The organism is uncultured Paraglaciecola sp. (assembly GCF_913020055.1).
In the GTDB taxonomy this organism is placed as follows: Bacteria; Pseudomonadota; Gammaproteobacteria; order Enterobacterales; family Alteromonadaceae; genus Paraglaciecola.
Map to the genome: position 1 here is coordinate 1 of NZ_CAJWCF010000016.1, position 54,026 is coordinate 54,026.

The 54,026-nt window shown below is 39.9% G+C and carries 47 protein-coding genes and 1 pseudogene; 20 read left to right on the forward strand and 28 right to left on the reverse strand.

Translation table 11 applies throughout. The features are described 5' to 3' along the window. A pseudogene (locus tag QZ488_RS05185) lies at positions 1-96 on the forward strand (IS982 family transposase); the annotation flags it as partial. A 59-nt stretch (positions 97-155) separates the two neighbouring features. Here the strand turns inward: QZ488_RS05185 and QZ488_RS05190 are convergent. Continuing rightward, positions 156-356 carry a helix-turn-helix transcriptional regulator gene (locus QZ488_RS05190; protein ID WP_293746742.1) on the reverse strand — a complete coding sequence of 67 codons (201 nt, stop codon included), beginning with the start codon at positions 354-356 and terminating at the stop codon, positions 156-158. Further along, positions 353-775, reverse strand: a complete 423-nt coding sequence (locus QZ488_RS05195; protein ID WP_293746743.1) for a hypothetical protein — start codon at positions 773-775, stop codon at positions 353-355. Before QZ488_RS05195 ends, QZ488_RS05190 begins: the two co-directional genes overlap by 4 nt. Before the next feature lie 325 nt (positions 776-1,100). Between QZ488_RS05195 and QZ488_RS05200 the strand changes: the two genes are divergently transcribed. Both QZ488_RS05200 and QZ488_RS05205 read left to right on the forward strand, forming a co-directional pair. After that, entirely contained in the window at positions 1,101-2,240 is a 1,140-nt protein-coding gene (locus tag QZ488_RS05200) for a helix-turn-helix domain-containing protein (RefSeq protein WP_293746744.1), read from the forward strand. Between the two features lie 141 nt (positions 2,241-2,381). Next, entirely contained in the window at positions 2,382-3,407 is a 1,026-nt protein-coding gene (locus QZ488_RS05205; protein WP_293746745.1) for a DUF4405 domain-containing protein, read from the forward strand. Positions 3,408-3,462: 55 nt separating this feature from the next. Here the strand turns inward: QZ488_RS05205 and nspC are convergent, their stop codons facing one another. The 5 genes from nspC to QZ488_RS05230 all read right to left on the reverse strand — a co-directional run bounded on the left by nspC (position 3,463) and on the right by QZ488_RS05230 (position 8,305). After that, on the reverse strand, positions 3,463-4,602 hold the full coding sequence (nspC, locus tag QZ488_RS05210; RefSeq protein WP_293746746.1) for a carboxynorspermidine decarboxylase: 1,140 nt from the start codon (positions 4,600-4,602) through the stop codon (positions 3,463-3,465). Positions 4,603-4,765: 163 nt separating this feature from the next. Next, positions 4,766-5,968: a saccharopine dehydrogenase family protein gene (locus tag QZ488_RS05215; RefSeq protein WP_293746747.1), complete on the reverse strand. Its 1,203-nt coding sequence runs from the start codon at positions 5,966-5,968 to the stop codon at positions 4,766-4,768. Positions 5,969-6,070: 102 nt separating this feature from the next. Then, the gene (locus QZ488_RS05220; protein ID WP_293746748.1) at positions 6,071-6,613 is read right to left on the reverse strand and encodes an ATP-binding protein; all 543 of its coding nucleotides are present in this window, start codon (positions 6,611-6,613) and stop codon (positions 6,071-6,073) included. Continuing rightward, the gene (gene pnuC / locus QZ488_RS05225) at positions 6,610-7,230 is read right to left on the reverse strand and encodes a nicotinamide riboside transporter PnuC (RefSeq protein WP_293746749.1); all 621 of its coding nucleotides are present in this window, start codon (positions 7,228-7,230) and stop codon (positions 6,610-6,612) included. Before pnuC ends, QZ488_RS05220 begins: the two co-directional genes overlap by 4 nt. 175 nt (positions 7,231-7,405) lie before the next feature. Next, complete coding sequence (locus QZ488_RS05230) at positions 7,406-8,305, reverse strand: pyridoxal-phosphate dependent enzyme (protein ID WP_293746750.1); 900 nt, start codon at positions 8,303-8,305, stop codon at positions 7,406-7,408. A 76-nt stretch (positions 8,306-8,381) separates the two neighbouring features. Here QZ488_RS05230 and QZ488_RS05235 point away from each other — a divergent pair, with 76 nt between their 5' ends. The 7 genes from QZ488_RS05235 to QZ488_RS05265 all read left to right on the forward strand — a co-directional run bounded on the left by QZ488_RS05235 (position 8,382) and on the right by QZ488_RS05265 (position 17,193). Next, positions 8,382-8,768: an MAPEG family protein gene (locus QZ488_RS05235; RefSeq protein ID WP_293746751.1), complete on the forward strand. Its 387-nt coding sequence runs from the start codon at positions 8,382-8,384 to the stop codon at positions 8,766-8,768. A 247-nt stretch (positions 8,769-9,015) separates the two neighbouring features. Then, positions 9,016-9,456 (forward strand): redox-sensitive transcriptional activator SoxR, encoded by a 441-nt coding sequence (gene soxR / locus QZ488_RS05240; protein ID WP_293746752.1) that lies wholly within the window; start codon positions 9,016-9,018, stop codon positions 9,454-9,456. 335 nt (positions 9,457-9,791) lie between these two features. After that, the gene (gene thrA / locus QZ488_RS05245; RefSeq protein ID WP_293746753.1) at positions 9,792-12,386 is read left to right on the forward strand and encodes a bifunctional aspartate kinase/homoserine dehydrogenase I; all 2,595 of its coding nucleotides are present in this window, start codon (positions 9,792-9,794) and stop codon (positions 12,384-12,386) included. Then, positions 12,386-13,381: a homoserine kinase gene (gene thrB / locus QZ488_RS05250; protein WP_293746754.1), complete on the forward strand. Its 996-nt coding sequence runs from the start codon at positions 12,386-12,388 to the stop codon at positions 13,379-13,381. Before thrA ends, thrB begins: the two co-directional genes overlap by 1 nt. A 70-nt stretch (positions 13,382-13,451) precedes the next feature. Further along, positions 13,452-14,735, forward strand: a complete 1,284-nt coding sequence (gene thrC / locus QZ488_RS05255) for a threonine synthase (protein ID WP_293746755.1) — start codon at positions 13,452-13,454, stop codon at positions 14,733-14,735. Between the two features lie 9 nt (positions 14,736-14,744). Beyond that, complete coding sequence (gene ung, locus QZ488_RS05260; RefSeq protein ID WP_293746756.1) at positions 14,745-15,404, forward strand: uracil-DNA glycosylase; 660 nt, start codon at positions 14,745-14,747, stop codon at positions 15,402-15,404. Between the two features lie 151 nt (positions 15,405-15,555). After that, on the forward strand, positions 15,556-17,193 hold the full coding sequence (locus QZ488_RS05265) for an FMN-binding glutamate synthase family protein (RefSeq protein WP_293746757.1): 1,638 nt from the start codon (positions 15,556-15,558) through the stop codon (positions 17,191-17,193). A 73-nt stretch (positions 17,194-17,266) separates the two neighbouring features. Here QZ488_RS05265 and QZ488_RS05270 read toward each other — a convergent pair whose 3' ends face one another. The 4 genes from QZ488_RS05270 to QZ488_RS05285 form a co-directional block, all read right to left on the reverse strand. After that, entirely contained in the window at positions 17,267-17,437 is a 171-nt protein-coding gene (locus tag QZ488_RS05270; protein ID WP_293746758.1) for a DUF3545 family protein, read from the reverse strand. Between the two features lie 300 nt (positions 17,438-17,737). Next, the gene (pgi, locus tag QZ488_RS05275; RefSeq protein WP_293746759.1) at positions 17,738-19,381 is read right to left on the reverse strand and encodes a glucose-6-phosphate isomerase; all 1,644 of its coding nucleotides are present in this window, start codon (positions 19,379-19,381) and stop codon (positions 17,738-17,740) included. 97 nt (positions 19,382-19,478) lie between these two features. Further along, positions 19,479-20,432, reverse strand: coding sequence for a transaldolase (tal, locus tag QZ488_RS05280; protein WP_293746760.1), 954 nt, complete (start codon positions 20,430-20,432; stop codon positions 19,479-19,481). A gap of 321 nt (positions 20,433-20,753) precedes the next feature. Next, complete coding sequence (locus QZ488_RS05285; protein ID WP_293746761.1) at positions 20,754-21,386, reverse strand: DUF2799 domain-containing protein; 633 nt, start codon at positions 21,384-21,386, stop codon at positions 20,754-20,756. Between the two features lie 172 nt (positions 21,387-21,558). On the opposite strand from QZ488_RS05285, the gene yaaA reads away from it, so the two are divergent. From yaaA to QZ488_RS05300, 3 genes are all read left to right on the forward strand, one after another. Beyond that, a complete protein-coding gene (gene yaaA / locus QZ488_RS05290) occupies positions 21,559-22,335 on the forward strand; it encodes a peroxide stress protein YaaA (RefSeq protein ID WP_293746762.1) in 777 nt (258 codons plus the stop codon). A gap of 282 nt (positions 22,336-22,617) precedes the next feature. Continuing rightward, positions 22,618-23,013, forward strand: a complete 396-nt coding sequence (locus tag QZ488_RS05295; protein WP_293746763.1) for a DUF3718 domain-containing protein — start codon at positions 22,618-22,620, stop codon at positions 23,011-23,013. Positions 23,014-23,279: 266 nt separating this feature from the next. Then, positions 23,280-25,850, forward strand: coding sequence for an exo 1,3/1,4-beta-D-glucan glucohydrolase (locus QZ488_RS05300; RefSeq protein WP_293746764.1), 2,571 nt, complete (start codon positions 23,280-23,282; stop codon positions 25,848-25,850). A gap of 84 nt (positions 25,851-25,934) precedes the next feature. On the opposite strand, the gene QZ488_RS05305 is transcribed toward QZ488_RS05300, so the two are convergent. After that, positions 25,935-26,393: a hypothetical protein gene (locus QZ488_RS05305; protein WP_293746765.1), complete on the reverse strand. Its 459-nt coding sequence runs from the start codon at positions 26,391-26,393 to the stop codon at positions 25,935-25,937. A gap of 171 nt (positions 26,394-26,564) precedes the next feature. Here QZ488_RS05305 and QZ488_RS05310 point away from each other — a divergent pair, with 171 nt between their 5' ends. Beyond that, a complete protein-coding gene (locus QZ488_RS05310) occupies positions 26,565-28,922 on the forward strand; it encodes a DNA polymerase II (protein WP_293746766.1) in 2,358 nt (785 codons plus the stop codon). A gap of 115 nt (positions 28,923-29,037) precedes the next feature. Here QZ488_RS05310 and QZ488_RS05315 read toward each other — a convergent pair whose 3' ends face one another. The 6 genes from QZ488_RS05315 to ccoG all read right to left on the reverse strand — a co-directional run bounded on the left by QZ488_RS05315 (position 29,038) and on the right by ccoG (position 35,057). After that, positions 29,038-29,646 carry a thiol:disulfide interchange protein DsbA/DsbL gene (locus QZ488_RS05315; protein WP_293746767.1) on the reverse strand — a complete coding sequence of 203 codons (609 nt, stop codon included), beginning with the start codon at positions 29,644-29,646 and terminating at the stop codon, positions 29,038-29,040. 105 nt (positions 29,647-29,751) lie between these two features. Continuing rightward, entirely contained in the window at positions 29,752-30,375 is a 624-nt protein-coding gene (locus QZ488_RS05320; RefSeq protein ID WP_293746768.1) for a thiol:disulfide interchange protein DsbA/DsbL, read from the reverse strand. Positions 30,376-30,523: 148 nt separating this feature from the next. Then, positions 30,524-31,792 (reverse strand): porin, encoded by a 1,269-nt coding sequence (locus QZ488_RS05325; RefSeq protein WP_293746769.1) that lies wholly within the window; start codon positions 31,790-31,792, stop codon positions 30,524-30,526. A gap of 14 nt (positions 31,793-31,806) precedes the next feature. After that, positions 31,807-32,235 carry a substrate-binding domain-containing protein gene (locus tag QZ488_RS05330; protein WP_293746770.1) on the reverse strand — a complete coding sequence of 143 codons (429 nt, stop codon included), beginning with the start codon at positions 32,233-32,235 and terminating at the stop codon, positions 31,807-31,809. A gap of 420 nt (positions 32,236-32,655) precedes the next feature. Further along, positions 32,656-33,621, reverse strand: a complete 966-nt coding sequence (locus QZ488_RS05335) for a serine/threonine protein kinase (RefSeq protein ID WP_293746771.1) — start codon at positions 33,619-33,621, stop codon at positions 32,656-32,658. Next, positions 33,618-35,057, reverse strand: a complete 1,440-nt coding sequence (gene ccoG / locus QZ488_RS05340; RefSeq protein ID WP_293746772.1) for a cytochrome c oxidase accessory protein CcoG — start codon at positions 35,055-35,057, stop codon at positions 33,618-33,620. Before ccoG ends, QZ488_RS05335 begins: the two co-directional genes overlap by 4 nt. 256 nt (positions 35,058-35,313) lie before the next feature. Here ccoG and QZ488_RS05345 point away from each other — a divergent pair, with 256 nt between their 5' ends. After that, positions 35,314-35,679: a hypothetical protein gene (locus QZ488_RS05345; RefSeq protein WP_293746773.1), complete on the forward strand. Its 366-nt coding sequence runs from the start codon at positions 35,314-35,316 to the stop codon at positions 35,677-35,679. Here the strand turns inward: QZ488_RS05345 and QZ488_RS05350 are convergent. The 4 genes from QZ488_RS05350 to QZ488_RS05365 are packed head-to-tail and all read right to left on the reverse strand — an operon-like array spanning position 35,672 to position 38,855. Further along, on the reverse strand, positions 35,672-36,904 hold the full coding sequence (locus QZ488_RS05350) for an ATP-binding protein (RefSeq protein WP_293746774.1): 1,233 nt from the start codon (positions 36,902-36,904) through the stop codon (positions 35,672-35,674). The two genes, QZ488_RS05345 and QZ488_RS05350, sit on opposite strands and share 8 nt — an antisense overlap. A gap of 5 nt (positions 36,905-36,909) precedes the next feature. After that, positions 36,910-37,611: a response regulator gene (locus QZ488_RS05355; protein ID WP_293746775.1), complete on the reverse strand. Its 702-nt coding sequence runs from the start codon at positions 37,609-37,611 to the stop codon at positions 36,910-36,912. After that, entirely contained in the window at positions 37,611-37,979 is a 369-nt protein-coding gene (locus QZ488_RS05360; RefSeq protein WP_293746776.1) for a DUF3019 domain-containing protein, read from the reverse strand. Before QZ488_RS05360 ends, QZ488_RS05355 begins: the two co-directional genes overlap by 1 nt. Before the next feature lie 12 nt (positions 37,980-37,991). Further along, the gene (locus QZ488_RS05365; RefSeq protein WP_293746788.1) at positions 37,992-38,855 is read right to left on the reverse strand and encodes a MipA/OmpV family protein; all 864 of its coding nucleotides are present in this window, start codon (positions 38,853-38,855) and stop codon (positions 37,992-37,994) included. A gap of 171 nt (positions 38,856-39,026) precedes the next feature. Between QZ488_RS05365 and QZ488_RS05370 the strand changes: the two genes are divergently transcribed. Together QZ488_RS05370 and QZ488_RS05375 are read left to right on the forward strand one after the other, a co-directional pair. Next, positions 39,027-41,039 carry a beta-propeller domain-containing protein gene (locus tag QZ488_RS05370; protein ID WP_293746777.1) on the forward strand — a complete coding sequence of 671 codons (2,013 nt, stop codon included), beginning with the start codon at positions 39,027-39,029 and terminating at the stop codon, positions 41,037-41,039. Positions 41,040-41,206: 167 nt separating this feature from the next. Further along, positions 41,207-41,731 carry a DUF3016 domain-containing protein gene (locus tag QZ488_RS05375; protein ID WP_293746778.1) on the forward strand — a complete coding sequence of 175 codons (525 nt, stop codon included), beginning with the start codon at positions 41,207-41,209 and terminating at the stop codon, positions 41,729-41,731. 17 nt (positions 41,732-41,748) lie between these two features. Here QZ488_RS05375 and QZ488_RS05380 read toward each other — a convergent pair whose 3' ends face one another. The 5 genes from QZ488_RS05380 to pepA form a co-directional block, all read right to left on the reverse strand. After that, positions 41,749-43,383 (reverse strand): diguanylate cyclase, encoded by a 1,635-nt coding sequence (locus tag QZ488_RS05380; RefSeq protein ID WP_293746779.1) that lies wholly within the window; start codon positions 43,381-43,383, stop codon positions 41,749-41,751. Beyond that, positions 43,380-44,882 carry a 5'-nucleotidase C-terminal domain-containing protein gene (locus QZ488_RS05385; protein ID WP_293746780.1) on the reverse strand — a complete coding sequence of 501 codons (1,503 nt, stop codon included), beginning with the start codon at positions 44,880-44,882 and terminating at the stop codon, positions 43,380-43,382. The genes QZ488_RS05380 and QZ488_RS05385 overlap by 4 nt, the downstream gene beginning before the upstream one ends. A 104-nt stretch (positions 44,883-44,986) precedes the next feature. Next, complete coding sequence (locus tag QZ488_RS05390) at positions 44,987-47,839, reverse strand: valine--tRNA ligase (protein WP_293746781.1); 2,853 nt, start codon at positions 47,837-47,839, stop codon at positions 44,987-44,989. Continuing rightward, on the reverse strand, positions 47,832-48,299 hold the full coding sequence (locus QZ488_RS05395) for a DNA polymerase III subunit chi (protein ID WP_293746782.1): 468 nt from the start codon (positions 48,297-48,299) through the stop codon (positions 47,832-47,834). Before QZ488_RS05395 ends, QZ488_RS05390 begins: the two co-directional genes overlap by 8 nt. Positions 48,300-48,326: 27 nt before the next feature. Further along, entirely contained in the window at positions 48,327-49,832 is a 1,506-nt protein-coding gene (gene pepA / locus QZ488_RS05400; RefSeq protein WP_293746783.1) for a leucyl aminopeptidase, read from the reverse strand. A gap of 248 nt (positions 49,833-50,080) precedes the next feature. Between pepA and lptF the strand changes: the two genes are divergently transcribed. Further along, positions 50,081-51,190: an LPS export ABC transporter permease LptF gene (gene lptF, locus QZ488_RS05405; RefSeq protein WP_293746784.1), complete on the forward strand. Its 1,110-nt coding sequence runs from the start codon at positions 50,081-50,083 to the stop codon at positions 51,188-51,190. Then, a complete protein-coding gene (lptG, locus tag QZ488_RS05410; RefSeq protein ID WP_293746785.1) occupies positions 51,183-52,250 on the forward strand; it encodes an LPS export ABC transporter permease LptG in 1,068 nt (355 codons plus the stop codon). Before lptF ends, lptG begins: the two co-directional genes overlap by 8 nt. A gap of 27 nt (positions 52,251-52,277) precedes the next feature. Here lptG and QZ488_RS05415 read toward each other — a convergent pair whose 3' ends face one another. Then, complete coding sequence (locus QZ488_RS05415; protein ID WP_293746786.1) at positions 52,278-52,793, reverse strand: RDD family protein; 516 nt, start codon at positions 52,791-52,793, stop codon at positions 52,278-52,280. 389 nt (positions 52,794-53,182) lie between these two features. On the opposite strand from QZ488_RS05415, the gene QZ488_RS05420 reads away from it, so the two are divergent. After that, entirely contained in the window at positions 53,183-53,929 is a 747-nt protein-coding gene (locus QZ488_RS05420) for an SDR family oxidoreductase (RefSeq protein ID WP_293746787.1), read from the forward strand. Positions 53,930-54,026 lie beyond the last annotated feature (97 nt).

Sequence of the window (54,026 nt, forward strand, 5' to 3'; positions counted from 1 at the left end):
AATTTACTGGCAGGATTAGTGGCTTATTGCTTAAAGAAAGATAAGCCATCCCTTAATTTAACTGACGTAGAGCTTAACGCTATGATCGTTGCTTAAGCAGATCTGGGGTTATTTAGCCTGAGGCTTATATTTTAATAGTGTCGAAAACTTTTTTGCTATGTTTTCTCATCATCAATAAATATATCTTCAACTGTTAAATTGAACAGCCGAGCAATTTTAAATGCTAAAGGTAAGCTGGGATCAAACTTGCCTTTTTCGATTGCATTGGCCGTTTGACGTGAGACCTGCAGAGCGTTAGCTAAATCAGCTTGAGTCCAGTCTCGTTCAGCGCGAAGTACTTTTAATCGGTTCTTCATTTGTATTTTCCATTGCCGATTAAAATACTGAGGATATATGTGATGCCCATTATCATTATTAGATGGCTGATTTCTGGCTCGAAGGTTATCAGTTTTATATCTTCCAATTGCTCATAAGCAATACCGGCTATCAAACCCACCCCTAGGGTTATGCCCATGGCATCCATGGTAATTTTGCGTTGTAATTCGTCAAGGTTTGCTAAATGTTTAACGTTCACCATGATCATAGCGAAGCCTAACGCTAGGTGAGTAATCAAAGCAGAAATTGAATAAGCAGGATGGTAATCCCAAATGTATTCAGCGCCAAATCTCAATAAGGCGGTACTGGCTACCCAAGCTAAAGTCCATAATGCAAGACTCAAAAGTTGAGTCTTATTCTGTTGTGTACAGTCCATATCGTCGTGTTTAATGTCATTCATAAGTCAAACTCTCAAGTCATAAAGTAAAATAAGCTTTACTTTTAAGGTGAGTTTAGTTTTAAAATAGTTTTTGTCAAGTGTATTTGACAAAAAGAATGTACAGCATGACGATTGGATTGCTTGTCCTTACCCTTATTAAACATAAATTAATCTACGAATTTACAATAACATCAGTTACTTATGAAATTATTCGAAGCTCTTTACTTTATTTAACTAAGTTTCAGTGTCAATGGATAAAGTGATAGAAATAGGGCATGATCCTGTGCCATGTGTAGGCACTTAGTGCTGTGTTCCAGTAGTTTCATAAAACCTAAAGACAAACTTAATGTTCGATTTTATCTTCAATGCAGCCGATGCCGTTTTACTATTAAACTTTATTTTTTCATGTTTATTGGTTGGAGCTGCTTGGTATTTCCGCACACTCATAGTTGATAGTCGCTGGTTTGTTATCGCAGGAGTTGCCAATGCTTTTGCGATATTTATGTTGTTTAGCTATTTTCAAAACTCCATCTACCATGCATCTCAAGCCGTTCTAGATTCGCCGCTTATGGTGGCTGCGAACATAATACATTTTCTCACTCCTCTTGCAGTAATGACCTTGTTGCGAAGCAAACTACGCAGTGCGGCTTATTTTACCTGGCTTGAAAAAAGCTACTTAATACTTAGTGTGATTATCATGCTGTATTTTATGTATCGGTATGTTTTTGCTGATTTCTATATGTGCCCCTCAATGCAATATTGTTTGAACACTAACCTTGAGTCTCGCTGTAGTGAGCGAACCTATTGTGCTGTAAATGGTTTATTTGGCTTGGCGAGTATATTAAAACTAGTGTTTGTGGCTTTGTTAATTGGCTTGTGGATAAGGTATAAAGATAACATTTTACAATCCCATTGGTTGTTGCGCGCAGTATTACTTTGTTATGCCGTTTATTGGTCTTGGCGCTCATTGTCAGCAATATTGATTGTATCTGGCGTGATGCCGGTTGAGTCAAGCGTCACTTCTTTATTGGTTTTGGAGTTGTTTTGTGTGGTGTCTTTATTTGTTTGGTTTATGCAATTGGTTGCTGCGCAATTTTTGACTGAGCATGGGCAAAAAATAACGGCGGAACAAAACCTAAAGAGCAAGCTCGATAAAAATACCAGTACGCTGCAAAACTACCTTGAACTGCATCAACCCCAGTTTCAAAAGAACTTAACCTTAGAGCGATTGGCCGAGCAAGTTGGCTTGCCGAGTCGTGATTTGTCTTCAGTGATTAATCAACATTTTCAGACTAATTACACTGATTTTGTTAATTCTCTACGAATTCAACAAGCGAAACTTTTATTAAGTGCCCAAGGTGAGCCTTTAAGTATTCAAAGCATTTTTGCTCAAATTGGCTTTAACAGTAAAACCGCCTTTAATACCGCGTTTAAAAAACATACCGGCATGACACCTTCTCAATTTCGACAACAACAACAGAATTAACTCTAAGTTTGACGTTCCGATCTCTGTTTTACACCTATCGGCACTAGGTAAACATAGGGTTTCTGATTGATACTTTTTCCAACGATTTGGTTTAACCAAGTTTTAATTTTGGTCATTTGGGAAACAGCGGGAGAAATATCCTTGAAGTTAAATATTCGATTAGTAGTTACTGTGGTCATGTCTGTGGCGTTTATGGTGTTGTTGGTGTCAGGCGTATTGTTATATAGCACTGAATACGGCTATTTTACTGCCTCATTGCATGTATGGGCTTCAATTTTGGTCATTGTTGGTGTGGGTTGGCATTTAAAAAATAATTGGAAGGCTTATACACGTCACCTAAGCATTAAGCAGGGCAAGTTGGCTTTTATTTTAGTGCTACTGGGGGTTGCCCCTGTGTCTTACGGGATCATTGTTGATTTAGCGCCTTTTGTCAGTGTGATTAAATTTGGTCAAAACCTGCGCTCGGCAGGTTCGGTACGAGAAGGTGACTTTTCGTTAGTGGATTTGTCTGGTGGTCAATCGGGTGGCTTGTCGGTTTTTGTCAAAGCAGGGCAGCATTATCAGTCTGAACCACAACCTTTATTTTTAGGTTTTAGTTACACCGCCACGCCGCAAATTGCTATTTGGATAGAAGATCAACAAGGCAACTTCGTTAAAACCTTATACGTTACCAATAAACTGTCGAATTCTAGTTTTAGGCCTAAACCAGAAGAGCCAGAAGTGATCCGTCGCCCCGAAGCCTTGCCTTATTGGGGACATCGCAGTGCCGGCCCATCAAAAGATGGCTTGTATGTACCAGAGGTTGGTTCGACAAAATATGACGGTTTTACCGCTGCTACACCTAAAAGTGACCATTTGTTATTGTTACCCAAACAAACAGCTGCAAAATATAAAGTGTTGATGGAAGTTAACCGTACATATGACTTTAATGCTTATTATTCTAAGGACAGGTATCCGCAAGATCCTGTTTATAGTGGCAGCGGTTCATCAGGACAACCCTCATTGATTTATGCAGCAGATATCGATACCAGTGTGACAGGTGAGGCGTTATTTTCTTTGATTGGTCATGGTCATCACTCAGGGCAAAATGGTGATTTATTCACAGACCTAGATAATATCAGTACAGCTAAAAGCATCATCGCTTTTGGTGTGGTTCAACAATTATAAAAAAAGGCCAGACGTTGTCTGGCCATTTGTTTTTATTCAGTGGCCAAACAAAAATTTAGGACAGCTTATTTTTGAAATCTTCATACTCAAACTTACGCACCAGCTCAAAGCTACCGTCTTTGTGAATTAGCCCAATTGAGGGGTGTTCCACCCCGTTAAAGAAGGTGGTTTTGACCATAGTGTAGTGGATCATATCTTCAAATATTATCCGCTCACCTATTTGTAATTCATGATCAAAACTATATAAATCAATGGCATCACCGGCTAAACAAGAGTTACCGCCAAACCGATAAGTGTAAGGTTTCTCACCTGCTTTACCTGCGCCATGTACTTCTGGGCGATAGGGCATTTCTAATACATCTGGCATGTGAGCCGTGGCTGACATATCTAATATGGCTATTTTACCATCATTTTCGACTATATCGACTACTTCAGTCACTAAACAACCTGTTTGCCATGCGACTGCCGAACCCGGTTCAAGGATAACGGTTAGATGCGGGTGACGTTGTTTAAATGCTTTTAAGGTCTGAATAAGGTGTTCGACGTCGTACCCGTCTCGGGTCATAAGGTGCCCACCACCAAGATTAATCCATTTTAAATGGGGTAACCAGTGTGCAAACTTTTGCTCTACCGCTTTAATAGTGCGCTCTGTGGCAAAAGAATCACATTCGCACAAATTATGAATATGGAATCCCTCAATGCCAGTTAAATCTGCACCTTCAAGATCTTTGGCTTTGATACCCAATCGCGAGCCTGGTGCGCTGGGATCATATAATGCGGTTTCTGTTTCACTATGCTCAGGATTGACTCTTAATCCTGCAGACACACCTGCTTGTAATATTTGATCTTTGTATCTGTTCCACTGGCCTAAACTATTAAAAGATATGTGATTAACTAAATTTACTAATTCATTGATATCGTTAGGTTTAAAGGCGGGAGAGTAGGCATGTACTTGTTTGCCTATTTCTTCTTTTCCTAGCCTTGCTTCCCATACTGCACTGGCGGTTGAGCCTTGTAAATACTGCTTTATGAGTCCAAAGGTTGACCACATAGAAAAACCTTTGAGCGCTAAAATAATCTCTACACCACTCTCACTTTGGACACGCTGCATGAGCTGTAAATTAGCTTCAAGTGCAGTCTCTTCACATACATAACAAGGGCTAGGGATAGCTGGGTTTAACATAGGATCTTGCATAAAAAAGGCTACTTTTGGTTACTATTTAAATTGGCTGCAAAGGATCGCTTTGCCAATATGAGAATTAAAGTAAAAAGGCTTTACTAATGAGGCAAAACCTTTTGAACTAAGAGCTACGAGAGTTTTTAACTCGTTACTGGCAGCTAGAAACTCTAAGCTGTTTTTATCTCTTAAAGGGACTTTCGTCACATTCGATCACATGCCAAGGCAAACCGTGAATGTTTAGCATCTCCATAAAGGGATCGGGATCGAACTGCTCCATATTCCATACACCTGGTTTTTTCCATGTGCCATTTAACATCAAGGACGCGCCAATCATGGCGGGGACGCCAGTAGTATAAGACACAGCCTGAGCGCCTACTTCTTCATGACACTTGGCGTGTTCACAATTGTTATAGATAAAGATGGTTTTTTCTTGGCCATCTTTTACGCCTGTTATGTAGGTACCGATACAGGTTTGACCGGTATATCCGTCAGCTAGTGAACCTGGATCAGGCAGTACAGCTTTCAAAAACTCTAAAGGTACAATTTGTTGGCCTTGGAAATTGATAGGCGCAATACTGGTCATGCCTATGCCTTCGAGTACTTTTAAGTGGGTTAAATAAGCGTCACCAAAGGTCATCCAAAAACGTGCGCGTTTAAGGGTAGGGAAGTGTTTAACCAGAGACTCTAATTCTTCATGGAACATCAAATATGACGCTCGTACGCCTATATTTTGGTAATCAAGATCTTCACGTACACTTAATGGGTCCGTTTCTTTCCACTCACCATTTTCGTAAAAGCGTCCACGCTGAGTGATTTCACGAATGTTGATTTCAGGGTTGAAGTTAGTCGCAAAGGCCTGACCGTGATCGCCGCCATTACAGTCGACAATATCGAGGTAATGAATTTCATCAAAGTAGTGTTTAGCTGCATAAGCCGTATAAACATTAGTCACACCGGGATCAAATCCACTGCCTAATAGTGCCATCAAACCAGCTTTTTGGAATTTTTCTTGGTAAGCCCATTGCCAAGAATATTCGAATTTAGCCACATCTTTAGGTTCATAATTGGCTGTATCTAAGTAGTCTACGCCGGTTTCTAAACATGCATCCATTATGGCTAAGTCTTGGTAAGGCAGAGCTAAGTTTACCACCAAGTCAGGCTTAACTTGGTTGATCACTGCAACCACTTCACTGGCATGATCGGCATCAACTGCAAACACACCTTTGACTCTGTCTATTCCCACTTCTTTTTGCAGTGCTTCACATTTTGAAACTGTGCGGCTAGCAAGATAAATTTCATCAAATAACTCGGGTAAACGAGCACACTTTTTTATGGTAACTGCAGCTACGCCACCAGCGCCAATAATCAAAACTCGGGACATGGTTAGTTCCTAATTAAGCAAGGTTGTAATAAAAGTTGAATGCTAGCAGTAATTTATTGTGGTGCAAGTTGAATATTGAAAAACCAGGCGCAAGATCCTTAATTAACTAGTACACATTTCCATTGGTGCTAAAGCAAGAGATGTGAGAACCGCTTGTTTTCTTTGTTCGAGATTACCTGATACCAGTATGTGTTTAATGCCATATTCTTTTAGATATTGACGGTTAAAAACTTGAAATTCGTGACGATTTGCGTCGCCCGAACGCTCCCACGTATCATCGTAAGGGATATCATCATCACATAACACCACTAAGTCATATCGTTGCCAACATGCTTTAGCGAGCCTTTCTAACTCTGGCAATGCCACTTGGTGGTAATGCAGAGCAAAATGCCAGGTAGTAAACGCGCTGGTATCACAGAACAAAAACTTGTTAGCCCTTGCGGTTGCTTGGTCTTCCAAATGGTTTTGGGTTTGAGCAATATGCAATAGTTGTTCTGGGGTTAATCGCCTGTCGACTTGGTGAGTTATCCAATACTCGCGTCCATATTCCGGCACTGTGACTGTGCCTAGTTCTTTGGCGAGTGTTTCACACAAGGTGGTTTTACCGGTAGACGGGCCACCTAAAAATACAATTTTTTTGATCACGAAATGCACGAGCCTTTATATGAATTTAGGGTTAAGTGTTTATACCATTGCCATTGACCGATAATCGCCATGACTAAGAAACAGGCGTACAAAGCTGAAGTTGGGAATAGACCCTTCTGCCAATATATGGCGATCGCCACTATGTCTACGATAATCCATACCGTCCAGTTCAATAATTTTTTATGTGACAATAACCATTGGGCTGCCAAACTTGCACAAGTGGTAAACGCATCAGGGTAGGGGAAACTAGCGTCAGTATAGAGGGCCATTATTGTGCCGAGTAAACTAGTACTACCTACAATAGCGATAAGCCACAGCACATATTCTTTGGCTGTTCCTGGGTTCACTATCACGTGGCCGGTTGTATCCTGTGTATTTTTCCATAGAAACCAACCATATATTTGAAAACCAATATAAAACACGTGTAATGCCATATCTGAATACAGCTTCACGTCATAAAAGATCCATGTGTAAATACTGACTTGTACAAAGCCAAAAGCAAAACACCAGATATTTCGTTTTATGACTAAGTAAACGCAGATAAAGCCAGAGACTGTTGCGACCCATTCCTGTGGAGAAGCGCCGGCAAATCCTTGCAGCCATTCAAGCCAGTTCATAAAAACCTGTGAAAAATGTTGAAAGGTATCATTTGCTTAACGAGTCATGGCTGAAAGTAGGGCAAGAAAAACTAGATTTGAATAAACAATAAAACATCTTTGTAAGGTGGCTTTTTAATGGAAGAGCTTAATGACTAACAATTTACGTATCTTTGGAGCGTAAATCAATGATGACTTACCTCGCACCCTGCAAACCTCCGGTATGTAACGCCAAGATACGACTTTTTTTGGGAAAGAATCCCTTGTTAATCAGGTCTTGTAATGCGAAAAATAGTTTTCCACTATAAACAGGCTCAATTTCAATCTCGGTTTGTTGATAAAAATCGTGGCAAAACTGGGTAAGTTCATAATTAGACTTAGCGTAACCCCCAAAATGATAGTTGTGATTGATTTGCCAGTTGTTGGTGTCGGTATCATTCCTTAGTAAATCCTTTACTAGTTGTTCTAGATAACCTTCACCTTTTAACACGCCAATACCTAATACTTGGCAATTATGTTGTTTGAGGTCTTTTGTTGCTCCTTGAATTAACCCAGCAAGGGTGCCACCGCTGGCTACTGGAGCCAAAATATAATCATACTGACTTTGCAGTTCTTGAATGATTTCCTCAACGCCTTGCAGCGCTTGTAACTGTGAGCCCCCTTCTGGGATAACTAAAGCATCGGGATATTGATGCTGCAGTAATTTTAGATAATTAGGTTCGGCTCGTTGTTGATATGTTTTTCGGTCAACATATAGAATATCGGTGTTCCAACTGATTAAATCTAGCAACATCGGGCTAGGGTTTTGTGAATAATCCCCCCTTATGATGGCAGTGAATCGAATATTGAGAGTGTGGCAGCAATAACCTAAAGCGTGTAGATGATTTGAAAAACCGCCACCAAAACTGATGATATGTTTGGTGTTGGCTTCAATCGCAGGTAATAACGCATGTTTTAGCTTGCGCCATTTATTACCTGATATGACTGGGTGCAGTAAATCATCACGTTTTACCGTGAGTGTTATTTCTTGCTGAGCGGCCCAGTCAGGTTGGATAATTGTTTCAACTGAAGGCGCCACTATTTTCAACTGATTCAACAAATTGATTTTCTTCAATCTACTTCTGTTTTACCCTCGATGGTGAATGTTAACTAGTCAAATTATAGGGCCTACTATGACCATCATTATGATCTGCTTATTTATCGCAACCTTAATGCCGATGATTGCTAAAGTGCCTTTAGCTTGGGCTATGAATAAAGCCGGTGGCTATGATAATCGAAACCCGAGAGAGCAACAAAAATCTTTGTCAGGTTTTGGCGCGAGAGCTAAAGCGGCTCACGAGAACTGTTTTGAAGCCTTAATCATGTTTACTCCTGGCGCGCTCGCGGTACTTATCACTAATAACGCAGGCCATTTAACCGAATATTTGGCTATTGCCTTTGTTGTGTCACGATTCGCTTACCTTTTGGCATATTACGCTGACAAACACCTATTACGTAGTGCTTTTTGGGGAGTAGGTTTTATATCTTCTTTGGCACTACTTTGGTTAGCTATTCCTTAGTTAACAATGAATACTTTAAAACTAATTCTTACTTCAAATACATAGTGCCATTGTAGGTGTCTATGATTTTTTTAGGGATGTTTTTAAGGTGACTCTTGATTGTGTTTATCAGATTTTTCATAATATTTTCCTCGTAGTTGTTGCAATGTGTTTATTCAATAAACACATGTTAATACCTCATGTTAACTTGAGGTAAAGCGTTTTTTTATCTATATTCAACTCACTTGTTGATTGATAGGGTGAAGATATGGAAGACGCAAATTTGTCCGTTGGGTACGTGGCCGGGCGCACAGGAGTGAAAGTGTCTACTTTGCACTTCTATGAACAAAAAGGCTTGATTAGAAGTTGGCGTAATCAAGGTAATCAAAGGCGTTACAAGCGAGATGTGTTACGTCGAATCTCAGTAATAAAAGCAGCCCAAAGATTAGGTATCAGCCTACAAAGTATTCATCAAACCTTCTTAGGCATGCCAAATGAACGCACCCCAGATAAAAAAGACTGGGCGCAGTTATCAAAACGTTGGCAGCAACAACTCGATCAACAAATCAATTCGTTAACTAAACTTCGTGATTCACTAGATGGTTGTATAGGTTGCGGCTGCTTATCGATGCAAAACTGCCCTATTTATAATCCAGACGATGAGTTGGAAGCCTTGGGTCCAGGTCCGGTAATATTAGATAGGAAGTAGTATTCAACCAGAGTTCAGGTTATTTAGAAAATATAGGGCAGCGAAACTTTCAATTAGTTGGAAAAAGCTTCAGCTAAATAGTATTTATAACTGTAGGCAAGCGATTTGTTTTTTCTAATAAAACTATAACCGATTATATTTTTGTGTCGTTTGCGTAATAAAACTCAGCAAAATTAGCAGCAATATAATCCAGCTTTTATTACTTACAACAAAGCAGCTATATCAAATAACAAAACATCGTTAACTGTCGGTTGACTTATAGACGTCTATACGGCAAATTGAGTCTATGAAAACAAATACATTCCGCATTACCAGCATGATGATTACCACCCTCGATGAGGTGGTCGCCGGCTAGTGCAAACGCATTACACATTAAAAGCCCGCAACCACAGCGGGCTTTTTTGTTATCTGGATGCTCAAAAATACGTAATAAATATTGTGTGTTGAAAACAGTTAAGGAAGTAAAAATGAAGGTATTGAAGTTTGGCGGATCGTCTCTCGCTGATGCAGAACGTTACTTAAGAGTAAAAGACATTAGTCTCGCATGTCATACCGAAACAGGTGCGGCAGTTGTGTTGTCTGCTCCAAAGGGCGTGACCAATGCCTTGTCACTTTTGTGTGATGAAGCCGCATCGGGCAAGGATTACGGTGAGCTATTTGCCAAATTGAATATGGTTTTGTTTGGTATTTTAGAAGACTTGCAAACAAACGTACCTAATTTCTCTCAAGCTAAATTAGCTGAGTTTATTCAACACACGTTAAATGACCTTAATCAGCATTTAGAAGGGTTTGCATTGCTACGCTGTGCGCCTGAGCAAGTTGTAGCTAAAGTGTTGAGCATTGGTGAATACATCAGTGTGAATATTTTCAGTGAAATTTTAACCACCTTAGGTCACGCCAATAGCATTATTGATCCGGTTAAATATATTATCGCTGAAGGTGATTATTTAGACAGCATTGCCGATGTATCTGCGAGTAAAGCCCGATTTAGTGATGTAGATATTTCAGGTGAACAAATCTTAATTATGCCGGGTTTTGTTGCGGTAAATGAAGCCGGTGAAAAAGTCACCTTAGGTCGTAATGGTTCAGATTATTCTGCTGCAATTTTAGCTGCTTGTATTGGTGCTGAATGTTGTGAGATTTGGACCGATGTTGATGGTGTGTATAACGCAGATCCTAACCAAGTTGAAGGTGCGGTATTACTTGATAAACTGACTTATCAAGAAGCAATGGAGTTGTCTTATTTTGGCGCGAAAGTATTACACCCCAAAACGATTGGTCCCATCGCGCAGCATCATATCCCTTGTTTAATTCGCAATACCCTTAACCCATCAGCGCCGGGTACATTAATCAGTAATGAAGCCAGTACAAAATGGACAAGCGTTAAAGGTATTTCGCACTTAGATGATATGACCATGTTTAATGTCGCTGGTCCGGGTATGAAGGGCATGGTAGGCATGGCTAGCCGCGTGTTCGAAATCATGTCTAACGCAAACATCTCTATTAGTTTAATTACTCAGTCTTCATCTGAATACAGCATCAGTTTTTGTATTCACAGCAAAGATGCGAGTCGGGCACAGGATTTATTAGAAGATTCATTTGCCCTAGAACTCAGTAATCAATTACTAGACCCTATTGAAGTGCGTCATGAATTGGCCATTGTTACTTTGGTTGGTGACGGCATGCGTCACTCAAAAGGTTTAGCTGCTAAGTTCTTTAGTTCCCTTGCACAAGCAAGAGTGAATAATGTGGCAATCGCTCAGGGCTCGTCTGAACGTTCTATTTCTACTGTCATAGAGTCCAGTAAAGCGAAGAAAGCCGTTAAAGTCGTGCATCAGAATTTTTTCTCTAACCTACATGCCATAGATGCGTTCTTAGTGGGCTGCGGTAGTGTAGGAAAAGAACTACTAGCCCAAATCGCTCGCCAGCAAGCTGCTTTGTTGGAAAAAAATATTAGCTTAAAAGTGTATGGTATTGCCAATAGTAAGAAGCTGTTGCTGCAATCGGCGGGTATTGATTTAAATTCACCTTGGCTGGAAGAATTAGAGCAAAGCGATAAACAGTTCACTATCGAAAATTTGAAAAACTTTATTCATGATAATAGTTTGGTTAACCCCGTTATAATCGACTGTACTAGCAGTACACAAATTGCTGAACAATATCCGCAGATGATGTTAGATGGTTTCCATGTAGTTACGCCTAACAAAAAGGCCAATACTGCAAGCACAGAGTTTTATCAGTTATTAAGAGAAACCGCGCAGAAGACTAATCGCCAATTTTTGTATGAAACGACAGTAGGCGCTGGTTTACCTGTTATTGATAATTTACAAAACTTGTTTTATGCAGGCGATGAATTAGTTCGCTTTGAAGGTATTTTATCCGGTTCGTTGTCTTTTGTATTTGGGAAGTTGGACGAAGGCTTGAGCTTGTCAGAAGCCACCGAAATTGCTAAAAAGAATGGGTTTACTGAACCTGACCCTCGTGATGATTTGAGTGGTATGGACGTGGCCAGAAAACTTTTGATTATGGCCCGTGAATCAGGCTTAACCCTTGAGTTATCAGACATCACAATTGAACCAGTATTACCCGCTTCTTTTGATGCCAGTGGCAGTATAGAAGAATTTATGGCTCGTTTACCTGAATTAGATAACTATTATGCAGAGAAAATAGCTTCAGCGAAAAGTGAAGGCAAAGTTTTGCGTTATGTTGGTTCAATTGACCACGGTAAATGTGTGGTCAGTATCGAAGCTGTGGGTGAATCACATCCTTTGTATATGGTAAAAGAAGGTGAAAATGCCTTGGCTATTCACAGTCATTATTACCAACCGATTCCCTATGTTATTAGAGGTTATGGTGCAGGCGCTGCTGTAACTGCGGCTGGTGTATTCGCCGATGTCATGCGCACTATGCCTTGGAAACAATCTATCTAATGTCAGATGATAAAATGAAACAATCTATCTTAAGGGCCTATGCGCCTGCTTCAATTGGTAACGTAAGTTTAGGTTTTGACTTACTAGGTGCGGCATTAAAACCAATAGACGGCAGCTTGCTTGGTGATGAAGTTGATATAGAGATAGCAGACACATACAGTCTAGTGGTCAAAGGACGTTTTGCCGACAAATTGCCAGCTGATCCAAGCAGCAATATTGTTACCCGATGTTATCAGCACTTTATTGCTGTGTTAGAGCAACAAGGTCATGCAAAAAGTACTATCCCTGCACTTAAAATGACATTGCATAAACATTTACCTATTGGCAGTGGTTTAGGTTCTAGCGCTAGCTCCATTGTGGCTGCGTTACATGGCTTAAATCAGTTCTTTGCCGAGCATTTTGGTAAAGTGCCGTTAAACGATAATGAATTGTTGTTGGTGATGGGCGAGCTTGAAGGGCAAATCAGTGGTAGTGTGCATTACGATAATGTTGCGCCATGTTTCCTCGGTGGGCTAACTTTAATGGCCGAACACAAAGGTCAAGTGGCATTACAATTACCTGTGTTTGAAAATTGGTATTGGGTCTCTTGTTACTCTGGTATCAGTGTATCAACTGCCGCAGCGCGGGATATTCTGCCAAAACAGGTATCGATGGTTGATACTATTAAGTTTGGCCGTCAGTTGGCCGTGTTTACTGATGCTTTATATCGCAAGGATGAAAATCTTGCTGCTGCTATGATGTGTGATGTGATTGCTGAACCTTATCGTAAATCGCTTCTGCCAAGGTTCGATGAATCACGTACTTTTGCTGAACAACACGGCGCGTTAGCATTTGGTATTTCAGGCTCTGGGCCAACAGTATTTGCTGTGTGCGATAATTTAGAAAACGCCAAAATAATTAATCAATGGCTAGCTGATAACTATATTCAAAATGACACAGGTTTTAGTCATATTTGCCAGCTGGACATGAGTGGTGCATCCGTAAGCCACTCTTGAAAGCGAACGCTTTCATAGGAGCTAGTAACCGATTACTAGCGCAATATATAAGAATTAGGAAGGTAGTAAAGTGGAACTCGTAAATTTAAAAGATGCATCAGATAAAGCTAGCTTCGCAGAAGCGGTAAAAAAGGGCTTAGGTAAAAACCAAGGGTTGTTTTTCCCAAAACAACTACCTAAATTCGATGATATTGAATCAGTATTGGCTATGCCTTTTGTAGAACGCAGTGTAGAAATTTTAACGACCTTAATTGGTGATGAATTACCCCGCGAAACAGTCACTGGCATAGTAGAGCGAGCATTTGTGTTTGGCGCTCCTTTAGCTAAGGTCAAAGATAATGTATATATCTTGGAGCTTTTCCACGGGCCAACATTAGCCTTCAAAGACTTTGGTGGTCGATTTATGGCCCAGTGTTTGGTTGAAATCTCAGATGGTCAGCCAATTACTATTTTAACAGCTACCTCGGGTGATACCGGTGCCGCTGTAGCCCATGCGTTTCATGGCATCGAAAATATTAATGTAGTGATCTTGTATCCAAAAGGCAAAATCAGCCAACTACAAGAAAAGTTATTTACCACTCTAGGTGGCAACATCCATACGGTAGCCATTGAAGACGATTTTGACGCTTGTCAGCAATTAGTCAAAAGTGCTTTTGATGATCCAGATGTACGTGATGGATTACACTTAAATTCTGCAAACTCGATTAATATCAGTCGCTTGGCAGCGCAGGTTTGTTATTACTTTGAAGCTGTGTCACAACTTACTCCCGCCGAACGTGAAGATTTAGTGATTTCAGTACCTAGCGGTAATTTTGGTAACTTAACTGCAGGCCTGATTGCAAAAGTAATGGGTCTACCAGTCAAACATTTTATTGCCGCCACTAACTTAAACGATACTGTTCCACGTTATTTGAAAACTGGCGAGTGGGCACCTCATGATACTGTAGCGACTTTGTCAAACGCCATGGATGTGAGTCAACCTAACAACTGGCCGCGCATTGAAGCCATGATTGAACAAGGGCTAGTGGACAAATCTGTTATCTCTGGCGATACGGTAGACGAAGAATATACCCAAGTGGCTATGCGTCAATTAGCTCAACTAGGTTATGTCAGTGAGCCTCATGCAGCCATCGCTTATAAAGCCTTGGTGAGAAAAATGGAAGAAGGCCAGACAGGTATTTTCTTAGGTACTGCTCATCCGGCTAAATTTCGTGAAACAGTCGAAAACGTTTTAGGACAACCTATTAGTTTGCCACAACCCTTGGCTGACTGTGCTGGTAAAGAAGGTTTGTCAGCTGAGCTAGCAAATGACTATCAAGCATTGAAAGCACATTTGTTTAGTTTGTTGGGTTAACAATATCCAATGAGTACTTGGGCCGATATTTTAAGTCATGAAAAACAGCAGCCTTATTTCCAGCAGATTATGCAATTTGTACAAAGTGAAAGGGCTGCAGGCAAAACTATCTATCCGCCTGAGCAAGATGTATTTAATGCTTTTACCCTGACCGAAGTTGAAAATGTAAAAGTAGTCATACTTGGTCAAGACCCTTACCACGGCCCTAATCAAGCACATGGTTTGTGTTTTTCGGTATTACCTAATGTTAAAAAGCCCCCTTCATTAGTCAATATTTATAAAGAATTAGCTTCCGATATTTCAAGTTTTAGCATTCCACAGCATGGCTTTTTGCAAAGTTGGGCAGAGCAGGGAGTATTGCTGCTAAATACAGTTCTTACCGTTGAACAAGGGCAAGCCCATTCACATTCCAAAATAGGTTGGGAACGATTTACTGATACTGTTGTTCGACAATTGAATGATCATTGTGACGGATTGGTATTTTTGTTGTGGGGCAGTCATGCTCAGAAAAAGGGCGCGGTAATAGATAAACACAAACATCATGTGCTGAGTGCACCCCATCCTTCACCTCTGTCAGCCCACCGTGGCTTTTTGGGTTGTAAACATTTCTCACAAACTAATAGTCTTTTAAAACAACAAAACAAAAGCCCAGTTAACTGGCAAGTTTAGTCGTTTAATTGTTTTCTAATATATTTGTTTAATAACACTTTATATTGAAACTTAGGATAGCTATGTTGATCTTATCTGCTAACAATCATTTCTAGAACGCGTATTATCCCAAGTTCAGGCTGTCCAATACTCGTCAAAATAAGGCCATAAAATGAGACGTACGTTTGTTTTAGTCACTGTTACTGCTTGGGTAGTGATGGTATTACTGAGCTTTAAATGGCCAAATATTATCTGGTTGAGCCTATTCTTAATTCCAGCTTCGCTAATTGGTTTATACGATATGTATCAAACCAAACATGCACTAAGGCGAAATTTTCCCTTTGTAGGGCGCGGGCGCTGGGTCATGGAATTTTTTAGACCATTTCTACGCCAGTACTTTTTTGAGTCTGAAACCGACGGTGTACCCATCAATAGAATGTTTAGGTCGGTGATTTATCAGCGTGCCAAGGGGGTAACTGATTCAGTGCCTTATGGCACTAAGCTAGACACTCAAGCCGTGGGATATGAATGGATAGGTCATTCCTTGGCCGCCATTCATGCCGATAAAGAGACACCAAGCCAGAGAGTCGATGTGGGTGGTCCAGATTGTTTGATGCCTTATTCTGCCAGTATTTTTAATATCTCAGCCATGAGTTATGGCTCGTTAAGTGGCAATGCAATACAAGCCTTAAACAAAGGTGCAAAGCAAGGTGGCTTTTTCCACAATACGGGTGAAGGTAGCGTGAGTCTTTCTCATTTAAAACATGGTGGCGACTTAGTTTGGCAGATTGGAACGGGTTATTTTGGTTGTAGAACCAAAGAAGGCGGTTTTGACGAAGATAGTTTCGCTAAAACAGCGACAAAAGATAACATCAAGATGATAGAAATTAAGCTATCCCAAGGCGCAAAGCCTGGTCATGGTGGTATTTTACCTGCCCACAAGAATACCATTGAGATAGCCCAAATTAGACAAGTCGAGCCAGGCACAAGGGTTGAATCACCGCCAACACATTCCGCTTTTTCTACGCCCCTTGAAATGATGGCGTTTATTAAACAACTGAGGGATTTGTCTGGTGGGAAACCAATAGGTTTTAAATTATGTATCGGCAGAAAAAGCGAATTTGTTGCTCTGTGTAAGGCGATGGTTGAAACAAAAATCCAACCTGATTTTATCACTGTTGATGGTGGTGAAGGCGGCACAGGTGCTGCGCCATTAGAATATTCTAATTCTGTTGGTATGCCACTTCGTGAGGCACTGGTATTTGTGGTTGACGTACTAGTCGGTTTTGGTTTGAAAAAAGAGATTAAAGTGATTGCTAGTGGTAAAACATTTACCGGTTTTCATTTAGTTAAAAATTTAGCTTTGGGCGCTGACATGTGTAATAGCGCTAGAGGCATGATGGTAGCACTGGGTTGTGTTCAGTCCTTGATTTGCCATACCAATGAGTGTCCAACAGGCATTGCCACTCAAGATCCGGCTTTAGCTTCAGGTTTAGTTGTGGGCGACAAAGCCACGCGAATTGCTCGTTTTCACAAAGAAACGGTGCACGCCACTTTTGATCTTGTTTCATCCGCTGGTTTATCCAATCCGAATCAGTTAAATCGATCTCATATCTACCGAAGGGTCAGCCAAACTGAAATAAAACGTTATGACGAAATCTACCTGAATGTAACAGACGGTTGTTTGTTGCAAGAAAACTGTCAGCCTAATGTGTTTGATTTAGAGATGAAAGAGTCCTCAGCACACAGTTTCATGCCTAAACAATTTATAGTCGAAGGGCACTCTGGTTTAGAAGAAATCTCTAGTTAAGCCAAGTTTGCAGTATGGCTCATCAAATATTGTGACTCATAAAAAAAGCCCTGAAAATTCAGGGCTTTTATATTTACAATAATTCTAATTCATCTTCCGCTGACATTCCCAACTCTCGTAATTCTAGTTTGAGCCGGTGTCTGTCGTGAATGGCTTCTATCTCTCGCCATTTTCGTTTATTTGCTTTGCTTTTAGATGACTTGGTTTCTGAATCTAAGGTAGACAATAATTCGGACTTATCCATTTTGATCTCCTTTATTATTTTTATAGCGCACTGATTACAAACATTCTCTTCAAACTATTGTGATGTTAAACACAAAACAACAGCTTAAAGACTATGTACCATATAGATTGTTAAAATAGAATAAGTATTTGTACTTTTTATTAACAAGTTGTGAACATTTAGTGACAACAGAAGAGTTGTTGTAGGAGGGATATTTTACTCGAGTAATCCTAATAATAAGAAAACGGCGACATTTTTAAAAAATGCCACCGTTTATAGTTGGGAAGGTAACAGACGTAAACTTACTGGTTAAGTTTGTCGTTAGCCGTTAGCTTTTCTAAATTTACTGATCAATTGATTGGTTGACGCATCAAAATTTAAGCTGGAATCTGTATTGACTAGTTTATCAAGCACTTGATTACCTAACTCTTTACCTAGTTCTACACCCCATTGATCGAAAGAGTTTACCCCCCAAATAGCCCCTTGTACGAAGACTTTATGTTCGTACATGGCAACCATCGCACCTAAGGTTTTAGGATCAACTTGATTGAACAGCAAGGTATTACTCGGCTTGTTACCAGGCATGGTTTTATGCGTGGCGAGTGATTCAAGCGTATCGTCATCTAAGCCCTTTGCAGCTAAATCAGCCTTACACTCGGCAAAGGTTTTACCTTGCATCAGCGCTTGTGTCTGACCAAAACAATTAGACGCTAACATGGCATGGTGAGTGTCATCTTGATTAGGCACGTTGAGCGGTAACATAAAGTCAGCAGGCACTAACACAGTACCTTGGTGGATAAGCTGGTGGAATGAATGTTGACCATTTGTACCTTCACTACCCCAAATAATAGGGCCAGTGGCGTAGTCTGTTTCTGTTAGAGAGCCTGCGATACGTTTACCGTTACTTTCCATATCCAGCTGTTGTACATAAGCAGGGAAACCACGTAAATAGTGATAGTAAGGTAATAACACATGACTTTGTGCTTGGAAAAAATTCACATACCACACACCTAGCAATGCCAATATCATCGGCAAATTTTGCTCTATGGGTGCAGTTTGGAAATGTTCATCCATTTCAAATGCACCTTGCAATAATTCACGATAGTTGTCGTAACCTATTGTCAGTGCAATGGGTAAACCAATCGCTGACCAAAGTGAATAACGACCACCTACCCAATCCCACATTGGGAAAATATTGTCTTCGGCCATACCAAATTCGGTAGCGGCTTTAATATTAGAAGAGACCGCTATAAAATGTTTGGCGATATCTTGTTGTGAACCACCTGCCGCCAAAAACCAAGCTTTAGCAGTAAGTGTATTTTGTAAGGTTTCTTGTGTGGTGAATGATTTAGAAGACATCACGACCAAGGTTTCTTCGTGATCAACTGTGGCTAATACATCTTGGATATGACAACCATCCACATTCGCCACGTAATGTACTTTTACGCCTTTAAACCAATAAGGCTTAAGCGCTTCGGACATGATTTTAGGCCCAAGAAAAGAGCCTCCAATACCAATAGCGACAATTTGCTTTAACGACTTTCCGGTATAACCTTTGCGTTCACCGCTATGAATGCTGGCAACAAAGTCTTGGATTTTTTGCTGACAGGCCAACACTTCAGGCATCACATCTTCACCGTCGACTAAAACCGGTTTACCTGAAAAGTTACGCAGTGCCGTATGTAATACCGCGCGTTGTTCAGTGTGATTGATGATTTCACCGGCAAACATGGCCTGACTTTTTTCACTTACCTGACATTCATTGGCCAGTGTCTGTAATGCGAGCATCACTTCGTCGGTAATAAGGTTTTTTGAAAAATCTAATTCAATACCGCAGGCCGCTTGAGTATAGTTTTCAGCGCGCTGTGGGTCGGCGGCAAACCAGTCCCGCATGTGTTGAGTTTTTATTTGAGTGGCTAATTTTTCAAGGTTTTGCCACGCGGGAGATGCCGTTAGTGCTGTCATAATATGTTCTCAATGTAGGGTAAAAATTAGGTATGACTGTAATCTTGACTAGAAAGCAAAAAGCGCCGAATTCGACGCTTTTTAGTACTCATTTAACTTATAGGTAGCTTCTTAACATCGCTTCCAATTTAACTTGGTCAGCGGCGAAGTTACGAATACCTTCAGATAATTTTTCTGTGGCCATGGCGTCTTGATTCATATCCCAGCGGAACTGAGTTTCAGTTAAAGGTGCGCCAGGTGTTTTAGTCGCGCCATTGTCTTTCAACTTAATAGGCAAAGGTGCGTCAGTTTGAGACAACTCTTCTAATAAGCCTGGTCCTATGGTTAAACGGTCACAACCTGCTAGTTCGGTAATTTCACCTGTGTTACGGAAGCTAGCGCCCATGACAACGGTTTTATAACCATGCTCTTTATAATAATTATAAATTTTAGTCACAGATACCACACCCGGATCTTCGGCTGAAGTGTAGTCAGTTTTACCGGTACTTTTCTTGTACCAATCAAGAATACGTCCTACAAAAGGAGAGATTAAAAACGCACCTGCTTCTGCACATGCTTGAGCCTGAGCAAAACCAAACAACAAGGTAAGATTACAGTTAATGCCTTCCTTTTCTAATACTTCTGCCGCTTTAATACCTTCCCAAGTAGAAGCCAATTTAATCAATATACGACTTTTATCGATACCCGCTTCTTTATACAGAGCAATCAATTTATGGGCTTTTTCGATACTAGCAGCGGTGTCAAATGACAAACGCGCATCCACTTCTGTAGAAATACGACCGGGTACGATATTCACAATATCGGTACCGATAGTGACTGATAATTTGTCACCAGCATCAATAATTTGTTGTTCAGCGTCAGAAGATTGTTCTTTGGCCCATGCCACTGCACTGACTAAGTGAGACTTATACTGCGGCATTTCTGCTGCTTTAAGTAACAATGATGGGTTAGTGGTGGCATCTACCGGTTGGTATTTTTTTATGGCTTCAATATCGCCAGTGTCAGCCACAACTGTGGTGATTTCTCGTAATGCTTGTAATTGGTTAGACATATTATCCTCTATAAGTAATGACGCTTTATTCACTATCACATTGCAATATGTATAGCTTGGCAAAATTGTTTAGGAATTCAAAGAAGTAAGCTGACATATCTTATGTCTTAATGCTTACCATATGGCGATAAGTTAGATTAGGTACAGGGTATAACCGTTGAATATCAGACGCCAGTAAAACGCTTTATTTGCTAACAAAAATAACGGCTATGTGAAATCACATAACCATTTAGGCCTGTAAATCTTTAAAATATTTATGCTCATGTCTACACACTCTAACTATCCATGTACCACAGACGTCTATAGAAATTGGGAAATGCCTTAGTCCGTTAGTAAATAGTGAGAGAACTCCTCTCTTCCTTGTTCGTAGGCTTGAAGGGCATTTTCAAATTCATACTTTAATTCAGGTAAAACACTATATAAGTTTTCTTGTTGCTGTTGGTGTTGTGCTATTTCGTCTCTTATCACTATTCGCTGATTCCGGTTAAGACCATCAGCAATCATCAGTTCACTTTTGTCGACAATAGCGTGCTCAAGCCAGTCTATATTTTTGTAAGTGTCTTCGAGATCTGCCGTTCGTTGATTTAATATGTTTTTTAACCCATAAAGCGTTTGTCCATCGGTGAAGCCAGCTAAAAAATCTGTTTCAAATTGTTCAGGACAATTGCGTTTATAGGTTTTTCCTTGGCGACCTTGAGAAAATCCGTTATTGGTTGTGCAAAACTTTTTAGACCCTGCAAAGTGCCCTTTACGGTAAGTGGCCAAGTCTGGAGTGACACCGTACTCTGCACATTCTTCTCTGTGTTGAGAAATGCGTGTTTCATTCTTGCCAAAACTACCATCTTCAAAACCTATTAATTGCCAATCAGCAGTCAAACAATCTGATTCGTTCATATTGGCGCAATTTGATAGCAATAAAGCGATGCTAGTGATGCCTAAAAATCTTAAGTACATATTAATCCTTATCTGTACGTGGTTTTTATATAGGTCAATTGTATGTTAATTCTGGCTGAAGCTTATTTCAAATACAAAGAAAATTGAAATCCAACTTGTATTTGCCTATGTATCCCACATATTGCTTAGAGTAGTTTTTAACATTAGCTTTATATTTACAGGATCTCATTGAATGTTAGTTGTTATTTCACCCGCCAAAAATCTCGATTTTGACTCTCCTTCGACAACAGACATATTCACTCAGCCAGAGATGTTGGATGATTCAAAAAGGCTGATCAAACATTGTCAAAAATTAAGCCCAGCTAAGATTAGTTCGTTAATGAAAATTAGTGATAAATTAGCCGGCTTGAACGCTGATCGTTACGCCACTTGGCACACACCTTTTGATACTGACAATGCAAAACAAGCCTTATTGGCATTTAATGGTGACGTTTACACTGGGTTAGATGCAGTATCATTTAGTCAAGATGACTTTAACTACGCGCAACAACACCTGCGTATATTGTCAGGATTGTATGGTGTGTTACGGCCACTGGATCTGATGCAAGCATATCGGTTAGAAATGGGCACTAAACTAGACACTGGAAAAGATAAAAACCTATACCAATTTTGGGATGAGCGTATTAGTCATAAATTAAATGCCGCTATTGATCAGCAAGGTGACAATGTTTTGGTTAACTTAGCGTCAAATGAATATTTTAAGGCGGTAAAACCCAAAATTTTGAACGCACAAATTTACACACCGGTATTTCAAGATTGTAAGAATGGGCAATATAAAGTGATTAGCTTTTTCGCCAAAAAAGCCAGAGGCATGATGGCTCGATTTATTATCCAAAATCGTTTGACTGAAGTGAGTCAATTAAAACAATTTGATACGGCTGGGTATAGGTTCTCTGAGCTAAAAAGTAAGGGAAATGAATTGGTGTTTACGCGGGAGGAGCAGAACTAGGTTTTCTTTACTGTGAATCAAAAAGCCAGTTATACCCAAGGTTTTTGTTTGAATCATTAAGCTGTCATCACGAATTTTCTCATAAGTGTTTGGCCATTCTTTTAGTTTGGCCGCTAACAATTTAGTCATGAAATCCTTCTCCTACCAAAGTTATGGTCTAGCATACCTAAGTATCAAATTGTAGATTTCTTAGTCAATCTAATTACTGTCTAATGCGCGCCATCGAAACACAGCACGTTTCACCAGTTACTAAAACTTAAGCAAAACACCGAGGAATTGACCATGTTGAAATTAGTTAAAACTACCATCGCAATCGCTACTATCTCTTTATTTACAGTGGGCAATGCCCAAGCTAATGTAGGCGACGCGTTACAAAACATTTGTACTATCGTCAAAGCTGATGACAAAAGTGAGTTACGTAAAAAAATGAAACTTGTTCAATCAGACTATAAACTTAAACTTAAGGATATTTATGCTGGTATCTCTTGTGGCGGCAACAGTCTTATCCGCACAGCAATGCTTAATAACGCTGTTGAAACAGGCACATTAATGGTTAAGAAAATGCCTAAGGGTGATTTAAGTGCTCCAGAGCAAGATGGCAAAACTGTTATCGCTTGGGCTTCAGAAAACGGACTAGATAATTCACCAATCGTCACTGTGCTTAAAGGTAGAATCTAAGCAGCAAAATAGACATCCTAGAAACGATTAGTTTAATAGGAACCGGTTCAGTGAGTAACAAATAATTGAATAAAAATGGTCTCAGATGAGGCCATTTTTTTTGGCTCAAAAAAGTAAGTTTGCCAACCTGAATGTGCCTAGTATTTAGGTAGCCACCATTTTAGAGACAGGAAGTTTGTCGGTTTTTATTGATTAATTAGGAACAGTTGTTTAGTTTTATGAAAACGTTTCCAAAAATCAGAGAGATAAGGTCATATTCATTGCCAATGATAAAGTTAAAATTTAAACAGATATTAAAATCCACAACATTTCTTTTACTGTCATTGGCTGCTTTAGCGGCATGTTCAGATTCAAAAAACATGAAAACCAGTGAAAAGCTGGTCCCTGTTTTTGCTGAAAAAATTACAGGTATAACTGTTACGCCAGAGAACTGGCCTAAACAAGTCCCTCCTATCAAACGAACAGCAGAACAAGAAGCAAAAATCCTAGAGATTTTGACAAAGATGACCCTGGAAGAAAAAGTCGGTCAGGTTATTCAAGGTGATATTGCTTCAGTCACGCCTGAAGAAGCGAGAGAATATAATTTAGGCTCGGTATTAAACGGCGGCAACAGCGCCCCAGGCGATGATAATCGAGCGCCAGCAGAAGAGTGGTTGAAGCTAGCGGATGAATTTTATAAGGCGTCTACAGATACCAGTGACGGTGGTGTTGGTATTCCATTGTTGTGGGGAATCGATGCAGTTCACGGCAATAACAACCTGCTTGGTGCAACTATCTTTCCGCATAATATTGGTTTAGGTGCGGCTAATGAGCCAGATTTAATGGGCAAAATTGGTGAAATTACGGCAAAAGAAATTCTGGTAGTCGGACTTGATTGGACCTTCGCACCTACTTTAGCGGTGGTGCAGAATGATAAGTGGGGTCGTACTTACGAGAGTTATTCAGAAAATCCTGAAATTGTTGCTAGTTTTGCCGGACCATTGGTTGAAGGTATTCAAGGAAAAGTGAATACCGATAGCTTTCTTGCTAAAGATCATTTGCTGGCAAACGTGAAACATTTCCTAGGCGACGGTGGCACTAAAGATGGTAAGGACCAAGGTGATACCTTTGTTAGTGAAGCGGTAATGCGAGATGTTCATGGAGCGGGTTATCCACCGGCTATTCAGCATGGCGCGTTGGTGGTGATGGCATCGTTCAATAGTTGGCATGGCAGGAAAATGCATGGTAGCCGTGAAATGCTAAATGATATCTTGGTCGAACGTTTGGGTTTTGACGGTGTAGTTGTTGGTGATTGGAATGGTCACGGACAAGTGGAGGGGTGTAGTAATGTGTCTTGTCCACAGGCGTTTAATGCAGGTCTGGATATGTTTATGGCCCCTGATAGTTGGAAAGGATTGTATAAAAACACGCTTAAACAGGTGAAATCAGGTGAGATTAGTTTGAAACGCTTAGATCAAGCCGTATCACGTATTTTACGGGTTAAATTGCGTGCTGGTTTATTTGAAGCTGAGTTGCCATCTAAGCGCCCTTTTGCTGGTAAGTTTGACCTATTAGGCTCTAGTGAACATAAAGCCATAGCCAGAGAGGCAGTGCGTAAATCGCTAGTACTTCTTAAAAATAACGACCATTTATTGCCTTTGCAAGCTAACTCAAAAGTATTGGTTGCAGGTGGTGGAGCAAACAACATTGGTCAACAATCCGGTGGCTGGACATTAACTTGGCAAGGTACTGGCAATAAAAATTCTGATTTTCCTAATGGTGAATCGATTTATCAAGGCATTCAAAAAGCAGTTCAAACCGCTGATGGCCAAGTTGAGCTTAGTGACAACGGCGATTTCGAAACAAAACCTGATGTAGCAATAGTGGTCTTTGGTGAACAACCTTATGCTGAGTTCCAAGGCGATGTGACAGATTTAGATTACAAACCCAATGCAGATCATGTTTTGTTAAAATCCCTTAAAGAGCAGGGTATTCCTACTGTATCAATATTTTTATCTGGCCGCGGTATGTGGGTGAACCCAGAACTAAATGTATCTGATGCATTTGTAGCGGCTTGGTTACCTGGTTCTGAAGGCGGAGGCATAGCGGACTTATTATTTAAAGATGCCAAAGGGAATGTTCAATATGACTTTACTGGACGTTTGTCTTTTTCTTGGCCAGCTAACCCTCTTGATGTTGAAGTGAATATAGGTGACGAAAATTACCAACCTTTATTTGCTTATGGTTATGGATTATCGGTAAATGATAGACAAAACATATCGTTATTGAGCGAAGAGATAGACCCTTCTGTTAGCCAAATTAGTGATAGCCGGTTCTTATTTGCTGGTGATCCGGTGCAGCCATGGCGTTTAGTGTTGAATGATGCGGGCGGTAACACACAAGTGAGTGCTAATTCTCAAGCCAGTTCGTTATCAAAGTTATTTGTTCAAGCCACAGACAATAAGGCTCAAGAAGATACCGTTCAAGCCACTTGGAGCGGTAGAGCAAATTTATCAATACAGGGTAATCCAGTTAACTTAACAGCTAAAGTCACTCAAGGCATGGCGTTAGTTTTTAATTACAATGTGCTTGAACAAGGAGCGAGCAAGGTAGTGTTGAGCTCTGGATGTGGAGTCGATTGTGCTGGTGAGCTAGATATCACAGCATCACTAACGTCTAAGGTGGGATTGGGTTGGCAACAAGCCAACATTGCGCTTACTTGTTTTGCCAAAGCTGGCAGTAATATGCAAAAAGTAGACATTCCCTTTTTACTAGCTGCGGATGATGGTTTGGTCATTCAGTTAAGTGAAATCAACATTAAAATGGCCCAGAAGAGTATGGAGAGTTGCAACCTATAACGCTCCAGTATCCTAGAGTTTACTAATGTAAAACTCTAGGATACTGGTTTTAATTAAGTGCATTGCAAGTTGCAGTGAAGTAGTTTAATTGACTTGGTTACTAGAAGAGACATCAGTTTGTTTTCTACTTTTACTCAGTTGTGCCAAGTTTTCTAACAAAAAGGCTTCCGCTTTTTGTTCATTTTCAAACAGTACAGTTTCAATATCGATATGATTTCCGCAGTCATGCATGATTGTTTGAGTTTGAGCTTTGCCAACGTAGGAGTCGAAACAATAAGCTTCAAAACAGCAGCCCAATTTTATACAGCTGCTATAGGTACCCACAATGATCTGTTGTGCTTCAGGTGTTGTGGCTTGAAAGTTTTTGCTATTACATAGGTAAGCCCATGATTGGCCTTCATAAGTTTGACCTAACTTTTTTAACTTCTCTGCGTAATAATTAATGACAGCCGTACCGCATGCGCCGGATAAAATCACCACTACAATTTCACCGCGTTTGTATAGTTCAACGCCACCATTTCTGTCCTTAAAAACGTATTTCAATTTTTAGCGCTCTTAGAAGCCAACAGGTCATTTTAAGCTACCTTAAACCGGACAATTTTAATAGTAGAATCGAACTCAAATTCTGTTTGATACTTTGTTCTGGCTTGCTATCTATTACGATTCCCCTTACCTTGCCGACTCTTGAATTTTTAGAACCTTAGGCCCTAATACATGCAAGTCTCCTCAGAGGGATTTATTCTTACAGCCCGCAACATAGAACGTCATGGTAAAACCTACATTGAATGCTGGTTTTTAACCGAAAACGGCGTGGTAAAGGCTATATCAAATTCACAGCAAGGGTTGTTTTTCATTCTCCAAGATGACGCCGCCGAAGTGACGCGGTTACTGACAAAAAACAGCATTGAGCATAGATATAGTTCATTGGCATTAAATACCTTTGAACATCAAAAAGTAGGTGGCGTGTATTTTGATAGAAACAACTCACTGTACAAAGCCAAAACATTACTAAAGCAACATCAAATTAGTTGTTTTGAGGATGATGTGCGTTTAACAGAGCGTTATTTGATGGAACGTTTTGTATATGGCAGTGCTGCCTTTTCAGGCAAACAAGTTGTAAACCAATCGAAATCATCTGAAGTAATTGATATTCAATGTAAACCCAGTCAATTTGTGCCGCATTTTACCTTGTTATCTATTGATATCGAATGCAGTGAACAGGGTGAATTGTTTTCTATTGGACTCGCCAGCGATACCTATAAGTGTGTGTTAATGATTGGCAAGTCAGAAGCAGCTGAAGACTGGGTCGTCTGGGTGGATAATGAAAAAACGTTACTGCAGCAGTTCGTTATTCAAGTGAATCGCTTCGATCCAGACATCATTATTGGTTGGAACGTGGTCAATTTTGATTTTCGATTATTGATCAAACGTGCCGCTTTACATCGAGTTGAATTGTCTTTGGGACGTGATAATCAAGCTATTTCATGGCGAGATGCTAGAAATGAAGTGAATCAGGGATTTGTATCCATGCCCGGCAGGGTGGTGGTGGATGGTATTGATGCTCTGAAAACGGCGACTTATCACTTTGACAGCTTTAGTTTAGAGAATGTTGCCCAAACCTTATTAGGCAAAGGTAAAAAGACTGAAAATGTTGACGATAGGCTTGCCCAGATTGAATACGATTTCAAACACAACAAGGTCAAGTTAGCCGAATACAATCTGCAAGATTGCCAGTTAGTGCTAGATATTTTTGCACACACAAAAGTCCTTGATTTTTTAACGCTACGTAGCCAGCTAACTGGTCTTGAGCTTGACCGAATGGGCGGCTCAGTGGCAGCGTTTATCAATTTGTATCTACCTAAGTTGCATCGGGCAGGGTATGTTTCACCTAATCGCCCAAAGGATGGTGGTTTAGCCAGTCCTGGTGGATATGTGATGAGTTCCAAACCGGGTTTATATCAACACGTATTAGTGTTGGATTTTAAGAGCCTCTACCCATCCATCATACGTACCTTTAAGATAGACCCCCTTGGGTTAGTGGAAGGGTTAGCATCACCGGATAAGGCGATTGAGGGCTATCGTGGGGCTAAATTTAGTCGAGACAAACACTTTTTGCCTGAAATTATCACATCGCTTTGGCAGCAGCGCGATGAGGCCAAGAAAAACCAAGATGCAGCGCGTAGTCAGGCGATAAAAATTCTGATGAATTCGTTTTATGGAGTATTAGGCTCAGGAGGTTGTCCGTTTTACGATACACGTTTAGCTAGTTCAATTACCATGCGTGGTCATGACATTATGCAAACCACAGCGAAATGGATTGAACAAGCCGGTTATGAGGTCATTTATGGCGATACCGATTCGACCTTCGTGTGGTTAAACGGCGAGTATTCAAGTCAACAAGCTATCCAAATTGGTCAATCACTTGCTCTTGAAATCAATCAAAAATGGCAAGATAACATCCAACAAACCCATCAACTTGATTGTGATTTAGAAATCGAGTTTGAAACCCATTTTAGTCAATTTTTAATGCCCACTATTCGTGGTTCAGAATTGGGAAGTAAAAAACGTTATGCGGGACTAAAAACAAACAAAGACGGCGAAGAGCTTATATTTAAAGGTTTGGAAACAGTGCGTTCTGACTGGACTCAACTGGCGAAGGGTTTTCAACTTAAGTTATATCAAATGGTCTTTGCCGGACAAAACGTGCAAGAGTATGTATTACAAACCATTCAAGATACCCGCTCTGGTAAGCTTGATGAGCAACTGGTTTATCGAAAACGTATTCGCCGTAGATTAGATCTTTATGTCAAAAACGTGCCGCCCCATGTGAAGGCAGCAAGGTTGGCCGATCAACAAAATGCAGCGTTAGGTAAAACACTTAAATATCAGCACAAAGGCTGGATTTCTTATGTGATCACCATTAATGGCCCACAACCAATAGAATACTTAACTAGTCAAATAGACTATGACCATTACGTGGAAAAACAAGTCAAACCAATTGCTGAGGGAATACTGCCGTTTATAGATTTGTCCTTTGAAAACATGACCAGCCAACAAATGGGCCTGTTCTAAGGAAAATAATAAGGTATTAACAACACAAAGATCTCATTTCCATTCTGTACAAAGATAGAAAGTATACGATTAGAAGGTTATCTCTGTATTGTAAATGGCCCAGTTAAAATTAAGTTTATTTCTGTTTAACTAACCAATTAATCAGCTCAACAGATTGGTCTGGGGTCATGTCGCGAGTGAATATCGCTTGGTATTTTTCGTTAATAATGATGGTCGGGACACTTCTTACACCTCTGGCAATTTTGTCATTTTTGGCGACTTGGCTGCGAATGCCAAAACTCGTCATCATCTTCTCTAGCTTAGCTACATCAGCTCCTGTTCTCGCATAAACAGCTAGGATATCAGCCTTACTAGTAATGGGGGTTCTTTGTTGATGGATCGCGCTAAATAGCGCCTTATTGAATTGCACATCAGTTTTTAATGCTTTGGCGGCTAACATAGCTGCCGTTGCGTGATTTTGAGTTTCCTTAGTGGTGCTACCGTTAAAATTAACATGTACTTTTTCAAATGGGATACTTGATGGTAGGTCACGTTTAATCTGCGGTACTACGGTTTCAAAGGCGTTACAAGCGGGACACCAATACGAAAATACTTCTTGTACTTTAGGTTTACTGCTCGGTTTTTCAGCAATCACTTTATAATGAGTATTCTCTTGCCATTTGGATTGCGCTAAAGAATCAAAATTTGTTAAAAGTAACAATATAACTAAAAATAACTGACGCATAAAAAAAGCTCTCTTGATGTTTATTGGGGGGGAGGCGTTAAATAAAAAGCCAGCTAAATTTCTAACTGGCTTGAAGTCTATACTACTTAAATAAAACCTGAGTATTTACTTTTTATTGGATAAAAATACGATTAAATCAACATGTTCATCTGGGGTCATATCGCGTGTAAAAGTAGCTTGATACTTACCATTAACAATAAAATTAGGTACGCTGTTGACGTATTTTCTGTATTCTTTTATAGCTTTGTTGTTCATATTTAGTCTACTTTTCACGCCAAAACTAGACATCATTTTATCAAATTCTTCTGGCTCAACACCATTCACTACAAAGATGTTTTTTAAGTCTTTAATACCTGTAATTGATGAGCGAGAGACGTGTATATATTTAAATATGGCTTGATTAAGCTGGTCAGCTTTTTTCAACTCTCTGGCTACCATCATCGCTTTAGTGGCATCGTCCTGAATGGCTTGGCTAGTGAAACCCATAAAGTTGACATGTACTTTTTTAAATTCAACATCATCTGCCAATTTAGATTTCATGTCTTTGACAATTGGCTCAAAGTTAAAACAGTGAGGACACCAAAACGAAAAGAATTCTAGTACTTCTTTTTTTTCAGTCGCTTGCTCAGCGATTACTTTGTAATGCTCACCTTCTTGCCATTTTTCTTGGGCACAGGCTTGTAGCGGTATCAATATAGCTAAACTGAGTATTAACAATATTTTTTTCATAACTTCTCACAACTAATTTAAAATTTGCCAGCAGATTAGCACAGCTTTATCTATTTTCCGATAGTGGCTTATGCATAGATACCTCTTTTTTAAAAACAAAAACGCCCCAATAATGGAGCGTTTAGAAATTAACTTTCGATATTAATTTTCAGAACACATAATTGGCTCCAAAGCGAATTAGGGTCACATCTTGATCACTTAGATCGTCAGTGAATTTACTCACATCCACTTTCAACGCAATGTTAACGTCGTAGTCGTAACGCAAGGTTGCTGACACAGTGGTGTCTTCAGAGTTATTCGCAAATAATAAACCATTTGACACGCTGTTTAATGCACCAGTGATTATCGCACTTGAATTAGGTTGCGGTAATAAGGTTAACGGCGCTCCAACTGCGGCAATCACTCCTTGATTTACTGACATACCAAAAGGTGAATTGACAAAATTTTGCACTTGGGTAATCGACAATTGTGCAGACGTCAACTGACTAACTTGTGACGGGAATTTTATGTCAGCTTCACTTTTTGATTTTTCGTAAGTGATTGAGGGTGTCCATTTTCCTTTTCGCATTCCTGCTGTTACGTAATAGGCTTCAGTTGAAGATAAGAAGGATTGAGCTACATCAATACTGGTTATTTCAGCACTAACAAACCAATCAAATTTATCCACTTGCACAGACAACCCTAGGAATTCCCCTTTATCATCTTCCCATTTTAATAATTCACCAAGTTCACTAAACCCAGTTGCGTAAATAGAATCTAATCCAGCAGAGGCTTGTATTAGATCAGCTCTAGTTGAGTTACCAATATTCAAAGTAGATTTAGCTGTACCTGCTACACCGCGAATTTTAAACCAGTCATAAGTCGCTTCAGCTGACAGTACTAAGGCATTGTTACCTGTTACTTCAGTACCTAGTGTCGGTCCATTAAAAGTACCAGTTGAAAAGTTAATATTATATTCCCAATCACCGGCGTAATCCGCGTAGTCAAAGCGAATCCCTTCAAGATTGTTAAAAGGTACGTCATACACAGATCTTGGGGTAGTTAGCCAATGGTAAGAATATCCAACATCTTTAGAGGCTGAATAATTAAATAGCGGTAAGCGTAAACGACCAGCCACAATACTTAGGTTGTCAGTCGCCTCATAGGTTAAATAAGCCCATTCAAACTCTGGATCATAGTTATTTGCACCTTTAGCCACTAATTGCCCAGTAGCTGTCATTTTATCGTTGATATCACCGCTAATTTGAATCGCAAATAAACTCTCCTCTGAAAAACTAAAACGGTCATCATAACCATATAAGGTATTGTTAGAATCTGTCATTCCGCCTGTAAAATTAGCAAAACCGTTAATTCTGACTTCTGCTTGTGCAGTAAACGTACTGGCGGTCAAAGCCGCAATAGTTAATAATTTTTTCACAATAATGCTCCTAATTAGTTCAACGAAATGACTTTAACTGCATCTGAAACTGATGCGCTGTCTACATAACCAATGGCATTTTGGTTGTCTGCGACTATCGCTAAAACTGCAGCGTCGTTGTCCAATTCTTTCGGCGGTATGCCTTTGCCAGTAAATACAAGTTTTGACCAGTAAGCTGCTATTTGTGTTGAACTACGACCCAAAGTGTTAGTGTCAAAAGAGTCACGAGCACTTGAAGAAGGCGTTTGGTTTACCGGTAATACTTCCTTACCATTAGAGAACTTTTTCTCTTTGCCTAAAAATATGCGTTGAACAGCCTTTTTACTGAGTGCTGCGTCGTTACTTGGATGAACAACAACTACTACGTCAGCCAAAGAAAAGAATGAAATAGAGTAGCCAACTGCTATTCCGGTTAGGATTTTTGTAAAAGACTTTATGTGCATGTCATTTGCCTATATGAGGTTTATTAAGTATGAATATTCATAGCATTTATGTGCCAAAAACCAAATCTTACCGATTACAACTTTTCTAATAAATGGCATTAAACCATTTTTAAAACAAAGGCTTATATTATTATTGATCTAGTGATACTAATTTCGACGCACATATTATGGTATAAGAAATTAAAAGATACAGTGTTTATAGGTATTTAAACTCATACATTGTTATGTGAAATAGATACCCTTACCATCAATGTTTTATGAATGTTTTTTTATGTCCTAATTAGCATTGATTTTTGTTGCACAAAGTGCTACAGAAAGTTGCTAACTCATTGTTGTACATTGTAAAAGTAGTAGGTAATCGACCACAAAGCAATACGACTTTCGTATAGAACGTATTGACTCAAGTGCGTGAAAAAAAGCTTAAAATGCCAGTGGTGGCTCTTGTAATGCAGAGAGTTGCTCTTTCAAGCCTAGGATTTGTTGTTCCCAATATTTACCATCAGCAAACCAAGGGAAAGCTTGCGGAAAAGCGGGATCTTGCCAGCGCCTTGCCAACCAAGCCATATAATGCACCATACGCATGGCGCGTAATGGTTCTATTAATGCGAGCTGAGTAGTATCAAAATCACAAAATTCTTCATAGGCTTCTATTAGGGTATCCATTTGAATAAACTGTTGTTGCCTGTCGCCTGAAAGCATCATCCATAAATCTTGAATGGCTGGCCCACTTCTACAATCATCTAAATCAACAAAAGTAGGGCCATCTCGCCACAATATGTTACCTGGGTGACAATCTCCGTGGAGCCTAATGTTATTTGTGCTGGTGTAAAGCGACAAAGCTAAATCAGCCACTTGTTGTAAGATAGTGAAAAAGGCTTGATGCAAGCCTGAAGGGATTAGTGGACTGTTTTGTAGTTCTTGAAGTGGAGTAATCAAGTAATCATCAACACTAATGATAGGGCGGTGGACAAAGTTGGCACTTTTAGCAACAGCATGAATTCTACCAATAAAACGTCCCATCCATTCGACTTGATTTAAATCATCTACTTCAAATTGCCGGCCTCCTACAGAGGGGAAAAGTGCAAAATAGAAGTCATCATAAACATGCAAGCTTTGCTTGTTATTAACCAGTGGTGCAACCACAGGTATTTCGTGAGAAGCCAACTCAATAGAAAAGTCATGTTCTTCTTGAATTTGTGCTTGGCTCCAACGTTGTGGTCGATAAAACTTCGCCACGTAACGTTTTTTATCTTCTGCTACAAATTGATAAACCCTATTTTCGTAGCTGTTTAGTGCCAATAAACCAGATTCAACTAAAATACCTTGTGATTCTATGGCGTCGAGTATTAAGTCAGGGGTGAGTCCCGAAAAATCAAAAGTACTCACAAATCAGGATACAAAAATTTACTTATTTCTTGCACCTTAACTTGGTTTTCTTGGTCGTCAATTGATTCAACACGAAAGCTAAACTCAGTGGATTCTTGGGTCAATTTATTGGGGTTGATGGCAATGCTCAGAGGTAAATTGAACACTTCGCCTCCTGCAACTGTTGCCTCATTTTGACCAATATAAGTGTGTCCCTCAAGGTTATCAACGTATACGCGGTAACGATGTGTGAGTTGCGATTTATTCAGAATTTTAATGGTAAATACGTTCTCAATCAGTCCATTCCCTGTTTCTCGATACATAGGAACCCTGTCTTTTATAATGTCTATTTCTAACGGTTTTCTAGATGCAATTTCGAAGACTAATAACCCTGACATTAGCACTAGGACTATGGCATAACCGATTAGTTTAGGTCGAAATATTTTTGTTGTGCCACCGGCCAATTCCGTTTCTGAGGTAAAACTAATCAAACCTTTTGGATAATTCATTTTATCCATTACACCGTTGCAGGCATCAACACAAGCACCGCAATTTATGCATTCGTATTGCAATCCGTTTCGGATATCTATGCCTGTAGGGCAAACTTGAACACATAGGTTGCAATCAATACAGTCGCCTAAACCATTTTGAAGATTACTTTCGCGGCTAGCTTTTCGTCCCCTTGGTCCTCGTTGTTCTCCTCTTGCGGCGTTATACGCAACGGTATAGGTATCTTTGTCGAACATGGCAGATTGAAAACGTGCGTACGGGCATATGTGGGTACACATGATTTCACGCATCCAACCGGCGTTACCATAAGTACAAATGGTAAAAAATAGAACCCAAAAGACAATCCAAAAGCTACTTGAAAAGGTGAAAAACTCAAAGAATAAATAGTCGATTGGTGTGAAGTAACCGACAAACGTGAGAGAGGTTAATAAAGCCGTACTGACCCAAGCCAAATGTTTAAGTGTTTTACGCCATAACTTGTCAAAGTCCATTTTCCTTTGATCTAGTTTCATTCGTTTATTACGGCTGCCTTCAATTCTTTCTTCAAACCAGATGTAAATAAAGGTCCAAGTAGTTTGTGGGCACATAAAACCACACCAAACTCGGCCCGCAAAGGTTGTCACAAAAAATAGTGCAAAGGCGGCGACTATCAAAATCCACGCTAAAAGCGTTAAATCTTGGGGCCACAGTGTTAAGCCAAATATATTAAAACGCTGTGCACCAATATCAAATAACACGGCTTGAGAGTCGTTAAACTGGATCCAAGGTAATACCGCAAAACTTCCTAGAAAAAACAGTCCGAAAAATCGGCGAATATTTTCCAACATGCCGGTAACCGCGCGCACGTATATTCTACTGCGAGGAGTATAGGTATTGTCATGTTTGTTTTTATCTGGGCGGTGTACTTTTACGGGTGAGATGTTTTTAACAGGAATTCGCTCACTCATTAGATGTCCTTGGTATATCGAAAAAGGCAAAAGCAGAGAGTTCTATAGACTCTAATTACCAAGCAAGTATATCAGTATGTTAACTGCTGTGCTTGATCTCGGTCAGGCTTTTTCTGGTTATTGGTAGACCACTAAATGTAATTCAAAGGTTATTCTTAGGTATTAGAGCACATAACTATTGACTGTTTTTTACTGGGGTGTTTTCACGTAGCATAGCTAATCTTCTAATGATTGAACTGTATTTGAGTCACACGGTATGTTGCGTTTTATTGTAGTTACGTTTGAAATTTTGGCATTGATAATGATTTTGCGCAGTGCATTTGTGCAATTTTGGTTAACTGACGTGCAAACAACTACATCACAGTGGATGCTTGATATATCCATGACAATTGACAACCAACAGCTGACTAAGTTTAGACAAGATATTTCGGCCCATGTACAAGGTTTAACCGAGCCACAAACAGAATATTTGCATAGAATTACCAGCACAAAAACTGAACTGAAGAAGTTTAACCAACATTATTGTCGCGCTGGTGACAAAAATCCTTTCATCTATGGAACAAATTTACACTATGTCTGTGGAGAGATCAGTCGAAAGGGTATTATTGATAAAATTAGTTAAAAGGATTGGGCAAGCTAATGACAAATTTAGCGCCACCCAATTTGCCTTCTGTTACATAGCAATTTCCTTGATGCCACTCGACAATTCTTTTTACAATAGCTAAACCTAGACCCGCACCACCTTTTTGTCTATCTCGACTCTCATCAGGACGAAAAAAAGGAGAAAATATCTTTTTACGCATTTCCTGTGATACGCCAACTCCGTCATCCTCTACGCAAATCTGAATAACGTCTTTTTGTTTGATCACGTATATATCTAACATCTCGTTGGCATAACGTTTACCATTTAATACTAAATTTTCAATGGCCCTTTCTATAAAATGTTCATCAGCCAATACATGAGGATCATCACCATAAACCATTACGTTTAAGGTAGACAAGTGACTTCCTTTCAGCCGATCAACTAATTGCTGACATAATTGTTTAATCGGAATTTCAGCTAAATTCATCTCTGGTATTCGAGCGTCTGTACTGGCGTAATCAAGCATTTCTTGTACAAGGTTTTCCAATTCATTGACGTCTTGTTGCATACCCAGCCAAGGATTACTCTGCGCTGGAGGATTCATGGCAAGAGCAAATTTTAATCTGGCTAGCGGTGTGCGAAACTCATGTGTTACCGCGCCACTTAGCTCTCGCTGATTTTGCATAAGTTGGGTAATTTGCCGTCCCATGTTGTTAAGGGATTTTGCTATAGGATAAATCAAAGAGGTTTTACTAATATTATTCTGTGCAATGCTCCCATTGGGTTTGACGTCTGAAACGGTTTTTTCTAGGTTTGATAAATCCCGCCATAATGGCCAAAGCCAAAATGCAATAACGCCCCCTAACAACACGAAAAAAATAACGCTGTAAAGTATAAATTGCCCTGAGTTTGGCCTGTTAATCTGCAATGATATTTCTAGAAGCTGAGTATTTGCATCTAGTATGTAAATTTGCTCAGTAATGTTTGAGTCACTGAGTACGATTGCTTGGCCATTATGTAATTTTTTTAAATCATTATCTGACCATGCAATATCTGCTAGATTGAGCGTTTGTTGAGTGCCTCCCAAGCTTTGAATAAAACTAGGTATATCCACGTTTTGCTGCATGGCAGCTTCAAATACAGGGCCTAATAGTTGAGCATTGGTTGATTCTGACTGAGTAAAAAACACTCGCTCAAGGCCAGCGCTCAAACCCACTAACGATAATGCAATAATGAGATATAAACTGATGAATAGGCGCGCCATTAAGCTTAATCGTCCCACGCATCTGCGACAAAAAAGAATCCCTTGCCCCAAATGGTTTTTATTCTGTAAGGATGTTGGCTGTTGTCTTGTAGTTTTTTACGTAAACGGGAAATACGCACATCTGCACTGCGATCTAGTCCATCATATTCACGACCAATAACTTCCCTATACAAGGTCGTTCGGTCGACTAAAACTGAAGGGTTTTCTGCCAACTTCCATAACATGTCAAATTCGTGGCTAGTTAATTGTACATCCTCACCTTTTAGGTGTGCCGAACGTGTTGAACGGTCAATAGTGAGTTGCCCATACTGTAATCTCTGTAGTGAATTATTCGATGCGACAGAATCAGTGTTTCGACGTAATAGCGCGTTGATCCGAGCCAGTAAAACCCTTGGTTCAACAGGTTTGATGATGTAATCATCGGCGCCAATCTCTAAGCCAAAAACCTGATCGAAATCATCATTTTTTGCGGTCATAAATAGTAATGGGCCGGGATAATAAGGTCTCACTTTTTGGCACAAAGAAAAACCGTTTTCACCTGGCAACATTACGTCTAGAAGCAATATATCAGGTGGCGAAGTTTGCACGTGTTGAAGTAAGTTTTCACCACTGCTAAGGCGATGAACTATAAAGTCGTTTTCGGTTAAATATTGGCAAATTAAACTACTTAGACGTTCGTCATCTTCGACTAGTAATACTTGTTTCATCAAAAAAGACTCCATGGTGGGCGAATTCGTCTGCGTTGGGAGGTGGATTTGGGATATTTGATCAGTAAATGTTTAGAAAGTAGGACTTTCTGTGATTTGTTTTTCAACTCAAGTAGCGCGTCTTGTTGAATCGCTATAGATATTTCTTTTGGAAAATATGCCAATCGTGAACAAGTTAATAATTGGCCGTCGAGAAAAAGACAAAGTTGTTCTGAAGGCATATTTTCTGTTTCAATATTGAGGTTAAGCTGACATTCGTCCCCCCTTTTTTGTGCAATACATACACTGGGTTGTAATGTCCACGCAGGCGGTTGTGCAGCAACCTGATTACAAAAAAAGATACTGCAAAATAATACTATTACTCTCAATTCCATTTCCTGCTAAAAACGATACGCTACACCTAAGAAAACATTACCAATATAATTTTGTTCTACCAGAGGACTGTTTGTTAACGAGTTTGGTAGTTTACGGTAGCCAAAATTTGCTAACCATGACCAGTTTTCATTAATAGGTTTTTGCACATTGACCGACAGATAAGTTTGCCAACCTGATTTACCACTAAAGTAAAATTCAGAGAATGGGCTGTCTCTTTGTGACACACCGTAATAATAGTCAATCAAACGTGAACTTTTCCAATCTGTGCCAATACGTATTCCTAATCTAAAGCTCTGCCATAGCCATCTATGACTGTATTCGAGTAATACCTGCTGACCTTTATGCACATTGCTAACATCTTGTTGTATCGCTAATTGCCATTCACCATTGGAAAAAAAATAATGGCCACGGATCCCGCCGTTAATAGCCCACTTTCGATTTGCTATGTCGTCGATAGATAGTTTGGGCTGGTTAGCCTTTATATCTTCGACTGGTGACGCCGTAAACACGGGCTCTGCAGGCGCGAAGCCTTCTGTAGGAAAGAGTATGTTGGCTGGGTGTACAAAACTAAAAAAAGCCGTTTCACGATCAAGTTGTAGAAATGTTTCAAATGCAAATTGGCTTTGGTTTATCCATTGATATCCAAGTTCGCCATTATCAAAATAGGCTTTTTCTGCATACCAAGCGATATCAGGCAAGATCACCAAGGGAATATTGTCGCCATCTACCAGTGGATTGGTTCTAACGCCTACACCTAATGCTATACCAAGATGCCAGTTACTTTTTTCAACGCATGTTTCATCACTAGAGCAAGCTAGTAATGTGCCCGAGACAAACATAGATAACAAAATGAGCAAACGAAAAAACACAGTGTACAAATACAAACCCCTTAATATCTATAATATGCGTAGCCTAGCAGAGTTTTTGCTGTGCTTGTCATAGGGTTACAATTATTCACAATTAGATTCAAATTGGCGCATAAATAATTGGTTGAATTAACTACACTAGCTTACATCATTACATAAAAGGCGTATTTGAATATGTTTCAACCTAAAAGAAACAATATTGGTGATTTGCTGTGTTTGGCTATCATTCTGATGCTGGTTTTTGTCTTAGCGGCTTGTTCAGATAATACTCAGCCAGATATTACTGAACAAGTAATTGAAAGACCTACTGAGCCTCCTTTGCTTAATTCTGCTACTTCCTTTGATGGGCCACTCGTTAAGGCTGGGAAACAATCTGTTAGTCGTTTTATTAAAAATGGTATTTATTCGGCAGCATTTGATTATGCCAATACTTATAAAGAAGGAGTGGTTGAACCAACAGAGAGCCAAGATAGTGCAAGTGCAGACTTTTCTACTACCAATACTCAAGAGTTAGGGGTCGATGAAGCAGACCGTATAGAATATGACGGAGATATACTGTATTTAGCTGCCTATGCCCAATGGACAGAGGAAAAAAACTATCAGTCAAGAGTGAGAGTGTTAGAAAGACAAAATGATTTCTCATTAAGTTCAGTCGCCGAATTACCTCTTTCAGATGAAAACTCAAATATAGAGGGTATGTATCAACATAATGATAAATTGGCGGTGTTAAGCACCAATACTCAAATTTATACCTATGAAACCCTTTCTTTTGCACCATCCCCTTGGTTGCCTAATGATCAAAAACTGAGTGTCGATATTTACGACACTTCTGTGCCGAGTAACCCGAGTGTCGTGAGTAACATCAAAATTGATGGTGCTATTGTATCGAGTCGACGGATTGATGATGACTTGTATATAGTGACCAGTTATACCGCTTATATTGAGGGCCTCAATCCTAATGCCGTCACAGAAGAAGAGTTGTTGGCAAATTATTTGGCTATTTTGGACACTCCAGATTCTCAGATTATGCCCAAAGTTTATCAAAATGATGATGAAGGCACGCCTTTAAATTCAACTGAAGACTGTGTCATCCCGGCTCAAGCAACTGATAAGGATGGGTATGCCCATCTTTTGACCGTCAGCAGAATTAACTTAGCTGCCCCTAGTGATATTCACTCGAGTTGCATTAGTTCGGTGGCAAGTATGTTGTATATGTCCGATGCGAACCTGTATCTAAGCTCAACGGTAGATAATCAAACTGTCTTACATAAAGTGTCGCTAGACTCTGATTTGACCTATCAGGCATCAGGCAAGATTAGTGGCATTATTGGATGGCGAGGGTCGCCTAATCTGCGTCTAAGCGAAAAAGATAATAATTTACGCATAGTAACCAGCGATTACAGCACAGGAGAGCCTGAACATAGACTTTCAATCTTGAATCAGCAGGGCAGTGAGTTGGCTATCTTAGCCAGTTTGCCGAATGAAACGCACCCTGAACCTATAGGCAAGCCTGGTGAAGACATTTATGCGGTACGATTTATGGGAGACAAAGGTTACATAGTCACCTTCGAAAGAATAGACCCTCTGTATGTAGTTGATTTAGCCAATCCCAGTGACCCGAAGGTGTTAGGCTCGTTAGAAATCCCTGGTTTTTCGAGTTATTTACACCCATTAGATAACGGCTACCTTCTCGGAATAGGCCAACAAGTTAACGTCAATAATATCCCTCTTGATGGAGACGTTGCTGAAGAACCCGTGACTGAAGAAGGTATGAAAATTAGTTTGTTTAATGTGTCTGACCCTGCGAACCCGGTTGAAGTTAATAGCATTGTTAAACCCAACAGTTACACCCCCGTTGAATATGACTACCGTGTTTTATCTGTGTTAAATAACAATGGTAGTTATCAATTTGCTTTACCTATTGAAAGCTGGAACTTGCCTTCTGATGGATTTGCACGTTTTTGGGCGCCGACTAATAGTTTAATCTTGCTTGAAGTCGATACCACATCTAACAGTCCAGATTTAATTCAAAGGAGTGAAGTGCTACCAGACATGAGTGAGCAACCTTATACATCTGGATGGCAGGACAGAAGTGTTATCCATGGTGAAAACGTTTATTACATTCATGGTAATAACGTGTGGCATACCACTTGGACTGAAGATGCCAAAGTATTCGGGCCTTTTTAATCAGTGTTAACGATCTAGTTTTTGCGTTTTTTGATGGCTTGACCCAAGTCGTCATCCAAGGTCGGTGAAAACCGGCCTTTTTTTATTGTTTGTAACTTATTTGCTCAGATTCAGTATATATTCATGTATCAGAGCAATACTGGGGTACACCTTAACGAGGGGTTATTATGAAAATTTTATTTAAATTTATTATTTCAGCAGTGGCATTAGGTTTATCTAGTCAAATAGTGGCCCAAGAAAAGGTTGAAATTGAGTGGGACAAACCTGAAAAATACCGAGATGTTAGACCGAGTAATGAGTCACGTAAAAGGTTTAGAGAAGCGACCTTTAAACGTATCAATGAATATATGAATGAATTGGCGATGGAATTGCCAGAGAATAAAAGATTACTCATGAAAGTAACTGATCTTGATTTAGCCGGTCAAGTTTGGCCTGCCTCCCACATTGGTTTGGGGCACAGTGCATCTGATGTGCGAATTATTAAGAGTATCGATATACCACGGATTAAATTTAGTTATCAGCTGTTAGATGAGTCTGGTCAAGTGTTACAACAAGCAGAGGTTAAACTCAAAGATATGTCTTTTCTCGACCGCAGCAATCACTTTTTTAAGAGTGAATCTTTGCGTTATGAAAAGAACATGCTGAAACGTTGGTTTGATGATGAGTTCGAATCGCAAAAAAGTGCAAAATAAAAATGATAAAAAGTCGACTATTCCAACGGAATAGTCGAAGAATAAAGACTATATGATTGTTTGCCTGCTTTTTTAGCATTGTACAGGGCTGAATCGGCGTGATTAATCAGTGCTTCTGGCGTTAATATAGCATTGGGCTGTGACGTAGCAATGCCAATGCTTATAGTCACGTAATCCGCTACGTTGCTGTATTCATGTGGTAGTGCTTTGTTTTTTAGTTGTTCAATAATGTGTGTTGCAATGTCCTGTGCCCCTTTTGAATCAGTATTTGGCAGTACACAAACAAATTCTTCTCCTCCAAACCTGGCAACAAAGTCGCTTTCTCTTTGCAGTGAATCAGAAATAACCTTAGAGACATCCTTTAAACATTGATCGCCTCTTAAGTGACCATAATTATCGTTATACAATTTGAAACAATCTATATCCATGAGTAATAAGGAGATACTAGATTTTTGCCTAACAGATAATTCAATATCATGTTTTAAGCGGATGTCTAAAGCTCTTCGGTTAGCTATGCTAGTTAGCCCGTCTAACATGGATAATTGTTCAAGTTTTTGTTTTTGTATCTCAATTGTTTGGGTGAATTCTTTGAAAGCTTCAGCTAAATCGGTTATTTCGTCGTTACCATCCAATATAGTTTGATATTCAGATCCTTGAGTTTTGTTGCGAACTATTTGGTTGAAAATACGGATCCTTTTAAGTACTCGTTGTTGAAATAATATGACGATTATTAGCAGAAAAACGACACCACCAATCAAAATGAATCTTATCAGGTGCGTTTGTTTTTTCATTTCTGTAACAGACAGGGCAACCTGACTAGTAATGTTTTTTTCAGTCTCGTTGGTAACAAACCCCAACTGCGCAACGTAATCTTCAATTAAGTTATGTACAAAATTTTCTCGGCCAATGGCCCTACCTTCCAAGCGAAGCGATTTTATTTTTAACGCTTCCAGTCCATTCTCACTAAACAGTAATGATTTAAACTGCTTAGTTAATTGATTTCTAACTGTCTGATTCTGTTCTTTGGAAGAAATGACGTCTAATTCATTAAGCTGCTCACTTAATTGATTAAACAAAAACCTCACACGTTGCAGCTTTTTCTCATTTAATGCTCTGCCAACATTCACTGAAGCTTGCGAAAATCCAAGTACCCAAGAGGAAGAACTGGGGTTTTCAAAACTTACAGACTGAACGTTCAGTCTATACATTTTGGTCGTTAATAATTCGATATTATTGTTAGTTATCAGGCGGTCTTCTATCAAAGCAGATAATTCATCTAGTTCTATAGCTATTGTGTTTAACTGGGTATCTAAAAATTCATTTTCGAAAATTTCATCGGCGGCCTTACGAATATTAACTAAGTTAGTTTGGAGTTGTTTTTCGGCTAAACGTTTTGACGCATTTGATGTCGCTTTTGATAGAAACTCAGTTGATTCTAAGAGTTTGGCTGATTGACTATAGAGCTGACTAATTCGTATTAGATTGGGTAAAGATTTATCAGATACATCTGTCAGTGTTGATTCAAAACTAAGCAAACGTGTAAAAGTAAAATAACTAAGTAAAATAAAGACAAACAATATCCCTATTAAACCCGCACTAAATACCTTAACAAGTGAAACACGAGCCCCTTTTTTTGCAGTTGATACAGTCATTGAGTCACCTGCTTAATTCTTGATTCAATTTTAGGAAAAATAGTTTTTTGCTGTTGTATCACACGGATCACAATATCAGACAATAATGGCGATATTTGAGTGAATTTATCATTGTGTAGTGCGTTCACAAATACTTCGTAACCATCCCCTCCATTAGCTAAATAATCAGACGTGGCGACGGTATAATCTTGTTGAGGCTTTAATTCTTTTCCATTGACGAGTAACGTTTTTATTCGATTACCAGCAGGTTCTTCAAGGGAATAAGTAAAAAATATACCTGAAACATGCAAAAATTTGCCTTTCGCATTTTCGACTTCACTGACACTATTTTCTAATGCTTGTTTTAATTGTGCTCCTGTCAAAGTCAAGACTGCCACATGTGCTCTAAAAGGTAACTCAGTGGCTATGTCTCTGCGGCTTATGATAGCTCCTTTTGTATAACTTTTATCACCACGGATTATTCCTCCATTGACTAAACCAACGTCTGTTTTAGCATAGTCTTTTAGTGCGTCAGCTATAAAATTTCCAAAAGGCATCTCTTTCGTTCGAACTAGACTTCTGGTTGTATGTATTTCAGTACCAAAAAAACCAATTTTTTGATCCAGTAGTCTATTCAGCCTTTGATTATATTCGTCAACCAATAATGAAGTGGTTGGTATCGAGGGCAAATTTGAGTAATAAATTTTCGGTGTATCAATCGTCAGGTTTTTCACTTGGTTGTTAGTATTCCAATTCATTTTAAGTAACATGAATGGCTCTTTGTACGAAATTGAATAGACTTTGTTTTGTTGAAGCTGGTCGATGCTAATTTGGCCTGTTGGCCTTACTCTCAATGCAAAGTCTATTTGTTTTTCAGTTATGAGAGTTTGGTAATAATCCCTTTCTTTTGAGTAAACCAAGACCACTAATTCGGCGCCTTGTTTCTTAAGAGCGGCAATGTGATCCTGAATAACCTGTCGAGGTTCAAATACATTGACTCTTTTAAGCAGATACTCCTCCACTACCTCTTCGTCTAGAATCGAAATAAAACCCACTTTTGTGTTATCTTTTTCGACTAATAAACTGGATAAAATGCCTTCTAGATTACCTCTAATCATTGGGTCATAAAGGTTACTGCTGACTATTGGAAAGGCCGCCTCATAAGAACGCAACGTGAGCTCATCTTCGAAATAGCTAAATTCTCGTTTGGTGAGGGTCATTAAATCAGGTTCTAAGGTATTTAGAATATCAATGATGTGCGAACCTCGGTCTAAACTGGACAAAGGACTTGGCCCTAAACTACCCCCAGCAAATGTAAATATAGTCGGGGTGTCTTGTCTTCTCATTTCTTCTAGTAAGCCTGCTAGGCCTGCGTAAGTGCCATAGGTATGTACACCAATGTCTGGCATGTTACCGGCAAATACTAAGGTTAATTGTTTTTCAGTTGTTGAAGAAGCACTTAACAGCGTACTCAACAAAAGTGCATGCAGGACAATTAAAAGTCGAAAACTCTTGGCCAATTTTTCATTTCCTTTAAAAAATAAACGATTCTTTGCAACATTACTTCTTTAGCAAAGGAGGTGTTAGCATTCTTGATAACAGCTCCTTTGCTCAACCTTATATTTTATAAAGATTCAATGCTAACGCTTTGCTCCTGCAGTTTGCTAATTTGCATAGTAAAATCAGCAAGCTTAGCTTTTTCCTTATCAATGACTGCTTCTGGTGCATTACTTACAAACTTTTCATTTGCAAGTTTGCCTTGTGTACGCGCAAAGTCTTTTTCTAGTTTATCAAGTGCTTTAGCAATTCTGGCTAATTCAGCATCTTTATCAATTAAGCCAGCCATGGGGATCATAATTTCAAGTGAGCCTAATAACGATGTAGCACAAGCTGGTGCTTGCTCTCCTTCAGTTAATACTGTCACCGTTTCTAGCTTGGCAATTGAGTGTAAGAACATCGTATTTTCTTCAAGTCGTCTGATGTCTTCATTAGATGTATTACGCAGTAAGACCGATAAAGGTTTACTTGGTGCAATGTCCATTTCGCCACGGATAGTGCGAATGGATAATACAAAACCTTTCACCCACTCTAAATCTTCCATCGCCGCAAGATCAACCTTGTCACTTTCATATTCAGGGTAGGCCTGATTCATAATAGTGGCAGAATGACAGTTAGCCACAGAGGACACATCTTGCCAAATAGTTTCAGTGATAAACGGCATGATTGGATGCATTAGTCGAAGTAAAGACTCCAAGACTGTGACAAGAGTATGCCTTGTACCACGCTGTTGTTCTTCGTTTCCTTGCAACAATACTGGTTTGGTTAATTCAATATACCAACCGCAAAACTGATCCCAGGTGAATTCGTATAATGTATGTGCGGCAATATCAAAACGGTAGGTATCCATAGCTCCGCGATAGGCTTTTACGGTGTTTTGGTATTGCCCCATGATCCACTTGTCGGCAAGTGAAAAGGTCATATTGGGATTTGATTTAAACCCGCAATCAAACTCTTGGGTATTCATCAATACAAAGTTACTGGCATTCCATAATTTGTTACAGAAATTTCTGTAGCCTTCTAGACGTTTCATATCCCAATTGATATCACGTCCGGTAGAGGCAAGCGCCGCTAGAGTAAAACGTAATGCATCTGTTCCGTGGGATTCAATACCGTCAGGGAATTGCTTCGCAGTTTGTTTCTTGATTTTTTCAGCCATTTTCGGCTGCATCATACTACCGGTACGTTTTTCAAGTAAATCTTCGAGAGAAATACCGTCGATCATATCCAATGGATCGATTACGTTACCTTTAGATTTAGACATTTTATTGCCATCATCGTCACGGATCAGCCCTGTTACATAGACTGTTTTAAAAGGCACTTGTGGTTTGCCATTTTCATCTTTAACAAAATGCATAGTCATCATTATCATTCTGGCTACCCAGAAGAAAATAATGTCAAAACCAGTCACCAACACATCACTGGGATGGAAGGTTTTTAAGTCTTCAGTATTTTCAGGCCAACCTAAGGTAGAAAATGTCCAGAGCGCAGATGAGAACCAAGTATCCAATACATCCTCATCTTGTCTTAGAGCAATATCTTCGGCTAAGCCATGTTCTGCACGTACTTCTGCTTCATCGCGGCCCACATAAACATTTCCTTGTTCGTCATACCAAGCTGGTATTCTGTGGCCCCACCATAATTGACGTGATATACACCAGTCTTGAATATCATTCATCCAAGAGAAGTACATGTTCTCGTATTGTTTAGGCACAAATTCAATTTCGCCATTGGTGACTGCGTCGGCGGCTACTTTGGCTAACGGTGCTGCGCGCACATACCATTGGTCAGTCAACATGGGTTCAATTACCACTCCGCCTCTGTCGCCGTAAGGTACAGTCAGATCGTGGTCTTTTATTTCCCCTAATAAGCCTATTTCATCAAACTTAGCGACTATGGCTTTACGGGCGGCAAAACGGTCTAAATTTTGAAATTCTTCAGGTAAAACTGAACTCAGTGCATCACTTGCTTCACCGTTGGTATCGAATATTTCAGCTTGTTGACGAATTTCACCAGAAAAAGTCAAAATATTGATCATCGGTAATTGATGACGTTTACCTACTTCATAATCGTTGAAATCATGGGCTGGAGTGATTTTCACGCAACCCGTGCCTTTTTCCATATCCGCATGTTCGTCACCCACAATAGGAATACGACGATCGACTAAAGGTAAATCAATAAATTTACCAATTAGGTCTTTGTATCTAGGATCTTCTGGGTTAACCGCTACGCCAGTATCACCTAACATGGTTTCGGGTCTAGTTGTGGCTACTACTAGGTAGTCCTTACCATCTGAAGTTTTTACCCCGTCAGCTAATGGATAACGGAAGTGCCACATATGGCCTTTTTTATCTTTGTTTTCGACTTCTAAATCAGATATTGCAGTGTGTAATTTGGGATCCCAATTAACCAGTCGTTTACCGCGATAGATTAAGTCTTCTGAATGTAGGCGGACAAATACTTCATTTACTGCATTGGAAAGCCCTTTGTCCATGGTGAAACGTTCACGATCCCAATCGACTGAGGCACCCAAGCGGCGCATTTGATTGGTAATAGTATTACCTGACTCGGCTTTCCAATCCCAAATTTTATCGATAAAGGCTTGGCGTCCTAACTCCTTGCGAGTAGGACCATTTTCTGCGGCTAATTTACGCTCTACGACCATTTGAGTTGCGATACCTGCATGGTCGGTGCCCACTTGCCACAAGGTATTATTCCCAGACATTCGTTTGTATCTGGTTAAAGTATCCATAATAGTTTGTTGAAACGCATGGCCCATATGTAGGCTGCCTGTTACGTTTGGCGGTGGGATCATGATGCTGTAAGGCACGCCTTCACCAGAAGGTTTAAATTGTCCGCTGTCTTCCCATTTTTGGTATATGTCGCGTTCTATATTTTGTGGATTAAATGTCTTATCCATTGTTTTGTGTCTCATTAATGCTTGAGGCGGGCAGGGTATCTAGGTGATTGCCTGCCGCTCTATATTGTTTATATCGTTCTCTGGCCTGTGGTTTGAGTTGCTCTTTTGCAGGCACAAAATCAATGACTTGTCTAAATCGTTGATGGAAATCAGGGATGTTTTCGGTCAAATTAATCAATATTGGACGATTAAATTGTTTGGGTGTTTGCCAACATATTTCAACTGGAGCACCGCCAGCTGGGCCTTCTCCAGTCAAGTTGTGCGGGACAAACGCATCGTTTGGCAACTGCCATAACAACTCATCAAATTGCTCCGCTTGTTTTTGATCTTGGCAATACACTAAACATTTTTGTTTTTGTCGATAACTGCGGGTCGCCAACAAACAAGCCAGCGCAAAGTGCGCTGGCTGTTGGTGTGTGTCGTCTGTTTCATCAAGCAGATAAAACGTTACATTTGACATATACGAAGTGGTTCCTAATAGGCCAGATTAATCTTCTGTTTCAATACCTGCTCGGTTCATTAAGAACTGAGATAACATAGGTACAGGTCGACCGGTTGACCCTTTGTTTTTACCGCCAACCCAAGCTGTACCCGCAATATCCATGTGGGCCCAGTTATATTTTCGAGTAAAACGAGATAAGAAGCAGGCCGCAGTAATAGTGCCAGCAGGACGACCACCGAGGTTACTCATATCGGCAAAAGGACTTTCGATTTGGTCTTGGTATTCATCCCATAAAGGTAAACGCCAAGCTTTATCACCACTTTGTTCAGAAGCATTGATCAACTCATGAGCAAGAGGATTATGGTTACTCAACACGGCAGAGGCATGTTTACCTAAAGCCACTACACAAGCACCGGTCAATGTAGCAACATCCACAACCAATTCTGGATCAAAACGTTCTACATAAGTTAATGCGTCACATAATACTAAACGGCCTTCGGCATCGGTATTAAGCACTTCAACTGTTTGACCAGACATGGTTGTTAAAATATCACCAGGGCGATATGCGTTGGCATCGGGCATGTTTTCACACCCAGCGAGAATACCGACAATATTAATCGGTAGGTTTAGTGCACTGATAGTATGCATTGCACCTAATACGCCAGCTGCACCACCCATGTCATATTTCATTTCATCCATGGCTTCACCAGGTTTAATAGAAATACCACCGGAATCGAATGTGAGCCCTTTACCGACTAATACGATAGGAGCTTGTCCAGATGGACCACCTTTGTGTTCCATGATGGTCATGATTGACTCATTTACCGAACCACGGCCCACGGCTAAGTAGGAGTGCATGCCTAACTCATCCATTTGTTTCTCATTCACTGAGCTCACGTGCAGATTGTCGTAAACTGCAGCAAAACCCTCAGCTTGCTCAAGAAGATATTTAGGGTTACAGATGTTGGGTGGCATATTCGCCACATCTTTTGCCGTTTTAACACCCTGGGCAACGGCTAATCCATGCTCAAGTGCACGTTCACCAATTGGTAACTCGCGGCGTGTAGGCACATTAAAAACGATTTTTCGCAATGGTCGGCGTAGTTCGCCTTTTTTAGTTTTAAGTTGTAAAAACGTATAAAGAGAGTCTTGCGTGGCTTCTACTGCCTGACGCACTTTCCAATAAGTGTCGCGACCCTTAACGTGTAATTCGGTTAAGAAACTCACAGCTTCCATTGACCCTGTTTCATTCAGGGTCTTTATGGTTTTAGAGATAATTTGTTTGTATTGGCGTTCGTCTAATTCGCGTTCTTTGCCACATCCAACTAATAATACTCGCTCACTTAATATATTAGGCACGTGATGAAGTAGTAACATTTGACCAGCTTGGCCTTCTAAATCGCCTCTTCTCAGTAGGTTGCTAATATAACCTTCACTGATAATATCCAGCTGTTCGGCGACAGATGTTAGGCGTCTAGGCTCAAATACACCTACAACAATACAGGCGCTACGTTGCTTTTCTGGACTGCCACTTTTTACGCTAAATTCCACTTTGAATCCTCGTCATATGATGAGTAATACTGCAGCCATTCGCCCTTTTAATTAATAATCGAAAGGTGATATTGGGTTATGCAGCTATATTATTGTAAGATTAACTTTAGCCGGACATAATCTGTAAATAGGATCTTGGCTAAGTGCTTTAAAAACGCACACTTTATAAATTAAACTTGTGAAAACGTTAAGTTTACTTAAAATTTCCCATAGTGCCACTAAAAATACTACTTTCCCTTGGATGTGTTGTGCTGATTTTTCGCTATTTAATGAAAGAAACATTGAAGTCTCAAGTGGCAATTTTTTTGCTGTTGATGGCTATTTTTGTTACACAAAAATTTGTTAGAGTCCTAGCTGATGCCTCAGAAGGTGAAATCCCTGCTGGCTTGGTACTAGGATTTTTGGCTTTACATATGCCCGTTTTAGCGTCGCTTGTTTTGCCACTTAGTCTCTTTTTGGGGATAATGTTGGCACATGGCCGTTTGTACGTAGATAGCGAAATGAGCGTGATGCGAGCATGTGGTATTAGCGAATGGTATATCACCCGAGTGATGTTGATTTTAGCACTGTTTATGTCTTTGTTAACGGCTGGCTTAACTATGTGGTTAACACCTCTATCTATTGAAAGTACTTATCAACTAGAGGAAAAAGTCGGTGCTCAAAGTAGCTTAACAAGTTTGATCCCAGGACGTTTCCAGCAAACGGTCAATCAGCAAGCGGTCATATTTGTACATGATATCGATAATGGCCCAACACCCTTAAGAAAAGTCTTTCTCGCACAAAGAGACAGTGACTCAGATTCTGAAAACGTGCGTATTGTCTACGCCAACAGTGGTGGGATTGAAGAGCAAGCCAATGGCGCACAGAAACTGATACTTAACCAAGGCAAACAATATGAGGGAAAATTGGGGCGGCAAGATTATCGAGTGGTTGAGTTTGAAGAATATCAAATCCAAATTGCAGAACAACATGCAGAAAGAAAGCGACGAAAACTAAGTGCTTATCCAACCAAAGATTTAATAGCAGATCCGTCTATCGACGCCCTAGCTGAGTTACATTGGCGTATTGCTATTCCTTTATCTTTGCCTTTTTTGGTACTGATTGCTGTGCCCCTTAGTGCGGCTGATCCAAGGCAGGGTCGTTTTGGAAAAATGTTTCCTGCTCTGATGTTATATCTTGGCTACTTTATGCTGCTCATGGCAGGGCGGAAGGCTTTAGAAGATGGCAATATTCCGTCTCAACTAGGGTTGTGGTGGGTGCATGCGGTGCTGCTATCTATTGGAGCGGCCTTGTTGCTTAAAGGTAGGCCCTTGGGCGTAAAACTTCGCGCTCGAATAAAAGGGGACGCCCGTGTTTAAAATATTAGATGTCTACATAGCGAAGACGTTGCTAGCAACAACCGCTTTGAGTTTGAGCGTGTTGGTGGGACTTAGTGCCCTAATTAAATTTATTGAACAAATGAAGCAAGTGGGGCGTGGTAGTTATGATATGGCTGTTGCCGCTATTTATGTCTTGCTTAGTTTACCCAGAGAGCTGGAGCAATTTTTCCCCATGGCCACACTTATTGGTGGATTGATAGGCATGGGGGTTTTGGCTAGCAACAGTGAATTAGTTGTGATGCAAGCTGCGGGTCAAAGTCGTTGGAATATTATCACTTCAGCTATGAAATCAGCATTGTTGATGGTGTTGTTTGTCATGTCGATAGGTGAATGGGTTGCACCCATTACAGAAACAAAAGCCAAAGAAATCCGTACTCAGGCGATTTCAGGCGGGAGTCTATTTGCGTCTGATAAAATAACTTGGGCAAAAGATGGTGACAACTTCGTTAGTATTGGTGAAGTGGTCGATACCTATACTTTGCGCAGAGTGAATGTATATGAGTTTGATGAAAATTTGGTGCTCAGGCAAATTACCACTGCATTACAAGCTAACTACAGTGAAAATGGTTGGCAATTAGAACAAGTTAAGTACACCTTTATTGGCGACGACAGGATCCGTTACGAGCAACTAGAAAACGGTGTGTGGAGATCTACTCTGACGCCAGACAAACTAGGCGTAGTGACGGTGAAGCCTGAAGCTCTGTCGATTAGAGGGTTAGTTGAATATGTCAATTACCGTAATAGTAATAGTCTGGATCCCAGTCGTTACGAGTTAGCCTTTTGGCGAAAAGTACTTCAACCTTTGTCTGTGGGAGTCATGTTGTTGATGGCATTGTCTTTTATTTTTGGCCCTTTACGCAGTGTGACTATGGGCGCACGGGTGATATTAGGGGTGTTGACAGGTTTTGGCTTTTTTGTGAGCAACGAAGTGTTCGGTGCTATAAGTTTGGTTTATCAACTTCCACCATTTTTTGGGGCAGTCTTACCAAGTTTAGTGTTTGCCTCTTTTTCGGTGTATTTTCTTCAAAGGAAAGGTTAACACCATTCCTTTGAAGTACTGGTTTACTTATTCTTGTATCTTTTTCCAAGCTTCATGATGGTTATCTTCTTTGCTTAGTACCAAAATTTCAGTATTGGCAATCCTATCTTGTAATGATTGTTTTGACTTAAAATCGAATAAAACCAGCAAGGTGCCTAAACCACCAAACGAAAAGATTAGACGCAAAAATGCTCTTCTATAGCCAAAAGGTTTATCAGAAGTGCTAAATAAGCGTAATCGCCAAGCCCTCATACCGATAGTTTGACCACCGTTACGCCAAAACCAGAGGAAAAAGCCTACAACCCATAAGGCGACCCAAATTTGTAAGGTAAGTTGATAGCTGTATGAGTGTCGAATCAGATCGCTAAAATGCTCATTACCTTGATTGCCCAATATATTGTTTTCTATTAATAGCAGCATACCTATCAACATAATCATAGCGGCGCACATACCTACAGCAACGGCTACTAATACGTCATATACCATGGCAGCTAACCTACGAAAGAAACTTGCTCGAGAATGTTGAGGGTGTGTAGATTTCACAAATAAGCCTTTAAAAATAAATCAGATGTTATCAGTAAAGTAGACTTAAGATATACTTTGCAGGATCTTAATTTTATTGGTAATAAAAATCTGACCCTGCTTACACATCAGGAATGTTAATAAATGTCCCCCCAGAGGCTTAGAAAATATCCTACATCCATACTTGAGCAGTACTGCTCGTAACATCGAATTAACAAGGTTAAATTTAAAGTAAATGATCATTGGTATTACCAATGGTAAATAATTGGTTGACAGTTGATGGTTGATTGGTTATTTTTGTGTTGTGAGCCTGATTGGTTCGTCATCTTGATAAGACTTTGCGCTATGTCTGTTGGTTGCTAGTTGTTGGTTAAATGTTAATTATCTAGTTAGATTTAGTGGAGAACTTTATGACAATGAAAGGCAAAGTGGCAATAGTTGCTGGTGGCGGAAGAGATATAGGTCGCGCTTGTGCAATCGAATTAGCACAACGTGGTGCTAATGTCGTAATTACTTACCATTCAAGTAAAACTACTGCAGAAAGTGCGGTGGCAGAAATCGAAGCGTTTGGAGGAAAAGCATTAGCCCTTCAGGCTGATTTGACTGACCAAGCAAGCGTTGATGCAACAGTAAAAGTAACACTAGACACTTTCGGTAAAATTGACTGCCTTGTTCATGTTTCTGGTGGTTTACTTGCACGTATTAAAATTGCAGACATGAGTATCGAACATTGGAACAATGTTATGAACTTAAATATGACATCTTTGTTTATGATGTCTAAAGCTTGTATCCCCCATTTAGCTGCAGGTAGCTCAATTGTTACACTTGCGTCTCAAGCAGGTCGTGATGGCGGCGGTGGCGGAGCAGTTGCCTATGCAAGCTCTAAAGGGTCTGTCATGACCTTCACTCGTGGCTTAGCTAAAGAGCTTGGCCCTGATATTCGCGTAAATGGTGTATGCCCTGGAATAATCGATACCGGATTCCACGATACTTTCACTCCTGCAGCAGTGCGTACTGTAGTTGCTGGTAATACTTGTTTAAAAAGAGAAGGTAGTTCAGAAGAAGTAGCTAAACTGGTTGGTTTCTTAGCTTCTGATGAATCTTCATATATGACTGGTAACAATATTGATATTAATGGCGGAATGCTTTTCTCTTAATTGAGGCCATTAATCATTAATTAACCTGAATCCTGTTTAAGAAATTGAACTAAATGCCTGTTCCAAGATCCGATCTTTCGACCAAGAGAGACCAATC

Excerpts from the sequence above, each read along its gene's own strand:
- QZ488_RS05190 (WP_293746742.1), bottom strand. The coding sequence starts at position 356 with ATGAAGAACCGATTAAAAGTACTTCGCGCTGAACGAGACTGGACTCAA.
- QZ488_RS05195 (WP_293746743.1), bottom strand. The coding sequence starts at position 775 with ATGAATGACATTAAACACGACGATATGGACTGTACACAACAGAATAAG.
- QZ488_RS05200 (WP_293746744.1), top strand. The coding sequence starts at position 1,101 with ATGTTCGATTTTATCTTCAATGCAGCCGATGCCGTTTTACTATTAAAC.
- nspC (WP_293746746.1), bottom strand. The coding sequence starts at position 4,602 with ATGCAAGATCCTATGTTAAACCCAGCTATCCCTAGCCCTTGTTATGTA.
- QZ488_RS05215 (WP_293746747.1), bottom strand. The coding sequence starts at position 5,968 with ATGTCCCGAGTTTTGATTATTGGCGCTGGTGGCGTAGCTGCAGTTACC.
- pnuC (WP_293746749.1), bottom strand. The coding sequence starts at position 7,230 with ATGAACTGGCTTGAATGGCTGCAAGGATTTGCCGGCGCTTCTCCACAG.
- QZ488_RS05235 (WP_293746751.1), top strand. The coding sequence starts at position 8,382 with ATGACCATCATTATGATCTGCTTATTTATCGCAACCTTAATGCCGATG.
- soxR (WP_293746752.1), top strand. The coding sequence starts at position 9,016 with ATGGAAGACGCAAATTTGTCCGTTGGGTACGTGGCCGGGCGCACAGGA.
- thrA (WP_293746753.1), top strand. The coding sequence starts at position 9,792 with ATGAGGTGGTCGCCGGCTAGTGCAAACGCATTACACATTAAAAGCCCG.
- thrB (WP_293746754.1), top strand. The coding sequence starts at position 12,386 with ATGTCAGATGATAAAATGAAACAATCTATCTTAAGGGCCTATGCGCCT.
- ung (WP_293746756.1), top strand. The coding sequence starts at position 14,745 with ATGAGTACTTGGGCCGATATTTTAAGTCATGAAAAACAGCAGCCTTAT.
- QZ488_RS05265 (WP_293746757.1), top strand. The coding sequence starts at position 15,556 with ATGAGACGTACGTTTGTTTTAGTCACTGTTACTGCTTGGGTAGTGATG.
- QZ488_RS05270 (WP_293746758.1), bottom strand. The coding sequence starts at position 17,437 with ATGGATAAGTCCGAATTATTGTCTACCTTAGATTCAGAAACCAAGTCA.
- pgi (WP_293746759.1), bottom strand. The coding sequence starts at position 19,381 with ATGACAGCACTAACGGCATCTCCCGCGTGGCAAAACCTTGAAAAATTA.
- tal (WP_293746760.1), bottom strand. The coding sequence starts at position 20,432 with ATGTCTAACCAATTACAAGCATTACGAGAAATCACCACAGTTGTGGCT.
- QZ488_RS05285 (WP_293746761.1), bottom strand. The coding sequence starts at position 21,386 with ATGTACTTAAGATTTTTAGGCATCACTAGCATCGCTTTATTGCTATCA.
- yaaA (WP_293746762.1), top strand. The coding sequence starts at position 21,559 with ATGTTAGTTGTTATTTCACCCGCCAAAAATCTCGATTTTGACTCTCCT.
- QZ488_RS05295 (WP_293746763.1), top strand. The coding sequence starts at position 22,618 with ATGTTGAAATTAGTTAAAACTACCATCGCAATCGCTACTATCTCTTTA.
- QZ488_RS05300 (WP_293746764.1), top strand. The coding sequence starts at position 23,280 with ATGATAAAGTTAAAATTTAAACAGATATTAAAATCCACAACATTTCTT.
- QZ488_RS05310 (WP_293746766.1), top strand. The coding sequence starts at position 26,565 with ATGCAAGTCTCCTCAGAGGGATTTATTCTTACAGCCCGCAACATAGAA.
- QZ488_RS05315 (WP_293746767.1), bottom strand. The coding sequence starts at position 29,646 with ATGCGTCAGTTATTTTTAGTTATATTGTTACTTTTAACAAATTTTGAT.
- QZ488_RS05320 (WP_293746768.1), bottom strand. The coding sequence starts at position 30,375 with ATGAAAAAAATATTGTTAATACTCAGTTTAGCTATATTGATACCGCTA.
- QZ488_RS05330 (WP_293746770.1), bottom strand. The coding sequence starts at position 32,235 with ATGCACATAAAGTCTTTTACAAAAATCCTAACCGGAATAGCAGTTGGC.
- ccoG (WP_293746772.1), bottom strand. The coding sequence starts at position 35,057 with ATGAGTGAGCGAATTCCTGTTAAAAACATCTCACCCGTAAAAGTACAC.
- QZ488_RS05345 (WP_293746773.1), top strand. The coding sequence starts at position 35,314 with ATGTTGCGTTTTATTGTAGTTACGTTTGAAATTTTGGCATTGATAATG.
- QZ488_RS05350 (WP_293746774.1), bottom strand. The coding sequence starts at position 36,904 with ATGGCGCGCCTATTCATCAGTTTATATCTCATTATTGCATTATCGTTA.
- QZ488_RS05355 (WP_293746775.1), bottom strand. The coding sequence starts at position 37,611 with ATGAAACAAGTATTACTAGTCGAAGATGACGAACGTCTAAGTAGTTTA.
- QZ488_RS05370 (WP_293746777.1), top strand. The coding sequence starts at position 39,027 with ATGTTTCAACCTAAAAGAAACAATATTGGTGATTTGCTGTGTTTGGCT.
- QZ488_RS05375 (WP_293746778.1), top strand. The coding sequence starts at position 41,207 with ATGAAAATTTTATTTAAATTTATTATTTCAGCAGTGGCATTAGGTTTA.
- QZ488_RS05380 (WP_293746779.1), bottom strand. The coding sequence starts at position 43,383 with ATGACTGTATCAACTGCAAAAAAAGGGGCTCGTGTTTCACTTGTTAAG.
- QZ488_RS05390 (WP_293746781.1), bottom strand. The coding sequence starts at position 47,839 with ATGGATAAGACATTTAATCCACAAAATATAGAACGCGACATATACCAA.
- QZ488_RS05395 (WP_293746782.1), bottom strand. The coding sequence starts at position 48,299 with ATGTCAAATGTAACGTTTTATCTGCTTGATGAAACAGACGACACACAC.
- QZ488_RS05420 (WP_293746787.1), top strand. The coding sequence starts at position 53,183 with ATGACAATGAAAGGCAAAGTGGCAATAGTTGCTGGTGGCGGAAGAGAT.